The sequence below is a fragment of the Sphingobium sp. TCM1 genome, assembly GCF_001650725.1.
Lineage (GTDB): Bacteria > Pseudomonadota > Alphaproteobacteria > Sphingomonadales > Sphingomonadaceae > Sphingobium.
This window is the reverse complement of the sequence record NZ_LXVX01000041.1, coordinates 110,470-164,820: the sequence shown is the minus strand read 5'-3', so window position 1 is coordinate 164,820 and position 54,351 is coordinate 110,470. Positions and strand designations below refer to the sequence as shown.

Here is a 54,351-nt window from a genome sequence, read left to right as displayed (position 1 = left end):
AGATGTGTATAAGAGACAGGGCGGCATCCGCGTGCCGAGCTACACCGCGTCCAAGAGCGGCATCGCGGGCCTGACCAGGCTGCTGGCGAACGAGTGGGCGGCAAAGGGCGTCAACGTCAACGCCATCGCGCCGGGCTATATCGCCACCAACAACACCGCCGCCTTGCAGGCCGACGAGACCCGCAACCGCCAGATCCAGGAACGCATCCCCGCCGGCCGCTGGGGCGATCCCGGCGACATCGGCGGGGCGGCCGTGTTCCTCGCCTCCGCCGCCGCCAACTATATCCACGGCCATATCCTCGCCGTCGACGGCGGATGGCTCGCGCGCTGACCGACGCGCGATCCATATCCCGTTCGAACTGAGCCTGCCGAAGCCCGCTGCTTCTCTTCGGGAGAAGAGAGACAGGCTCAGCCCGGACGAAAGATCATCCCGAGGAGGGACAAACCCTCCCGCATCCACAGGTAGAGGAGGACCGATGCCCGATCTCGACAGGCGAACTGCGCTCACCGCCACCGGCCTCGCGACGCTGGGGCTGGCGCTTCCCGGCCGCGCCGCCCCGATCGCCCCGCTCAGCCTCGATGCCCGAAAGCCCGGCCTCCCGCTCAAATCCGGCCATCTCCACATGGGCAGCGGCACCGGCCCGCATGGCGCGCTCGGCATCACCAACCTCTATCTGACCCGCGACGACCGGCCCTGGCTCCCGGTCATGGGCGAATTCCACTTCACCCGCTTCCCCAACCAATATTGGGAAGAAGAACTGCTCAAGATGAAGGCGGCGGGCGTCACCATCGTCGCCTCCTATATCCTCTGGAACCATGTCGAACTGGCGCCCGACCGCATCGACTGGACCGGCGACCGCGACATCCGCCGCTTCGTCACCCTCTGCCAGAAGCACGGCCTGCTCTTCTTCCTGCGCCCCGGACCATGGGGCCATGCCGAAGCGCGCTTCGGCGGCATCCCCGACTGGATCGTCGCCGGCACCCGCCCGCGCAGCAACGACCCGGCCTATATGGCGCAGGTCGATCGCTTCTGGCGCAGCCTGCACGATCAGGTGAAGGGACTGTTCTGGAAGGATGGCGGCCCGATCGTCGGGATGCAGGTCGAGAATGAATATAATCTCGACGGCGGAGGGCAAGGCCGCGCCCATATCGCGGCGCTGAAAGCCCTGGCGCAGAAGATCGGCTATGACGTGCCGCTCTACACCGTCACCGGCTGGGACCAGACGCTCTATCCCAGGGGGGAGGTCGTGCCCGTCCATGGCGGCTATCCCGACGAACCCTGGTCGGCCAAGACGACCGCGCTGCCGCCCAAGGAAAATTATCTGTTCCGTTTCGACAGCCGGGTCAGCGGCGACCTTGGCGCGCAGACGCGCAACAATCGCCGGGGCGACGCCGACAGCGACATGGCGGACACCCCCTTCCTTGGCGCCGAATATGGCGGCGGCGTGCCGGTCATGTATCGCCGCCGCCCGCTGCTCGAACCCGCCGACGTCGCCGCCGCCGTCACCACGCAGGTCGGGTCGGGCGTCAATCTACTCGGCTATTATATGTTCCATGGCGGCGCGAACCCGCTGGCGCAGGGCCGTACATTGGAAGAAACCCAGCGCTCGGGCGGCTATAATGACTGCCCGATCATCGGCTATGATTTCCAGGCGCCGCTCGGCCAATATGGCGAGGTGAACCCGGTCAACGCCGCGCTGCGCCCGCTCCATTATTTCCTGGGCCACTATGGCGAACGGCTTGCGCCCATGGCCGTCCATGCGCCCACAGCGCTCCCCGCCGACAAGAATGACCTCAAGACCCTGCGCTGGGCCGTCCGCAGCAAGGGCGACAGTGGCTTCCTCTTCGTCAACAACCATGTCCGCCAATATGCCACGCCCGCTTTTCCCGGCACGCGCTTCACCGTGCAATTGCCCGGCGGCGACGTCACCCTGCCCTCGCGCCCCGTCACCATAGCGCCCGGCGCCAGCTTCTTCTGGCCGATCAACATGGATATGGACGGCGTGACGTTGAGCTGGGCCACCGCCCAGCCCGTCACCCGCATCGAAGATAAAGACGGCCCGATCCACATCCTCGCCGCCACATTGCCCGGCGCGGTCGAACTCGCCTTCCCCACCGGCACGCGCCTCTCCGCCCCCATCCGCACGGAGGAAGGCCGCGTCATCGCGCAGGTGCCACCCTCGCCCGATCGCCTGCTGACCATCACCAGCCCGGAAGGCCACCGCATACGCCTCCTCCTGCTGGACCCGGCATCGGCGCAAAATCTCTGGGTCGGCGACATCAGGGGCCAGCGCCGCCTCGTCCTCACCTCGGCCGACACGATGTTCACGCCCGAAGGACTGGTTCTGCGACAGCGCGGCAAGGCGCGGTTCGACTGGCGCATCCTCCCCGGCCCGGCCGCCAGCGCCACCGTCAAAGGCCCGGCCTCCACCACCATCGCTTTCACCCAGACCCGCGAAGCGGGCGAAGCGCCACCTATCATCATCGGCGGTCCCGCCAAGGCGGCGATGCAGCCGCTGCCCGAAGCGCATAAGGCCGCTGCCGCCTTCACCTTCACCCTGCCCGCCGACGCGGTACAACAGGGCGACGCCTTCCTCGAAATCGACTGGCGCGGCGACATCGGCCGGCTGTTCGACGGCGCGGACATGCTGGACGACGCCTATTGGGACGGGCGCGTCTGGCGCATCGGCCTCAAGCGCTTCGCCAATCGCCTCGGCAAGCCCTGGACGCTCACCATCCTGCCGCTGCGCGCCGATGCGCCCATCTATCTGGACGACAAGGCGCGCGCAAAATTGCCCAAGGGCGATCAGGTCGCCAGCCTCCTCACCCTCCGCCTCGTCCCCGAACTGGAGCATCGCCCATGACCCGCCTCACCCGCCGCGCCACCTTCGGCCTTGCGGCCCTGCCGCTGCTCGCCCATCCCGCCCTCGCCGCGTCGAAGACGGGGGGCGCGCGCCCCGGCCCCTTCCTCATCGGCGCGGACATCAGCTGGGTACCGGAGGATGAGGCCGCCGGCGCCCGCTATTATGTGAAGGGCGAACGGAAAGACCCGATCGCGATCCTGCGCGACGCCGGTTTCAACGCCATCCGCCTGCGCATCTTCGTCGATCCGGCCAAGGGCTATTCCAAACGCGAACCGGACAAGGCTTGGGCGGGCCTCGACCAGACGATCAAACTGGGCCGCCGTATCCGCGAGGCGGGCCTCTATCTCGTCCTCAGCTTCCATTATAGCGACACATGGGCAGACCCGGAGCATCAGGGCGTGCCCGCCGCCTGGGCCGGTTACGACCTGCCCCAACTCGCCACGGCGGTCGAGGCCCACACCCATGACACGCTGGTCGCGATGCGCGCGGGCGGCGCGCCGGTCGACATGGCGGTGATCGGCAACGAAACCACCTTCGGCATCCTCTGGCCCCATGGCCGGGTGAAGCTGTCCACCCCGACCGGCAATCCCGTCACCGACGCCAACCATGCGAAGGTGGGCGAAGTCGGCGGCTTCGACAATTTCGCCAGCCTTCTGCGCGCCGGGATAGCGGGCGCGCGCCGCGCCGAACCCGCCATCGCCATCCAGTTGCACAATCATCTCGGCCGCCACTGGCCGATCGTGCGCGAATGGACCGACGCGTTGGTTGCCCGCAAGGTCGATTTCGACGTGATCGGCTTCTCCTGCTACCAGCAGCGCGCGCAGGGCGACTGGGCCACCACCTTCACCGAATTCGTGAAGCGCTATCCCGACAAGGGTCTTCTGGTCGCCGAATATTCCAGCCGCAAACGCTATATCAACGACCTCGTCCACGCGCTGCCCGGCAAGCATGGCTGGGGCACCTTCATCTGGGAACCGATCCGCCATCAGGAGGCTATCTTCGATCTCAACGGGAAAAATGCGGGCGAAGGGGCCAAACCCGACCTGATTTCGCAAGGTCTCAACAGCGCCGAAGCCCCCGGCGGCCTCGCCACCGCACAGCCCGCGCCCAAGCCCGAGCCGACCGGTCCCATGGGCCATGGCGGCGACTATGTCGCAAACCCACTGCTCGACCTCTACGGCCAGATGGCAAAGGACTATCAGTGAGGCGCCGCGACTTCGCGCTTGGTCTTGGTTTTTTGGGCCTGGGCGGGCTGAACCTCGCGGCCTGCGCCACCGGCCGCTCGACGCGCCCTTACGATCCGCTTCTCTTCGCCTATTTCACCACCGGCAAGAAGGGCGAGGCCGATGGCCTGAAATTCGCCGTCAGCGACGACGGCTTCGCCTTCCGCACGCTGGCGGGCGGACGCAGCCTGCTCATCCCGCAAGTCGGCGAGAAGAAGCTGCTCCGCGATCCATTCCTCTTCCATGACGGCAAACTTTATCACCTGCTCTGGACCACCGCCTGGGAAGGCGTGTCCATCGGCCATGCCACCAGCGCCGACCTGATCCACTGGTCCGCGCAACAGGCGATCCCGGTGATGCAGGCCGTGCCCGGCACCCGCAATTGCTGGGCGCCCGAAGCGATCCACGATCCGCGCACCGGCCACTATCAGATTTTCTGGTCCAGCACCGTCACCGGTCGCTTCACCGAAACGGCGGGCACATCGGAATCCGCCTATAATCACCGCCTCTGGCGATCCAACACGGCCGATTTCGAGACCTTCTCACCGCCCGAACCGCTCTACGACCCCGGCTTCAGCGTGATCGACGGCACCTTCGCCCGCGGCCCCGACCAGCAACTCTACCTGATCGTCAAGGACGAGACGGTCGAACCGCCCCGCAAATGGCTTCAGGTCGCCAAGGCCGACAGCCCCACCGGCCCCTTCGGCCCGCTATCCAAACCTTTCTCTCCCCCATGGGTCGAAGGGCCGATGACGGCGCAGGTCGGCGACGCGCTGATCTGCTATTATGACGTCTACAAGGAAGGCCGCTGGGGCGCGGCGATGACCCGCGACATGGCGACATGGGAAGATGTGAGCGCGCGCCTCGCCCTGCCGGCGGGCGCGCGCCACGGATCGCTACTGCGCGTCCCCCGCGCCCTCATCGACCGGATCGCCTGAAGACCATCCCCCGCCCAGCGCGAGGAAGATCGCGATCTGGTCCTGCACCAGTTGCGCTCGCGCGGCGGCGGCGGAAGCCTCCGCGCTCGCCAGGCTGCGCTGCGCATCGAGCAGCGAAAGAAAATCTCCCCGCCCGAAACGGAACAGCTTGCCTGCCTGCCCCGCCGATACGCCCGCGCTGTCGCGCGCCCTGTCCAGCGCAGCGGCCTGCTCGGCATTGCGGCGATAGCTTTCCAGCGCCGTCTCGGTCTGGCGCAGCGCCTCCAGCACCGATGCGTCGAATCCGGCAAGGTCCGCCTTCACCTGCGCATCGGCCTGCGCGATCTGCGCACGCACTACGGGACGATTGGGAAAGCTCCAGCTGAGCAGCGGCCCCAGGCTGAAGCCGAAGGCCGATCCCGATCCGAAATCCTTGAGCGGTCCGGCGAGGCCCACCGACCCGCCGATGCTGACCCGCGGATAGAGGTCGGCCGTCGCGACGCCCAGCCGTGCCGTATCGCCCGCGATCGTCCGTTCCGCCTGCCTGATATCGGGCCGCCGCCGGATCAGCGCCGCGCCATCGCCTACCGGCAAGGGCTGGCCCAGCATCGGTAACGCCGCGCAACTTTCCACTTCGCGTGGATAGTCGGCGGGCGCGCGACCCAGCAGGGTCGCCAGCAGATAGAGCGCATTCTGCCGCTGCGCCGCGAAGCCGGGCAGCGCCGCCTCGCTCGTGTCCACCGCCGCCTGCGCGCGGCTGACGTCGAAGGCGGTGCCGCGCCCGCCTTTGGCCAGCCGCCGCGTCGCATCCAGCGTATCGCGCTGCAACGCCACCACCTTGCGGTTGATCGCGAGGTTGTAGTTGGCCGCGCACACCTGCGCATAGGCCTGCGCCGTCGCCGCCGCCACGCTGACGCGCACATAGTCGCGCGCCGCGGTCACCGCTTCGACATCGGCGCCGCTCGCCTCGATCGCGCGCTTGATCCGACCGTTGAGATCCAGCGGATAGGAGGCGGCCAGCCCCAGATCATAGCTCACCGAACCGGGCAGATGCTGCGACACGCCCGAAGCGCGCGCAATCGTCTCGCCGCCACTCACCGATGTCGTGATCTCCCGTCCTGCCTGCGCTTCCCGCAGCACCGCCTGCGCCTTTTCCAGATTGGCATCGGCGGCGCGCAGGTCGGCATTGGCGACCAGCGCCTGCTCGACCAGCGTGTCGAGCTGCGGATCGGCGTAGAGCCGCCACCAATGGTCGGGCAGCTCGCCTTGCGAAAATTGCCCGCCTTGCGCCGAATGGAAGGCACCCGTCGCCCCCGGCGCGGTCGCCGCCGACTGTTCGGGCGGGCGATAGTCCGGCCCGGCGGTCGCGCAGGCGGCAAGGCTCAGCGCCAGCAGCGGCGCCCAGACGCGCTTACCCATGACGGCAATCCCCCGGCTTGCCATCCCTGGCCGCCGGCTGCACCGTCACGGTCGCGGTGCGGCCGGAAATCAGGCGCAACCCCTCCGGCACCTTCTCCAGCTTCACGCGCACAGGGATACGCTGGGCCAGCCGCACCCAGGAGAAGGTCGGTTCCACCGATGGAAGCAGGTTGCCCGCATTGCTGCGGCTGTCGTCATTGATGCCATAGGCGATGCTTTCGACCCGGCCATGCACATCCTGCGCCTCGCCCATCAGCCGCACCGTCACCGGCGCGCCGATGCAGATCAGCGGCAGCTTGGTTTCCTCGAAATAGCCCTCGACGCGCAGCGAATCGCTGTCGATCAGCGCCATCGCCTGGCTCCCCGCGCCGACATAATCGCCGGGATGCAGGTCCAGATTGGTGACGACGCCATTGACCGACGCAACGATCTTGGTGCGCTTCAGGTTCAGCGCGGCGGCATCGCGCCCGCTCAGCGCTTCGGCCAGCGCGGCCTGTGCGGTTTCGACCTTGGCGAGATTCTGCTCATGCGTCTCGGCCGCCACCAGATCGCCCAGCGCCGTGTCGCGCCGGGCCTCGCGCCGCGCCTGCCCCAGCGTCGCCTGCGCGCTGGCGATCCGGGCGTTCGCCTCCTCCAGCGCCATGGAATAGCGGGGCGTGTCGATGACGAAGAGCAGGTCGCCCGCCTTCACCTGCTGGTTGTCGCGCACCGCGACCGAGGTGACGAGGCCGCTGATGTCGGGCGTCACCCGCACGACGTCGGCGCGCACCCGGCCGTCGCGGGTCCAGGGGCTGCCCTCATAATGATTCCACATCCACACGGCGACGGCGGTCGCGGCGACGACGAGGGCGATGGTGGCGGCGCTGCGGATCAGCACTGTAGTGAGGCGATTCATAGACGGATTCCAAGGGTGGGGACGAGGATGGCGAGGCCGCCAAGGATCAGCACGAAGATGCTGAGATCGACGGCCGCGCGATAGGCGAGGAAGCGGTAGAGGCCGGCGGCGCCGATCAGCCGGGTGACGGCCCAGGCGAGGATCAGCGCGACGAGCGCCAGCAGCAGGAGCGTGGGGATGAAGATACCGCCAAGGGCAATTTCTCCGGTCATGCGGTGGCCCTCCGATGGCCTTGCGCGTCGGGGAACAGGTTACGGCGCAGGCTGACGAGGCCCAGCACCGCCTCGCGCCGGATCGACGGTCGCGGATTGGCCGCCAGTTCGTCGATCGCCGCGTCTATGTCGTCGAGCAGCGCCGGGTCGGCGGCCTGCGGTGCGTCAGGGTCCAGCCGGCGATAATGACGGCCGACCCCCTGCAACACAGTAGCGAGCCGCCCGCCCTCCTGCACCGGCAGGTCGAGCCGCAATTGCCGCAGTTCGCCGATCGCCACGCCCGTGCGCAGGTCGCGCAGCGCGTCGTAGAGCGGCTTGCCGCTGTCCCGCCGCGTGGCGGCCAGGCGCGGGGCGAGCAATGCGATGCGATCCAGCATCCGGTTTATCCAGCCGCGCACGTCGGGCGGCGACATCAATGTCGCGCGATTGGCGATGTCGGTCCAGCCCGCGCGGATCGTCCGGCGGATTGCCCGCTCGACGCCCGCCGACTGGAGCAGGCCGGCCATGATGATCGCGAACCAGATGCCGACGATCTGCGCCACCGCGCCGTTGATGTAGGTGGCGAAGGCGCTGACATAGCGGTCGGACAGCAGCACCGGGCTGCCGAGGCCCAGCAGCGTCGGCAGCGCGATCCCCGCCCAGCGGGGCGAGGCCATCAACGCGCCGAGCAGCAGCAGCACCGGCGCATAGGCCAGGGCCAGCATCGCGAAACCGTCCAGCCGGGGCATGATCGCATAGCCATAAAGCGCGCCCAGCGCGGATGCGGCGATCGTCCCGACCATGAAGCCCTTGAGCGGCGCCAGCGGATTGTCGGCGGCGGCGAACAGGGCCAGGAACACGCCCGCCAGCATCACCGCCGTGCCGCCATCCTTCCATCCGCTGCCGATCCACAGGGCGCAGCCGATGGCGATGGTCATGAAGGCGCCGAACGCGCCGCGCGCCGCCCCCGCATAATCGCGATGCAGTTCCCGGTTGCGTCGCCCTTCCAGCAGCAGCGCGACGCGCGGCGTCACGGCGGCACGGCTGTGAGTCGCCATCTGGTCCGCCAGGTCGCGGCAATCGCGATGCGCCGCGACCAGCGCCGCGAGCCGGGCATAGAGGCTCAACCGCATCATGTCGCCCCAGCCCATCGCCGCGTTCGCCTCCGGCTCCAGCGCCTGGCAACGGTCGATCAGTTGCTGCGCCCGCGTGGCGCGGGTCGCATTGTCGGGCGCGGGCGTCTCCAGCCACAGTCGGATATCGGCTATCAGCGCCTCGACCTGCATCGGCACCCTGCCGTCATTGGCGGCCTTCAGCTCGGCCAGCCTGTCTTCCACCGCCGCGCCCAGCGGCAGCAGCATCGACAGCTGGTCCTGCAACGCGCGCACGGTGCGGACGCGTGGGGCCAGCCGGCTGATGTCGAAGGGCAGGTGGACCGACATCTGGTGCAGTTCGGTGACGTCCTGCGCCAGTCGGCGGCGCTCGGCGTCCAGCCCCGCCACCGGCGCGACGGCGATCGCGTCGCGCGACCAGCGCTCCGCATCGCGAAGGATCGCCTCGACCCGGCCCAGCAGCACCGCCGTGATCGATCCGGGCAGGACGACGCCATGGACCAGGCTGCCACACAGGATGCCGATGGATATTTCCTGCACCCGCAGCGACGCGACGGTGAAGATGGCCTGGGGCGTATCGACGTCGGGAAAGACGATCAGGCAGGCGGTATAGCCCGCCAGCACGAACATGTAGGAACGGGGCGTGCGATCCAGCAGCGAGACGAAGACGCACAGCCCCAGCCAGGACGCCATCGCGAGCGACAGCAGTTCCGGCGCATTGACCAGCGGCGGCACGATGGCGACGGCGAACATGGCGCCGACGAAGGTGCCGATGATGCGGAACAGCGCCTTGGAAATCACGGCCCCCGCCATCGGCTGGGCGACGATATAGCTGGTCAGGAATGCCCAATAGGGGCGCTCAAGCCCGATGCTGAAGGCGACGAACAGCGCCAGCATGGCGGCCGCCAGGCATTTCAGGGAAAAGAGCGCGGCCGGCAGGCCGAATTTTTCGCCCAGCGTCACATCTGGCTCCGCCGTTCGGCGATGCGATGGGCAAGAAGGTCGAGCATTTCGACCATGATCTCGATCGCCTCGTCGGGCACGTCGCGCAGCAGGTCGGCGCGCAGCGCGCCCAGCTTCGTCTCGATCTGCCCGACCAGTTCCTTGCCCGCCGAGGTCAGCGCGATGACGTTGGACCGCTTGTCATCCGGATGCTGCGTTCGCGCGACCAGCCCCGCCGCCTGCAACTGGTCCAGCGTCCGGACCAGCGAAGGCTGGCTGATGTCGAGGGATTCGGCCAGTTCCGCCTGGCGCACATCGGGGCCGATGCGGTCGATATGGATCAGGCACCAGCCCGCGCTGTTCGACACGCCGAACTGCGCCAGCGCGGCGTCGGCCAGCTGCCGCCAACTGCGGGCGACAGGCGCCATCTTGTGCGCGAGCGCGCGCTTGGATTCTGAAAGGGGCATATTCATTAGATAGCTAACTAATGAATAATGTCAAGATTCGTACAGCTGTCCATGTCGCTGTCGGCTTTCGTCCCGTTCGAACGGGAAAGGCCCGGACGAATCCGGGCCTTTCGCCTTTCAGCCCCGACGCGTGCCGTTGAAGGCCGACGCGCCGAAGGCGCCCAGCTGCATCGTGCCGGTGATCGCGTCGCCGGCGACTTCCGCCTCGCACTCCAGCGTCATCGGCATGGGCATGGTCATTTCCATCTTCCAGGTCAGCTTCGCGCCATCGACCTTGCCGTCGACCACGTCCAGCGATCCCATCATGCCGGCGAAGGTGCCGTTGAAGCGGTCGCCGCTGCTGATGACGGTGAACACGCCCTTCTGGTCGCCCATCGGGGTCTTCGCCACGCAATCATAAGCGCCATCGACACTTGCCATATCCAGTCTCCTTTACGTTCGCGTCAGTCTGCGAGTGTGCCCGTTTCAACCGGCAAGCCCACCGCGTCAAGCTGCGGCCGCACCAGTTTCGCGTCGCCCACCACGACCCAGATCAGCCGGTCGGGGCTGATCGCCTCGCGCGCGGCCTTGTCCATGTCCGCCGCGGTCATGGCGCGATAGACGTTGGGCAGCGTCTCGTAATAATCGTCGGGCCGCCCGATCAGGCTGTTGCGCATCATCGCGCCCAGCAGGTCGGACGAGGTTTCGAAACTGCCGGGCAGCGAGAGGATCTGGCTGTTGATCGTCTGGTTCCGCTCCGCCTCGGTCGTGCCCTTGGTCGTCAGATACTCCCTGATGTCCTGTCGCGCGGCGATGATCGATTCGCCGGTCTTGTCGGTCTGCACCGGGGCGTAGACCAGCAGCGGGATCGTCTCCTTGACGCCCGGCAACGCCGTGCCGGCACCATAGGCCCATCCCTTCGTCTCGCGCAGGTCCATCGTCAGGCGCGACGTGGTGCTGCCGCCCAGCACTTCGTTGGCAGTCAGCAGCGTCACCGGATTGTCGGTCCCCGCCTTGCTGGTCAGCAGCCCGCCCAGGATCAGCGACTGCGGGCTTTGCGGCTTGTCGATCAGGATGATCCGCGCCGGGCGCATCATCCGGTCCATGCGGAACAGCTTGGCGCCCTTGGTCACTGCGGGCGCCTTCCAGTCGCCGAAGCGCTTTTCCAGCAGCGGCAGCAGTTCGCTCAGCGTCGTGTCGCCCGCGACGAAAATCGTCGCATTGTCGGGCCGCAGCCACTTGTCGTGGAAGGCGCTCAGGTCCGCCCGCGTCACCGCCTTGACGCCCGCCTCGGTGCCCGATCCGGTGAAGGGAATGCCATAGGGATGCGCCTGGCCGTAAAGCAGCGGCGGCAGCATCCGCTGCGCGATCGCCATCGGCTCGGTCTTTTCCGCCTTGATCCGGGTCAGCACCTGCCCGCGCAGCCGCTCCACCTCGGCTGGCGCAAAGGCGGGGTTGCGGATCACATCGGCCAGCAGGCCCAGCGACGCGTCCAGATTGGGCTTCAATGCGAACAGGCCGACATCGGTCCGGTCCATGCTGTTGCCCGCGCTGATCGACGCGCCCAGCCGCTCCTGCTCCTCGGCGATCTGCACCGACGACCGGGTCGTCGTGCCTTCGTCCAGCAGCGCGGTGGTCAGGCCCGCCGTGCCCAGCTTCGCCTTGTCGTCGGCGGCGTTGCCCGCGTCGAAGGCGACCGACACGCGCACGGTCGGCACGGCGGTGCGCCGCGCGAAGACGACCGGGATGCCGTTCTTCAGCTTGGCATGTTCGACATCGGGAAAGTCCAGATCCTTGACCGGCTCGATCGGCGGCTCCGCGATCTTCGTGGGCGCGGGCGGTGTCGCCGCAGCAGGCGCCGCGTCGGGATCGCGGAAATAGGCCGGGCTGTGCGTCGCCCCACCTGCCTTCACATTGCCCGCCAGCGCATTGTCCGCCGCGCTCCGTTCGCCCGGCGCAACGGTCAGGCGCAGCACCGGCCGCCCCAGCCATTTGCGCGCGGCCGCCGTCACGCTCTGCGGCGTGGCCGATGCGTAGATGGCGAGGTCTTTCTTATATTTGCCCGGATCGTCGGAATAGACCGCCCCTTCGGCCAGCGTCACCGCCTTGCCCGAAAAGCCGCCGACCTTTTCCAGTCCCGAAATGGTGCCCGCGGCCTGCCCGGTGGCGGCGCGCAGCACCTCGTCGGCGCTCGGTCCGTTGGCCAGATAATCGGCCAGCAGCGCGTCGAGCCGCTTGCCCACCGCCACCGGGTCCGCGCCCGGCTTCACGTCGACGGTGATCTCGGCCAGGCTCAGCTTCTCGAACGGCTGGATGCTCGCCTTGACGCTGACCGCCACCTTCTCGTCGCGCACCAACGCGTTGTCGAGCCGCGACGAGCCGAGGCCTCCGAACACCGTCATGGCAAGGTCCAGCTGCTGCAATTCGGCCGAATTGACGCCGGGCACCACCCAGTTGCGATAGAGGCGGGTGGCGGCGACATTGTCGTGCATCACCACCTCGGCATCCTTGGCCAGGGTCGGAACGGTCGCATCCACATCCTGCGGTGCCGGGCCGGCGGGGATATTGCCGAACCACTTTCCGACCTTCGCCTTCGCCGTCGCGACGTCGATATCCCCGGCCAGCACCAGCACGGCGTTGTTGGGACCATAATGGGTCTTGAACCAGTTCTGGACGTCCGCCAGGCTCGCGCTGTTCAGGTCCGCCATCGATCCGATGGTCGAGTGGCGATAGGGATGACCCTCCGGCAGCAGCGCGGCAAGCTGTGCATATTCGACCAGCCCGTAAGGCTCATTCTCGCCCATCCGCTTTTCATTCTGCACGACCCCGCGCTGGGTATCTAGCTTGGTCTGGGTGACGGCGCCCAGCAGATGCCCCATGCGATCCGATTCCAGGAACAGCGCCCGGTCGAGCGCCCCGGTCGGCACTGTCTCGAAATAATTGGTCCGATCGAACCAGGTCGTCCCGTTCCAGTCGGTCGCGCCGATATCCTCCAGCCGGCCGAAGAAGGGGCCATCGGCATTTTCCGAGCCGTAGAACATCAGATGCTCGAACAGATGGGCGAAGCCTGTCTTGCCCTTGGGCTCGAAGCGGGAGCCGACATGATACCAGATCGACACCGCCACCACCGGCGCCTTGCGGTCGGTGTGGACGATGACGCGCAGCCCGTTGGCCAGACGGAACTCCTCATAGGGAATGTCCACCTTCGCCACGAGGCTGGAAAGCGGCGCCGGCGCGCCTGCTTCCGCGCTCTGGGCGACCGCCTGCGTCATCGGCGTCATGGCAAGGACGGAGAGCGCGAGAGGGGACAGGCCGATCAGCAGGGACAGCCGGCGCGACAAAGAGGAAAGGATCATGAAAGGCCTCTGGCAGGAGCTACGGACCATGCGGTCAGGGGAACGACCGCGACAGACGGGCAGCATAGCGGGGCGTGGTAGAGTCGCAATACGCTTATGCTGGACAGTCGCGCAGGCCGGCGGCAAATCTGTCGCCATAAAATGCTTGAGTGAAAGACCATCCATGAACCGTCTGGCCCTGCTGGCTGCCGCCGCCACCCTGATCCTGCCCGCTGCCCTTCCTGCCCAGCAGGCGGTCGATCCCGTCTTCTCCGCCGCCGCCGTGCGCGCCCATGTCGAATTTCTCGCCGACGACCTGCTCAAGGGCCGCGACACCGGGAGCGAAGGGCATGAAATCGCCGCCCGCTATGTCGCCAGCCAGTTTGACGGCCTCGGCCTCAAGCCCGCCGGCGACGCTGATGCCGATGGGCGCGGCTGGCTGCAACGCATCACCTTCCAGAAGACCGAGCGCGGCGAAACCCCCGCCACGCTCACCGTCACCGGCCCCGGCGGCGCCAGAAGCTTCACCCATGCCGGCGACGTGCTGGTAGGGCTGAACGCTGCCGAGCCGAAGCTGGACGTCACCGCCTCGTTGGTCTTCGTCGGCTATGGCCTTGAAAATGCGCGCTTCGGCCTCGACGACTATGCCGGGCTGGACGTGAAGGGAAAGATCGTCGTCACCCTGCGCGGCTATCCCAAGGGTCTGCCGAGCGAGGAGGGCGCCCACCTGTCCGCGACCAAAGCGATGATCGCGCAGGCCCATGGCGCGATCGGGATGCTGTCGATCGGCACGATCCAGTCGATGAAGGCCCGGCCCTGGGCGCGCATGGTGCAGTTCGCCGATGAACCCGGCTTCACCTGGGTGTCGCCCGAAGGCGTCCCCTTCGACGAGGCGCCGGGCATCCGCGCTTCGGCCTCCCTCGATGATCCGGCGGCGGAGGCGGTGTTCGCGGGCGCGCCCACGACCATCGCCGCGATCCGCAAGACCGCCGACAGGGCGGGCGGCAAGCCCCGCGGCTTTGCGCTCAAGACCTCGGTCCGGATCAAGGCCGACAGCGTCAGCCAGCGCGTGACCAGTCCCAATGTCGTCGCCATCCTGCCCGGCAGCGATCCGAAGCTGAAGGACCAGTATGTCGTCCTCTCGGCCCATCTCGACCATATCGGCGTCAGCCCGGCCAAACCGGGCGACGCGCCCGACAAGGACCGGATCAACAATGGCGCGCTGGACAATGGCGCGGGCATCGCGACCATGCTGGAAGTCGCGCGCGCCATGGCGCAGTCCCCGGACAAGCCGCGCCGCTCGATCATCTTCCTTGCATCGACCGGCGAGGAGAAGGGGCTGCTGGGCGCCGACTATTTCGCACGCCATCCCAGCGTCCCGGTCAGCCAGATCGTCGGCAATGTCGATCTCGACATGCCGCTGCTCCTCTATCCCTTCACCGACGTCATCGCCTTCGGCGCGGACCATTCGACACTGGGACCGATCGTCGCCAGGGCGGTCGCACCGATGGGCGTGAAACTCTCTCCCGATCCGATGCCGCAGGAAACCATCTTCGTCCGCTCCGACCATTACAAGTTCGTCAAGCAGGGCGTGCCGGCCGTCTTCCTCGCCACCGGCTATGCCAATGGCGGGGAAAAGGCGTGGGGCGACTTTCTCTCGGGCGCCTATCACCGGCCCGGCGACGACATGAGCCAGGCGATCGACTGGCAGGCGGGCGCCCGCTTCGCCGAGGCCAATTACCGCATCACCCGCGCCATGGCCGATGGCGACACGCCGCCGCTCTGGTTCGCAAGGGACTTTTTCGGCGACCTGTTCGCGCCGCAGGCCGCCAAGGCTGCCAGATAGGGATAATTGCCTATCGCCCCTTGTGTGGTTTTTGCGCAACACTACATCGCCTGCATCATATTGGGTGGGACGCACATGAACCTCGAAAAATTCACCGACCGCGCCAAGGGCTTCCTCCAGTCGGCGCAGACCGTTGCAATCCGCATGAGCCATCAGCGGATCGGGCCGGAACATCTGTTGAAGGCGCTGCTGGAAGACCAGCAGGGCATGGCGTCCGGCCTCATCAAGGCGGCGGGCGGCGATGCCGGAGTGGCGCTGCGGGAAACCGACGTGGCGCTGGCCAAGGTGCCGTCCGTCTCCGGCAGCGGCGCGCAACAGACCCCCGGCCTCGACAATGATTCCGTCCGCGTGCTGGACAGCGCCGAACAGGTCGCGGCCAAGGCAGGCGACAGTTTCGTCACCGTCGAGCGGCTTCTGCTGGCGCTGACCCTCGCCACCACCACCACGGCGGGCAAGGCGCTCGCGGCGGCGGGCGTTAAGGCGGAGGGGCTGAACGCCGCGATCAACGCCCTGCGCGGCGGCCGCACCGCCGACACGGCGGGCGCGGAGGATCGCTATGACGCCCTCAAGAAGTTCGCCCGCGACCTGACCCAGGCGGCGAAGGACGGCAAGCTCGATCCGGTGATCGGCCGCGACGAGGAAATTCGCCGCACCATCCAGATCCTCGCCCGTCGGACCAAGAATAATCCCGTCCTGATCGGCGACCCCGGCGTCGGCAAGACCGCCATCGCCGAAGGGCTGGCGCTGCGCATCGCCAATGGCGACGTGCCCGATACGCTGAAGGACCGCAGCCTGATGGCGCTCGACATGGGCTCGCTCATCGCGGGCGCCAAATATCGCGGCGAGTTCGAGGAACGCTTGAAGGGTGTCCTCGACGAGGTGAAGGGCGCGGAGGGCCAGATCGTCCTCTTCATCGACGAGATGCACACGCTGATCGGCGCGGGCAAGTCCGAAGGCGCGATGGACGCGGGCAACCTGCTCAAGCCCGCCCTGGCGCGCGGCGAACTCCATTGCATCGGCGCGACCACCCTCGATGAATATCGCAAATATGTGGAGAAGGATCCCGCGCTCCAGCGGCGGTTCCAGCCCGTTTTCGTGGGCGAACCGACGGTGGAGGACACCATCTCCATCCTGCGCGGCCTGAAGGAAAAATATGAGCTGCACCATGGCGTGCGGATCACCGACAGCGCGATCGTCAGCGCAGCGACGCTCTCCAACCGCTACATCACCGACCGCTTCCTGCCCGACAAGGCGATCGACCTGATGGACGAGGCCGCCTCGCGCCTGCGCATGGAGGTCGAATCCAAGCCCGAGGAAATCGAGAATCTCGACCGCCGCATCATCCAGCTCAAGATCGAGCGGGAGGCGCTGAAGCGCGAGACCGACAAGGCTTCGGCCGACCGTCTGGCCGCGCTGGAAGAGGATCTCGCCAATCTGGAGGAACAGTCCGCCGCCCTCACCCAGCGCTGGCAGGCCGAGAAGGACAAGATCGCGGGCGAAAGCCGGATCAAGGAACAGCTCGATGCCGCCCGGCTGGAACTGGAACAGGCGCAGCGCGCCGGCGACCTCGCCAAGGCGGGCGAGCTGGCCTATGGCCGCATCCCCGATCTGGAGCGCAAGCTGGCCGATGCGCAGACCGCGTCGGAAGGCGCGATGTTGCGCGAGGAAGTGACGGCGGAGGATATCGCCTCGGTCGTCAGCCGCTGGACCGGCATCCCGGTCGACCGGATGATGGAGGGCGAACGCGAAAAGCTGCTCGCCATGGAAGCGGAACTGGGCAAGCGCGTGATCGGCCAGGCCGAGGCGGTCAAGGCCGTATCGACGGCCGTGCGCCGCAGCCGCGCCGGTCTACAGGATCCCAATCGGCCGTTGGGGTCGTTCCTGTTCCTCGGCCCCACGGGCGTGGGCAAGACCGAACTGACCAAGGCACTCGCCGGCTTCCTGTTCGACGACGACAGCGCGATGGTGCGGATCGACATGAGCGAGTTCATGGAAAAGCACAGCGTCGCCCGGCTGATCGGCGCGCCTCCGGGCTATGTCGGCTATGAAGAAGGCGGCGTGCTGACCGAGGCCGTCCGCCGCCGCCCCTATCAGGTGGTGCTGTTCGACGAGGTGGAAAAAGCGCATGGCGACGTGTTCAACATCCTGCTCCAGGTGCTGGACGACGGCCGCCTGACCGACGGGCAGGGCCGCACGGTCGACTTCACCAACACGATCATCGTGCTGACCTCCAACCTCGGCAGCCAATATATTGCGGGTCTTGCCGACGACGAGCCGGTCGAGAAGGTCGAGGATCAGGTGATGGACATCGTCCGCGCCCATTTCCGCCCGGAATTCCTCAACCGCCTGGACGAAATCATCCTGTTCCACCGCCTGGGCGCCAGCCATATGGCGCCGATCGTCGACATCCAGGTCGCGCGCATCGGCAACCTGCTCAGGGACCGGAAGATCAGGCTCGACCTGACCGACGGCGCGCGGGCCTGGCTGGGGCGGGTCGGCTATGACCCCGTCTATGGCGCACGCCCGTTGAAGCGCGCGGTCCAGCGCTATCTGCAAGACCCGCTGGCCGACCTGATCCTGCGCGGCGAGGTGCCCGACGGCGCGACGGTCAAGGTCGAGGATGGCGACGGCGCGTTGAAGATCGGCGTAGCGTAAAGGAAAAGGCCCGTCGCGCGATGCGGCGGGCCTGCTCATGTCCGCTCCTGCCGACCGGCAAGCCGGCTTGCTTCACCCGTTGGGGTTCATCCCCGCCCGGTTGCGGGTGATCAGGTCGTCGGCATCGCGATTCTGCTGCTCGCTGATGGCGCGCCATTCCGCGTTGGTCTTGCAGATGCGCTCCTTGCGCACCAGCGATCCGGTCACGTCCAGCCTTTTGCAGCGCACGGCATTGGGATCATTGCGATCCAGCTTGGGCTGATCTTCCGCCAGCGCCGGCATGGCCAGGGAGACCAGGCCGGACGCGATCACTGCTTTCAACATACGCACATCTTGTCTCCCAGAAAGACGACAGCGCGGACCGGGATCGTTCCGCCGCCGCTGTCATCGCTCAGATGCCGGTCAGGACGGATTGCGTCTTGCTGGCATCGGCAGTGGCATAGAATTGCTTCAATAATATCTGCTCTTCAAGTGACAAATGCGGATTCCAAACGTCGAAGATCAGCACCACGCGCAAATGGTCGCTGTCGTTCCAGGCTTCATGGTCTATCGTGTCGTCAAAGGCGAAGGCCACGCCTTCTTCCCACGCCCTGGTCTCTCCGCCGACGCGGAAGAAGCAGCCGGGCGGCACGACCAGCGGCAGATGGATGATGGCGCGGGTGTTGGTCACGCCGCTATGCGCCGGGATCCGGCTGCGGGGCTTGAGCAGCGAAAAGAAGGCCGAGGGCGCCCGGCCCGGTATGTCCGCGCGCGGCAGCGCTTCGAGCGCCGCGACCGTCTGCGGGCAGGCCGCGCAGACCGCTTGGTTGCGCACGCCATATTCCCACAGGAACGACGCCCCCCAATCCAGCGATCCGTCGAGCGCGGTCCATTTATTCTGCGGCGTTCCCGCCTCCTGCTGAACATAGGGGCGGACATTGCCGCCGTCCCGCGCCACCATCGCCAGAAACTCGGCGCGGATCGCGTCGGTCTGTGCTTCCAGTTGCGCCATCCATGGAAAATGCTGCCGGTCGAAAAATTCGTCGGCGGGCAGGAAGGGGTAATGCAGCCCGGAACATTGGTTCTGGAACAGTGCGCGACGGCCGAATTCATGATCGAGGCAGGCTTGGAATCGCCGGCGCGCCACCGGGTCCGCCGCGCCCAGCCGGTCCGCCACGCCAGCTTCCACGAAGGCCGCGAAATTCGCCTTATGCTCCTGCACGAAATGGCGCGCCGTTTCCAGCGTTTCGGCGAGCGCCGGCGGAATGTCGCCCAGGCCGGACGCCAGGGCCAGCACCTTCCCCCAGCTGTCGGCCGCGTCCTGCCTTTCCCCAAGCCTCTGCTGCAACTGCGCCATGCGGATCTGCGCCATCAGGTTGCGCTGGTCGATCGCGATCGCCTGGTCGAGAGCAGCCCGCTCCCCCTCCGCATCCCCCAGCCCGCGCTCGGCGGAGGCGACGTTCATCCACAGCGCCGCTTCCCTGGGGTCGGCCTGCGCTGCCGCCCGGAAACGGGCGCGCGCTTCGGCGAAGTCGCGCTGGTCCAGCGCGATCAGACCAAGCAGGTTGAGCGCCTGCGGTTGCCCCGGCTGGAGCTTCAGGGCCTCCGCCAGCTGTTCCCGCGCATCCGCCAGACGGCCCGTCCGTCGCGCTTCCACCGCCTGTTGCAACAGGCGCGTCACATTCATGTCCATTCAAGCCCCCAGCGTCCCGCCATCATGGCTAGCATATGTCGCTACGCGCGCAACCAGGGGAAATGCGGCGGCCTTGTGCGCCCCGGCGACGCGTGCGAAGGCTGGCGACGATGAGCAGCGCCCCGCCCCCGATCCGCGACCTTCTCGCCAGCGCCGAATGGCTCGCCCATCGCTATGATCCGGGTCACGACGCCCTTCACTTCCGCGCCGTGCCCCGTGCGCGCCATGCCGACATCCCCTTCCTGACCGACGAGCTTCTTGGTCCGCAAGAGCCGCTGGTGCTGCGCCGCGTCGACGCCATGGCGCAGGCGCCGGCCCCGGCGCCGATCCATTTTCTCTTCCATTCGGCCTATTGCTGCTCGACCCTGCTGGCGGCAGCGTTCGACAGTCCGGGCGTGGCGATGGGGCTGAAGGAGCCGGTGCTGCTCAACGACATCGTCGGCTGGCGGCATCGCGACGCCAAGGGAGCGGAGGTGGCGCGGGTGCTGGACGAAAGCCTGCGCCTGCTCGCCCGTCCCTTCGGCCCCGGCGAAGCGGTGGTGGTCAAGCCGTCGAACATCGTCAACCCGCTGATCCCCGCGATCCTGGGCCTACGACCAGAGGCGCGCGCGCTGTTGCTCCACGCGCCGCTCGAAGCCTATCTCGCCTCGATCGCGCGCAAGGGCATGTGGGGTCGGCTCTGGGTGCGCGACCTGTTCCAGAAGCTGATGCGGGAAGGAATGCTCGCGCCGCTGGGCGTCGCTCCCGATGAGTATCTCGGCCTGACCGACATCCAGGTCGCGGCCCTTGGCTGGCTGGCGCAGCATCGGCAGTTCCAGGCGCTGACCCGGCAACTGGGCGACCGGGTGGCGACCCTCGACAGCGAAAATCTGGTCGCCCGGCCGAAGGAGGCGCTCGCCGCGCTCGCCCGGCTGTTCGGGCTGAACATGGACAGCAGCCTGATGGACGCGATCGTCACCGGTCCCGTCTTCGCGCGCGACGCAAAGAGCGGCGATGCCTTTGCCGATGGGCAGCGAGCCCGGCAGGCGCGGCAGGACATGGACATCCATGGCGACGAGGTCGCGAAGGTCGCCCATTGGGCGGGCGTCCTGGCGGGTAATGCGGGCATCGAAATGACGCTGCCCCGCCCGCTCCTTGGCTGATCCGCCGAAGGGCACCCCCATCCTGCGGGCATCGCGCCCATGAAAAAGGGGCCGGTGTTGCCACCGGCCCCTTCTTTCTCATGCCTGATGCGCCGATCAGAAGCGCAGCTTGGCGGCGACCGTGTAGCGGCGGCCCAGCGCGTCGTAGGTCGACGGATAGACGTTGCCGCTGTTGTAGCTGGTCGAACCGATCGTGTTGCCGACGACCTTGGGCTGGTTGTCCAGCAGGTTCTGGACGGTCATGGTGATCGTCACTTCGTCGCTCACATGGAAACGGCTGGTCAGGTCGAAATAATGTTCGGCGGGGATCGTGTTGAAGTTCACGTCCTTGCCGTTCAGCGTTCCGACGAAGGCGTCGCCATCCTCATATTTCACGCCGTCGATATAGCGCCACAGGAGCGACAGATCGACCGACTCGAACGAGAGGGTGTTGCGGACCGACCAGGAGAATTCCGGCTGGATCGACGCGCAGTTGACCGAATAGAGGCCCACGCACTCGCGGTTGATCGACGTCGGGGTCGCCTGGAAGGTCGAGCTGTTCGTCCAGTTGCCGTTGGCGGTCAGCGCCCACTTCGCGAAACCAACATCCTTCTGATAGTTCAGCTGAACGTCGATGCCGTCGGTGGCCAGCTTGCCAAGGTTCGACAGAGTCTGCGGCAGACCACCCACCACAGCGGCTTCGCCGAACAACGCGCCGGTCGACGGATCACGGCGGATGCCGGTGCAGGCCGGGTCGGTCGCGCTAGCGGCGGTGATGTTGTCGAAGCAGGCCGAAATCACGTCATCAGGCGTCGGGTTGGTGATCGCACCCGTGATCTTGATGTTGTAATAATCGACCGTCAGGCTGAAGCCCGGCAGCGCGCTCGGCTGCAAGGTGACGCCCAGGCCCCAGCTGTTCGACTTTTCCGGACCGAGGGCGAGGTTGCCGCCGCCCGTCGAGTTCACCTGGCCGGCCGGATCGTTGATGATCGAACCGAGCTGCGCCGCAGTAGCACCCTGGGCGATACAGACAGCCGCCAGATTGGCATTCTGGGTCGGCGCGACGCCGGCGCAGGGATCGCTGTCCAGGTTGGTCAGGGTGGTGTTCACCGGTGCGAACAGTTCGGCGATGTTCGGGGCACGAACCGCGCGCGAATAGTTGCCGCGGAACTTGATGCCGTCCACCGGCGTCCAGTTGCCGGCCACCTTCCAGGTGGTCGTGTTGTAGCCCGAACCGCCATCGACGCTGTAGTCGGAGTAGCGGATGCCGGCTTCCACGGTCAGATCCTGGAAGAAGGGCTTGTCCTGCACCAGCGGCAGGATGATTTCGCCATAGGCTTCATAGACGTCATAGCCGCCGTCGATGTTCGGCGCCGCGCCGCCGGCGCCGCCCAGATCACCCGACTGCGACAGCAGGTCGGATTCCTGCGACGCGCCATATTTGCGATATTCGGCACCAAGCGCGAACGCGATGCTGTCGGTCGCCCAGGGGGCTGCAAAGCCGACGTCGCCGCTGATCGTGCCCTTGACCTGAGACAGCGTGGTCTTGGTCGCGACCTGGCTGTTGGCGGTCAGGAACGCGTTCTGCGCGGCGGTGATCGAGCCGTCCGGACCGAACACGTTGAGCGGTACGCAGCCATTGGTGTCGGTCAGGCAGGTCGACGTGTTGGTCGCCAGCAGCGCCTGACGGACGCGCGAGTTCAGCCAGTAGCCCTGCTGGGTCTGGATATTCTCGGATTCGCCGTAGCTGCCCGACAGATCCCAGTCGATCGAGTCGGTGATGCCGCCACGGGCGCCAATGCGATAGTCGAAGAAGGTGGTGGTGAAGTCGGAGACGCGCGGACCCAGTTCGGTCGCACGACGCGACAGGGTGGTTGTGACCGTTTTATAATTGGGATCGGTCGGATCGGTTGCAGTGGCAGCGGCATTGCACTGGGCCTGCGTGAAGAGCGGCGTGTAGCCGGCTCCCGGGGTGGTGTCGAATGCGCAGAAGGCGTTGCGCTGGGCAGCCGACAGATAGGGGTTGCTCAGCGGAACGACGACGGAGATGCCGAACGCGCCCGACGGGGCGATGATGGTGCTGACGGTGTTCTTCGAGAAGATGCCGCGCGTATAGACTTCCACAGCGTCGCTGACTTCATAACGGCCCGCGCCGTACATGTTGAAGCGCTCGAACGGCGTCTGGAAGATGTTGAAGGGGTTGAAGTTGTAGGCGTCGAAGGCCGAGGTCGGACGGAAGGCGCCACCGGCGGCCGTCACCTGACGGTTGCCCTGAACGGTGTTACAGGCCGGCTGTCCAGCCAGGCCACAACCCGTGGTGATCGAATCCGCACCGGTCGTGTTCACGTTGGTGAAGCGCGACGGGGTCGACGTGCCCGAACCGCCGTTGGCGCCGGTGAAGGAGTCGATCGAGAAGGCCGAGAAGGGACGATCGCCCTGGTAGACCGGGTCCGACTGCTGGTAGCCGACCGAGAAGACCACATTGCCGCGGCCGTCATCGAAATTGGCGCCGAGCGTCAGGTCCGCACGGATATAATGGCCGTCGGCCTCTTCCGTCAGCTGGTTGGCGATATTGGCTTCCAGGCCCGAGAAGTCCGACTTGGTGACGAAGTTGACGACACCCGAAATGGCGTCCGCGCCATAGGTGGTCGAAGCGCCGCCGGTCAGCACGTCGACGCGGTCGATCAGGGCCAGCGGAATGTTGTTGAGGTCGAAACGGCCGTTCAGTTCGGCAGGCACCAGGCGGTTGCCGTCGATCAGCACGATGTTGCGGTTGGAACCCAGGCCGCGCAGGTTGACGAACGAAGCGCCGCCATTGCCGTTGTTGACGGCCGAACCGATGCTGGGAACGATACCGGGAATTTCACGCAGAATTTCTTCGGCGGTGTTGTTCTGCTTCAGTTCGATCTGGTCGGCCGTGGTGGCGGTGACGGGGGTCGAACGGGCAAGGTTCGGGTTCTTGATAAGCGAACCCGTGACGATGATGGTGTCGCCTTCGGCGGCTTCGGCCGCCTGGGGCGCGTCCTGCGCGAACGCGGCGGTCGCGATCAGCGACGCGCTCAGGATCGCCGGAGCGGCGCTGGCACGCAGAAGTGCCCTTTTCGAAAATGTTTTCACTGTCCAGTCCCTTGCTCTGGAGTTTGGCAGATGCCTGCCACTAGCTTGTCACCTATGGAGGGAATGGTGCCCGACAGCGTCCCCCCATTTGGATTGCGGGAAACTGCGCGGGGTTCAGGGCGCTGTAAAGCAGGGGAAAAGCCGGAAAGCCGCTTTTGAAGAAGGCTGTATCATAAATGCAACAAGCGCCGAACCCCGCTGTTTTACGATCGTGTTGCAAGATTGTTTCACGAATTTACAAGAGGCTGTAGCATTAATGCAATCACCCCCGGCCAAGGGGATCATTTGTGGCTTCACCGGCAGGCCATCGCCCGGCGCGGCGGATATTGACCTTGCTTCCGGCGGGTGCATGGTGCGCCAGACCGGACTGGGGCGAAGGAGATTGGGACATGATCGGCAAGCGTGGCTGGATAGTGATGGCGCCTCTTTGCCTCATCGCCGGGCAGGCGGGGGCCGCCCCCAAGCAGCAGCCCCGGCCGGAGATCTTCACCAATCTGCTCCAGTGCCGGACCATCGCCAGCGATGCCGAACGCCTCGCCTGTTTCGACCGGCAGGTCGCCACCATGGATGCCGCCGCCCAGCGTGACGAGGTGGTGGTGCTGGACAAGAGCGAACTCAACAAGACGCGCAAGACGCTGTTCGGCTTTTCCTTCCCCAAATTGCCCTTCCTGGGGGATGGCGATGACAAGGACGAGGTGAAGCAGGAGGAAGGCTTCAGCCATATCGAGGCGAAGATCGGCACGCTGCGCAGCCTGGGCTATGGCAAGTGGCAGATCGGCCTTGAGGACGGCGCACAGTGGATGACGACCGAGGCGATCACCGGCCGCGATCCCAAGGTCGGGCAGATGATCGAAATCCATCGCGCGGCCATGGGCAGCTTCATGGGCAAGGTCGAGGGCGGACGCGCGGTGCGGATGAAGCGGGTGGGCTGACCTCTCAGTCGGGTCATTCGGTCTGCGGCATCGGCCCCGCGATCAGCAGCGGGTCGATCCGCGCGTCATGCCATTTCATGCCCCAGTGAAGGTGCGGGCCGGTGGCGCGCCCGGTCGCGCCGACCGCGCCGATGCGCTGCCCCCGCGACACATGATCGCCCGGCTTCACGTCGATCCGCGACAGGTGCAGGAAGGCGCTGTTGAGACCATGGCCATGGTCGATCATCAGCAGATGCCCTTCCAGCGTGAAGGGCTTGTCCACCGCCGCGAGGATGACGACGCCATCGGCCGGCGCCACCACCGGCGCCCCGGTCCCGCCAGTGACATCGACGCCGCCATGATAGGCGCCCGGCTGGCCCTGATAGATTCGCTGCGATCCGAACAGGCCGGATATGCGGCCCGTGCGGGGCCAGATGAAGCGTTGCCGCCAGCCCTGCGCGTCCGTCGCTGTCGCGCGGGCGGCGGCGATCGCCTCCAGCTCGGGCTTGCGCAGCGCCAGGAAGGCTTCGGTGCTGCGCGTGGGGCGAAGCGGCGCATTCACCCTTTCGATCCGCCAGTCACGCGGCATGATGGTCAACTGTCGCTCGATCGCCCGGCCATCGGCGAGGCGCGCGAACAAGCGCGCGACAGGGGCGGCGTCCCGGTCGAAGGCGATGAGGAAACGGCCATCGGCGTCGACCGGCACCGCCTGCTCCCCCAGATGCAGGGCGATCGTGCCTGCCGGCGCGGTGCCGGTCACCGCCCCGCCCTGCATCAGCGGGCCGTCCAGCCGGAAATCGGGGCTGACCATGGCGGGCGACACAGGCGCGGCCATCCCGGCCGCCGGCAACAGGGCCAGCAGAGCCATCGCGATCGCCTTCATCCGGCGTGGTCGGCCTGCAACTCCGCCTGCACCGAAGCCTGGGCGCTGGCATAGGGTTCCTGCCGGGCGATGCTCCAGTAGCGCAGATCCTCCAGCGCGATCCGCTGCCCGGTCACGGCGCAGACGACATGGTCGCCGGCCTGGAGCACGCGAAAGCTGTAGGCCATATAATGGAGCCGGGCGATCCGGTCTCGGTTGGACATCAACATGGTCGGTCTCTCTTCACGGCGTCAGGAAAAAAGATCCTGCTGCCCTTCGCCCGCTTCGCGTGGCTTGCGAACGGGACGGGACGAAGCCGATATAGCGCTCGATGCGCTCTTCTCAAGCGGCTCGCCCGCCTGACCCACCACCGCGTCCACCGTGCCGTCGCGAAAGTGCAGCGTCACCTGGCCCGCCGCCTGCGCCGCCGCCACGGATTCCACCAGCCGCCCGCCGGCCATCACCCGCGCATAGCCGCGCTGGAGCGGCAGGTCGGGATCGAGCGAGGCGAAATGGCGCGACACCCGGTCGAATGCCGTGGCGCAGTCGCGATGCACGCGCAGCAGATAATCGGGCCGCAGGCGCAATCGGTCGAGCCGTTCGCGCCCGCGCTGAAGCTGCTGACCGAGCAGCGCCGGCCGCAGCGCGCCGCCTGCCTGCCCCAGTTGCGCGCGCGCATCGGCGAGGCGATGACGCAGACCGCTGACCAGTCCGTCGGACAGCTGGTCGAGCCGCTGCCGCTGCGGCGCCAGCAGGGTGTCGGGCGTCGGCATCAGCCGCGCCTGCATCTCCAGCCTTTCCCGCGCCTGCGCCGCGCCGCGCCGCACCGCGCGCCCAGCCCTCAGGCCCATTTCGGCAAGGCCAGCCAGCAAGTCCGCCCGCACCGGCACCGCCATTTCCGCCGCTGCGGTGGGCGTGGGCGCGCGGCGGTCGGCGGCATAGTCGCACAGCGTCGTGTCGGTCTCATGCCCCACCGCCGAAATGATCGGGATGGTGCAATCGGCGACGGCCCGCACGACGATCTCCTCGTTGAAACTCCACAGATCCTCGATCGATCCGCCGCCCCGCGCCACGATCACCAGGTCTGGCCGGGGCAACGGGCCGCTGCCATCCATGGCGGAAAAGCCGCGCACCGCGCGCGCCACCTGCTCGGCCGCGCCCTGCCCCTGCACCAGCACCGGCCAGAGCAGCACATTGGTCGGGCAACGATCCGCCAGCCGATGGAGAATGTCGCGGATCACCGCGCCGGTGGGCGACGTCACGACGCCGATCGTGCGCGGCAGGAAAGGCAGGGGCTTCTTGCGTTCGGGCGCGAACAGCCCTTCCCCTGCCAGCTTCGCCTTCAGCTTTTCCAGCAGCGCCATCAACGCGCCTTCGCCGGCCAACTCCATCCGCTCGATCACGAGCTGATATTTGGACCGGCCGGGATAGGTGGTCAGCTTGCCGGTGGCGATTACCTCGACGCCGTCCTGCGGCGCGAAGGCCAGCCGCTGCGCCCCGCCCTTCCACATCACCCCGTCGATGACGGCATTATCGTCCTTGAGCGCAAGATAGAGATGCCCCGACGCCGCACGTTTGAAGCCGGAAATCTCGCCGCGCAGCCGCACATGGCCGAACCGGTCCTCGACCGTGCGCTTGAGCAGGCCCGACAATTCACTGACACTGAGCGGCGGCGCGTTGTCCCCCGCCCGTTCCTCGGCTAACAGGCGGCCCGAACTGTCATAGGCATCAAATTCCGGGGACATGGGCGAGATGAACATCCTTTTGCTTGGCGGCGGCGGCCGCGAACATGCGCTGGCGTGGAAGCTGGCGCAATCGCCCCGGCTGTCGACCCTCTATGCCGCGCCGGGCAATCCGGGCATAGCCCAGCACGCGATATTGGTCGACCTCGAAGCCACGGATCATCGCGCGGTGCTGGATTTCTGCACCCGCCATTCGATCGGGCTGGTGGTGATCGGGCCGGAAGCACCGCTGGTCGACGGCCTCGCCGACAATCTGCGCACCATGGGCGTTCCGGTCTTCGGTCCCAACAAGAAGCCCGCGCAGCTGGAAGGGTCCAAGGGCTTCACCAAGGATCTGTGCCGGCGCGCCAACATCCCGACCGCGGCCTATATTCGCGTGACCAGCAAGGATGGCGCGATCGCCGCGCTGGACGATTTCGCGCTGCCGGTGGTCATCAAGGCGGATGGCCTGGCGGCAGGCAAGGGCGTCATCATTGCGGAAACCCGCGAAGAGGCGCTGGAGGCGCTGGATTCCATGTTCTCCGGCGCGTTCGGCGCGGCGGGCGAGGAAGTCGTGCTCGAAGAATATATGACCGGCGAGGAAGCGAGCTTCTTCGCCCTCACCGACGGCACCGCCATCCTGCCTTTCGGCTCGGCGCAGGATCACAAGCGCGTCGGCGACGGCGACACCGGCCCCAATACCGGCGGCATGGGCGCCTACAGCCCCGCGCGGGTGCTGACGCCCGAACTGGAGGCTCTGGTGATCGAAACGATCATCAAGCCGACCGTCGACACGCTGGCGGCGGAGGGCATCCCCTATTCGGGCGTCCTCTATGCCGGTCTTATGCTGACCGCCGAAGGGCCGAAGCTGATCGAATATAATGCCCGCTTCGGCGACCCGGAATGCCAGGTTCTGATGACCCGCTTCGACGGTGATCTGGTCGACCTGCTGCTCGCCGTGGCGCAGGGCAGGCTGGCGGAGCAGGGCCCAGTGCAACTGGCCGATCGCACCGCGCTCACCATCGTCATGGCGGCGAACGGCTATCCGGGCACGCCGGAAAAGGGCGGCGCGATCGGCGGGATCGATGCGGCGGAACAGAACGGCGCCAAGGTGTTCCATGCCGGCACCGCCGACAGCGACGGCGTGCTGGTCGCCAATGGCGGGCGCGTGCTCAACGTCACCGCCACCGGTGACACGGTAAGCGCGGCACAAGCTGCCGCCTATGCGGCGGTGGACGCCATCGATTTCCCGACCGGCTTCTGCCGCCGTGACATTGGCTGGCGCGAGGTCGCGCGCGAGGCGCGATAGGGGGCTGGCGGGAGGTCGCGGGCGAAAAGGCGTGACGCCCTTGCCCCCTGCCCGCAAGCGTCCTTAAATAGAGCCAGACACGCAAACAGGGAGACGATGCTCGATGCAGGAATTCTTCATGGACTATGGCCTGTGGCTGCTGATCGCGCTGCTGGTCGTCATTGGCCTCATCTTCCTTCTGTCAGGCAAGCGCGGGACGCATGTCGACGCGCCGATGGCGCCGGTCGCCCCGCCCCCGATCGCGGAACCGAAGCCCCAAGCGCCCGCTGTCGCGACTGCGGATGTCGATCCCGCACCGGCTCCGGTCTTGGCCCCAGAAGCCGCGCAGCCCGCGCCGGCCATTGCGGACGTGGCGCCGCCGGTCGCCCCCGCCCAGCCCGTCCCGGCCTCCCCGGCCGTCACGACACTGGATGGCGAGGTAGACGATCTGCTCAGGCTCAAGGGTGTCGGTCCCAAACTCAAGACGCTGCTGATCGAACTGGGCGTCACCCGCTATGCCCAGATCGCGGCCTGGTCCGACACCGACATCGCCACGATCGACACCAAGCTGGGTAATTTCAGGGGCCGCCCCGTGCGCGATCAGTGGATCGACCAAGCGAGATATCTGGCCGCCGGCGATATCGCCGGTTTCGAAGCCAAATATGGCAAGCTCTGAGCACTCAGACGGTCTGGACCACGGGCGCGGTTGAAGGAGGCGGAGCGCTCTGCAACGGCGCGGCGCCCAGCATCCGTCCCAGCTCGGGCAGACGCATGATCGCCCGGCTGGCGAGAAAAAGGCCGGGGACTGCGAGCGTCAGCAATCCCGCCGTCCCGGTTCCGCCGGCCATTAGAAGCGCCATGGCCATGGGATGCCAGAGGTAAAAGAAGAGGCTCTCGCGCCCGATGGCGTTGAGCGGCGCCAGGCGCAGCTGCAGGGCCGAAATTGCCGGCAGCAACGCGATCAGCCCCAGGCACATCAACAGCCGCGCCGCCATCAAGGTCACCGGGCTGGCGCCGCTTGCCAGCCCTGACCACCAACTCATGCCCAGTCCCGCCACCAACAGCGCAACCGCCAGATAGCGTTTGGGCATCTCCCGCTCCGCCATGACCATGCCGAAGAAGAAATAGACCGGATAGCTCAGGAACCGGCTGTCCAGCGCCAGCGGCGCGGTGCCGATCGCGCCGTGGTTCAGTCCGAAACTCGCCATGATGAACAGGCTGACAGGCGTGCCGATGGCGAGCAGCAGGATCGGCGGAGATGGGATCAGCCGCGCCAGCATCACCAGGAAGAACAATACCGGGACATACCAGAGGTGGAAGGGGGGCAGCAGCAGCAGATCGATCGGGGCCGTCCAGCCGACCGGCCACCCGCCGGCCATGACATAGACCAGCATCGCCACGCCCCAAGGGATCAGCATCCGCCGGCCATAGCGGGCGAACAATTGCCGTGTCGATGCCGCGCGCAGTGCCGCCAAGTTGAGCAGATAGCCCGAAATGCCGATCATCAGGGGCATACGAAAGCCCGCCCCGATCCACAGGATCGGATGCTGCTGATGCGTAATCTCCATGGCATGGCCGATCATGACGAACAGGATCAGCGCGCCCTTCAGCAGATCGACTGACGGATTTTTTCCCACCCCCGACTCCAATGCCCCAACACCGCTATAGACGGACGGCGGCGCCATCGGCTTAACACAATTGGTGAATGGATCATGACAGGGCCTGCCGCCGCACTCCGCGGGGCTTGGCGCATTTCGCCGGTATCGATCCAGTCTGGGAAAAACGCCCCAGGGTCGCCTAATCCCGGGCCAATATTTCCCGCGCGCGCGGCATCAATCGGTCGACCGCGGCGGCATGGATGCCGGGTGCGGCGCACAGCAGGCCGAAGGCGGTGGGCTGGGGCCGGTTGAAGCGCAGCGCATCGCCGAGCGCATCGGTAACCATCGCCCCCGCTTCCGCGCAGATCAGCGCAGCCGCCGCGACATCCCATTCATTGCCCCAGCGTACCGTCGCGACCAGATCGGCCTCGTCGGCAGCGACCATCGCCATGCGCAGCGCGATGCTATTGGGCTTTTCGACGACGGTCAGGTCACGGTCGGCGCGCGGCAGCTGATCGGCGGGCACGCGGGCGCCCGGCAGGTCGGTCCGCGCCCCTGCGCGCAGCGAAAGGCCATTGCGGGTCGCGCCCAGCCCCGCCTGGGCGATCCACAATTCATTGCGCGCCGGTGCCGCTAGGATGCCGAGCTTGACCGCTCCGTCCTCGACCAGTGCCACCGAAACCGCCCAGCCCGGCCGTCCACGCAGATAGTCGCGCGTGCCATCGATCGGATCGACTACCCAGACACGCGACACGCCCAGCCGATGTACCGTGTCGGCCGTCTCCTCCGACAGCCAGCCCGCCTGCGGATCAATCTCCGCCAGCCGCTGGCGTAGCAGAGCGTCGACGGCCAGGTCGGCTTCGCAGACCGGATGGCCAGGCACCTTTTCCCACTGGCGCACGCGGGTTTCCCCACCTGCCCAGAGGGTCAGCGCATGGTCGGCCGCATCCGCCACGGCGGACACGACAGCGCGCAGATGGGCGTCATCCCCCGGCAACGGTCATCCCGTCGATGCGCAGCGTCGGCACGTTCATGGCGTATCGGAACTGGAGGTCGTTGGCGGGTACCAGCGCCCGGAACATATCCTTCAGATTGCCGGCGATGGTGATTTCCGACACCGCGTGCGCCACCGCCCCATTTTCGATCAGGAAGCCTGCCGCCCCCCGGCTATAGTCGCCGGTGACGCCATTGACGCCCATGCCGATCAGTTCGGTGACGTAGAGGCCGCGCTTCACATCCGCCATCAGGTCGCCCGGCGACACGCCGCCCGCCGCCATATGGACGTTGGTGACGCTGGCGCCTGGCGCGCCGCTGCCGCCCCGGCTGGCATGGCCGGTGGGTTCCAGGCCCAGCTGCCGTGCCGACGCGCTGTCCATCAGCCAGCCGGTCAGCACGCCCTTGTCGATCAGCGCGCGCCGTTCGACCGGCAGACCTTCGCCATCGAAGGGGCGCGAGCGCAGCCCGCGCGGCAACAGCGGGTCGTCGATGATGGTCACACCGGAATCGAAGATCGCCTGGCCCAGCATCTCGAGCAGGAAGCTCGACCGGCGGGCGATCGCCGGGCCGACCATCCCGCCGATCAGATGGCCGAGCAGACTGGAGCCGATGCGCGGGTCGAAGATCACCGGCATGACGCCGCTTTCGACCTTGACCGGATTGAGCCGCGCCACTGCGCGCTGGCCGGCGCGGATACCGATCGCTTCGGCATCGTCCAGGTCTTCCAGGTGCCGGACGCTGTGGCTGGCATGATCGCGCTGCATGTCCGCGCCGGCGCCGGCCAGCACGCTGGCCCAGGTCGCATGGCTGGTCCCGGCATAGGCGCCGGCAAAGCCGTGGCTGGTCGCGAGCGCCATCTGGCTGCGTCCGCTCGACGCGCCGCCGCCTTCACTGTTGGTGATACCCGGAACGCCTCGCGCCGCCTCTTCGGCGATCAGCGCGCGTTCGCGCAGGGCCGCGGGTTCCGGCTCTTCCTCGTCGGCCAGATCGAGCGAAGGAGGCCGCTTCCTGAGCAACCGATCCTCTGGTGCCAGCCCGGCATAGGGGTCTTCGGGTGCCTCCCGCGCCATCGCTATGCAGCGATCGACCAGAGTCGACAGCGTCGCAGGGTTCATGTCCGACGCGGAAATGCTGGCGGAACGCTGGCCGATGAAGACGCGCAGGCCGATCTCCTCGCCTTCGGACCGCTCGACATCCTCCAGTGCGCCGAGACGCACCGACACGTTGGTCGATGCGTTGCAGGCGTAGATGGCGTCGGCCGCATCCGCGCCCGCCTGGCGCGCGGCGCTGACCAGATCCTGCGCGCGCGACTGGGCTTCTTCTAGGCTGAGCATGGAGCGGAGATAGTCCTTGAATGGAAGAAAGTAAGGGGCATGGCCTTACGCGCTTGCGTCCGCAGGGACAACCGTCGCGAGCCAGCGGTCGAGCAGATGCCAGGCGACGGCCATCGGCGGCGGCGGGAGGAAGGGCGCATCGGGATCGCCGGCCAGTGCTGCGCGGACGCCGTCCGCATCGCACCAGAAGGCATCCTCGATCTCGGTCGGATCGAGGGTCAGCGCCTCGTCATCCGCCTCCGCGAAGCAGGCGATCATCAGCGAGGAAGGGAAGGGCCAGGGCTGGCTCATGACGTAGCGGACATCATGGACACGCACGCCCGCTTCCTCATGGAGTTCGCGCGCCACTGCCTCCTCGATCGTCTCGCCCGGCTCGACGAAGCCCGCCAGCGCCGAATAGCGGCCCGCCGGCCAGCTATGCTGGCGACCCAGCAGCACCCGGCCCCGATGTTCGGCCAGCATGATGACCACCGGATCGGTGCGCGGAAAATGCTCGGCCCCACACTCACCGCATTTGCGCGACCAACCCGCCTTGACGGATTCCGTCGCCGCTCCGCAAACCGAACAAAAGCGATGCCGCGCGTGCCAATGGACCAGGCTGCGCGCCGTGCCGTAGAGCGCGACCTCCTCGGCCGGCACCAGGTCGACGATGGCGCGGCTGCGCGGCGTCGGGAACAGGCCGGGGCCGAGGTCGGCGATCAGCCGGGCAAAGATCGGCCTGCCCGCAGGGTCGATGCCCAGCAACACATGATCCTCGATCCGCGCATCGTGCGGCAGCGGCTCCAGCAGCAGATGCCCATCCGCCTCGACCGGATCAATCCCGTCCAGCACCAACAGTCGGGCCGCCGGGTTCGCGAAGCTTTCCGCCAGCAGCGCGGCATTGGTACGGATATGGTCCACCCGGTCCAGCGTCCCGCCGACAAATCCCGGCAGCTTGCGCATCTCAGTCCCGTGCATGTTTCTCCTTCCTCACCGCCTCGGCCGCGCGGGCGAACAGGGTCGGCAGCCCGGCCTCGGCGATCCGTGCGATCGGCCACCACGCGCCGTCGCCTTCGGGCGTCACTCCCGCCTCCACATGGGCATGATGGATGCGCAGCGCCAGTGAGAAATGGGTAAAGACATGGGCGACGGGCTCATCGATGGTCGTCCAGCGCGCGGGAATGGGCGGCGTTGAGTCGGGCGCGGCGCTCCAGTCGGAACTGGGCAGCGCGCGCATTCCGCCCAGCAGCCCCTTGTCGGCGCGGCGTACCAGCCAGACATGGCCGTCGCGCTCGATCCACCAGCCATGGCCCAGGCGATGCGGTTTCGCCTTCTTCGCCGCCTTGACCGGGAAGGCGGCGGGATCGGCGGTCAGGAAGGCCGCGCAATCCTGCCGCAGCGGACAGATGCCGCAAGCCGGATTGCGCGGGGTGCAGATAGTCGCCCCCAGGTCCATCATGGCCTGGGCGAAGTCGCCGGCGCGCGCATCGGGCGTGATCCGGTCGGCCGCAGCGCGAATTTGCGGCCGAGCGGCGGGCAACGGCGTATCGATCGCGAACAGCCGCGCCACCACGCGCTCGACATTGGCGTCGACCACAACCGCACGCCGGCCGAAGGCGATGGCGGCCACGGCGGCGGCGGTATAGGCGCCCACCCCTGGCAGGGCGCGCAGCCGATCCTCCGTATCGGGAAAGCGTCCGCCATGGTCGCGCACGACCGCCCGCGCGCAGGCCAGCAGGTTACGCGCGCGGGCATAATAGCCCAGCCCTGCCCAGGCGGCCATCAGGTCGGCGTCCTCGCTCGCGGCCAGATCCCCGACCGTCGGCCAGCGATCGGTGAATTTCGCATAATAGGGGCCGACCGCCGCCACCGTCGTCTGTTGCAGCATCACTTCCGACAGCCACACCCGATAGGGATCGGCGGCGTTCGCCCCCGGCGGCGCGCGCCAGGGCAGGCGGCGGGCATGGACGTCATAATGGACGAGCAGGTCGTCCGCGATTTTTCTGTCTCTACCCTCGACGTGCATGGCGGCGCTATGCCATTAAGCGAGCTATGACGGAACGCCCGGTCCCCCCGAAAATGAAGAATCGCAAGCTGTCGGCCGAGGAACGCCCACGTCTCGGCGCGCCGCGCCGGATCGCCGACCTGATGCCGGACATCGGCCGCGCCGCCTTTCGCAAGTTCGGCTTCGTCCAGTCGAGCATCGTCACCCGCTGGCCGGAGATTGTCGGGCCGCATTATGCCGCCATTACCGCGCCCGAATCGATCCGCTTCCCGGTAGGTCAGAAGGCCGGCGGCACGCTGCAACTCACCGTCATGAGCGGCCATGCGCCGATGGTCCAGCATGTGTTGCCTGACATTATCGACCGGGTGAACCGCTTCTTCGGCTACGCCGCCGTCGCCAAGGTCGCGATGCGCCAGGGCGACATATTGCCCGCCACCGCCGAACGCCGCCCGCCGCCCCGGAATTTACGACCTATTCCGGTCGAACTGGGCGATTCGCTGCGCGACATCGGCGACCCCGAACTGCGCGCCGTGCTCGAATCGCTGGCGCAGGGGCTTGCCAACAGCAGCGGCTTGCCCAAGATCAACTGAGCGATTTCACGTCAGATGGCACTGCTGGTCGCCGGGAAATCGCACGAGACAAAATGATTAGGCTGTCGTTCAGCCGCCTTCACCTACGGACCCGGCCCATGAAGAAATCGCTCCTGCCGCTCGCCCTGCTCGCCGTTCCTGCCACCTTGGTCGCGGCGCCCGCCGCCAGTTGGGTGAGCCGGGTCGTGCTGTCCCCGATCGGCGGCCATTATATGGGCAATCCCGCCGCGCCGACCAAGCTGGTCGAATATGTAAGCTATACTTGTTCGCACTGCGCCCATTTCGTCGGCGAGGCGAGCGCCCCGCTCAAGACGCAATATGTGAAGGGCGGGAAGGTCGGCGTCGAAATACGCAACGCCGTGCGGGACAAATATGACCTGACCGCCGCACTGCTCGCCCGCTGCGGCGGCCCGGCCCGCTTCATGGGCAATCACGAGGCGCTGTTCGCCAACCAGAGCGCCTGGATGGAGCAGCTTGAAACCTATGATCGCGACGCCACCAAGTCCGCCGACCAGACGGCGGCCATGCGCGACATCGGGCAGAAGACCGGCCTCTATGGGCTGATGAACAAGCGCGGCTTCACCAATGCCCAGCTTGATGCCTGCATCGCCAACCCGCAGGCGATGAAGCAGATCCTCGCCATGACGGACGAGGCGTGGAACAAGGTGAAGATCGGCGGCACACCGGGCTTCACCGTCAACGGCACTCGGGTGGAGGGATCGACCTGGTCGATTCTGCAGGCCGCATTGCCCCCCGCCGCGCGCTGATCTAAACCCGCTTCATATCGTCCATCATCGGAGCCCCGCCCGTCGTGAAAGCCGTTTCCGCTATTGCCCTCATCGCCCTCAGCCTGACGCTCGCCGCCTGCGGCAAGAGCGAAGAAGGCGCCAAGCCGACCGGTGAACCCATCGCCGCCGTCGCCGCGCCCGCCGGCACCAGCTGGTCGCAAACCGTCGCCCAGACGCCCGATGGCTATTTTGTGATGGGCAATCCCGACGCCAAGCTCAAGCTGGTGGAGTTCGGCTCCTACACCTGCAGCCATTGCCGCGATTTCGCCGCCGAAGCATCGGAAGAGATCAAGAAGCTGGTCGACACCGGCAAGATGAACTTCGAGTTCCGCACCTATGTGCGCGACCCGATCGACCTCACCACCGCGCTGCTGGCGCAATGCGGCGGCAAGGATATCTATTATCCGCTGTCGGAACAGTTCTTCGCCAACCAGACCGCGATGTTCGAGAAAATCCAGGGTCAGGACGCCGCCTTCAAGGGCGTGGAACAGTTGCCGCCGGCCCAGCGCCCCGGGGCCATCGCCCAGATCGCCGGACTGATCGAATATGCCCAGCAGCGCGGCATTTCCGCCGACCAGGCCAAGCAGTGCCTGGCCGACACCGCCGCCGCCGAAAAGCTGGCCAAGGGGGTCGAGGCGGCCAACAGCCAATATCAGATCCAGGGCACGCCCAGCTTCCTGATCAATGGCGTGCTGGTCGACAATGTCGCCAACTGGGCCTCGCTCCAGCCAAAGCTCAAGGAAGCGGGACTCTGATTGGCGGCCGGGGGGCGGAAACAGGCGTTCACGCATAGGAATACCGGGGCGGTGTGCCACCCCGGTCCGACCCCATGCAGATAAAACGTCTCAAGCTCTCCGGCTTCAAGAGTTTCGTCGATGGGACGGAGCTGCGGATCGAACCGGGCCTGACCGGCATCGTCGGTCCCAACGGTTGCGGCAAATCCAACCTGCTGGAAGCCATCCGCTGGGTCATGGGCGAATCCAGCGCCAAATCCATGCGCGGCGCGGGCATGGAGGATGTGATCTTCGCCGGCACGGCCACCCGTCCGCAGCGCGATTTCGCCGAAGTGTCGCTGCTCACCGTCCAGGAACAGGGCGAACTCTTCTCCGCCGTCGATGTCGGCGCGGACGGCGAACTGGAAGTCACCCGCCGGATCGAGCGCGGTGCGGGCAGCGCCTACCGTGCCAATGGCAGGGACGTGCGCGCCAAGGATGTCGCGCTGATCTTCGCCGACGCCGCCACCGGCCCGCACAGCCCGGCGCTGGTCAGCCAGGGCCGCATCGCCGCCGTCATCGCCGCCCGCCCGCAGGAACGCCGCGCGATGCTGGAGGAAGCGGCGGGCATCGCCGGCCTGCATGTCCGGCGCAAGGATGCCGAGCAGAAGCTGCGTGCGGCCGAGGCCAATCTCGCTCGGCTCGACGAGATCCTGCTCGACATGGACGCACGCGCCAACAGCCTGCGCCGCCAGGCCAAGGCAGCGGAACGCTATATCCGCCTGTCCGAACAGATTCGCGTGGCCGAAGGCCGCACACTCTTCGCCCGCTGGCGCGAGGCGAACGCCAGCGCCGAGGCCGCCCGCGCCGAAGCGAAGCAGGCCGACGCCGCCGTAGCCGCCGCGCAGGAAGGACAGATGGCCGCCGCCGCCTATGCCCAGGCCGCAGTCGCAACCCTGGCCGACAGGCGCGCCGCCGCCCAGAACGCCCGCGACGCCGCCAATGAGGCCGGCCACCGCCTCGCCGCGCTGCGCACGGAGCGGGATTCGGTCGTCCGCCGCCTCGCCGACCTGGCCCAGCAGGTAAGCCGGCTGGAGGAGGACCGGGCGCGCGAAGGCACGCTGGCCAACGACGCGGCGGAAGCCATCGCCCGGCTGACCGCCGAGATCGCCACGCTCAAGGCGCGCATCGCCGAGACTGAAAGGCTGCGCCCCGATTTCGCCGCCCGCATTTCCGCCGCCGAAGATGGCGCGCGCGACGCCGAACTGGCACTGGCGAAGGCCATGGCGAAGCAGGCGGCCGAACAGGCCGAACTGCGGGTCTCCGATGCGGCTCTCACCGCCGCGCGCGGGCATCTAGACCGGGCCGAACGGGACGTCGCGCGGCTCGCCGCCGAAGCGGCCGGCCTGCCCGATGCCGCCCCGCTGGAGGCGCAGCGGACCGCCGCCCTCGCCGATCAGGAACGGGCGAAGGTGGATCGCGATGCTGCCGACGCTGCGATCCAGTGCGCCGATGCCGATCGCCAGGGGGCAGCGGACGCGCGGGCGGCCGCCGAAGCGACACTCGCCTCCGCCCGCGCCGCGCTCGCCGCGCTCGACAGTGAATCGGCCGCCCTCAAGCGCGCCGTGGAGAGCGGCGCAGCCGGCAAGGCCCGCGCGCTCGACCGGCTGAAGGCCGCCCCTGGCTATGAACGCGCGCTCGCCGCCGCCCTGGGCGACGATCTGGAAGCGCCCGTCGGAACCGAGGGCAAGCGCCGCTGGGCCGGCGCGGAGGCATTGCCGGCTGATCCCGCCCTGCCTACTGGCACTACATCTCTGGCCAGCCATGTCTCCGCCCCACCCGAACTGGCCCGCCGCCTGGCGCAGATTGCGGTGGCCGAAAGCGACGAGGGCCATCCGCTCGCCGTCGGCCAGCGACTCGTCACCCTCGACGGCCAGCTCCGCCGCTGGGACGGCTATGTCGCACTCGAAGGCGGCGCGGCGGCGGCGGAACGGCTGATCCGCCTCAACCGGCTGGATGCGATCGCCGCCACCCGCCCCGCCGCGCAGGCCGAAGTCGAACAGGCCGCCACCGCACAGGAACAAGCCAAGGTACGTGAACAGGCCGCCGCGCAGGCGCTGGCCGCAGGCCGCACCGCCCTCTCGCAGGCTGAACAACGGCTGCGCACCGCCCTGCGCGCCGCTGACGAGGCAACTACCGCGCTCGAACGGCTTGCCGGCCGGCGCGACGTGATCGAGGAACGGCTTGCGGCCGCCCGGCAAGACCGGGATGGCGCGCAGGTCGAGCATGAAAAGGCCAAGGTAGCGCGCGCCGCCGTGCCCGACGGCGCCGAAACACGCGCGCTCGTCGCGACCCTTGTCCAGGCGAGCGAGAAGGCCCGCACTGCCGTCAGCCAGCTTCAGGCCGACCAGGCGCTCGCCGACCGCGCGCTTGGCAGCGACCGCGAGCGGCAGGCCGCCGCCGATGCCGAGATCAAGGGCTGGCGCGCGCGCGCCGGCGAAGCGGCCAAGCGCATCGCCGCCATGGTCGCCCGCGCCGACGAGATCGCGACCGAGCGCGCGACGATCGAGATCCAGCCCGATCGGCTGGCGCAGGCCATCGCCGCCCTCAGCGACCAGGGCTCGGCCCTGACCGACGCCGCCGATCAGGCCCGCCGCGCCGAGCAGGACGCCGAAGCCGAGTTGCGCGCCGCCGAAGCGCGCGCCGCCGAGGCGGGCGAGACGCTCGCGGCCGCGCGCGAATCCCGCGCCACCGCCGTCGCCCGCGCCGAGGCTGCCGACGAACGCCGCATAGAGACCAACCGGCTGTCGGGCGAGCGCTTCGAATGTCCGCCCCCGGTCCTGCCCGAAAAACTGGGATTCGCCAGCGCCGACGTGCGGCCGGCCCAGACTGAGCAGGCCGAACATGACCGTTTCGTGGCTGATCGTGAACGGATCGGACCGGTCAATCTCGTCGCCGCGCAGGAACTGGAGGAGCTGGAAGCCACCGAGGCGACCATGCGCGCCGAAAGCGAGGAACTGACCCAGGCGATCCACCGGCTGCGCGGCTCGATCGGCAGCCTCAACCGCGAAGGGCGCCAGCGCCTGCTCGCCGCGTTCGAAGCAGTGGACGGCCATTTCCGCCGCCTCTTCACCACCTTGTTCAACGGCGGCCAGGCGCATCTGGAACTGATCGACAGCGACGATCCCCTGGAGGCCGGCCTCGAAATCATGGCCCAGCCGCCGGGCAAGAAGCTGGCCGCGCTCACTTTGCTCTCGGGCGGCGAGCAGGCGCTGACCGCCGTCGCGCTCATCTTCGGCCTGTTCCTGACCAACCCCGCCCCAATCTGCGTGCTGGACGAAGTCGACGCGCCGCTCGACGACGCCAATGTCGAGCGTTTCTGCGATCTGCTCGACGCCATGGTGGCGCAGACCGACACGCGCTACCTGATCGTCACCCATAATGCCGTCAGCATGGCGCGGATGCACCGCCTGTTCGGGGTCACCATGGTCGAACGCGGCGTCAGCCGTCTTGTTTCGGTCAATCTTCATGGTGCGGAAGCCCTGCTGGCGGCGGAATAAGGCCACTCCGCCCCGGCCGGTCCTTGTTCCCGCCCGGTTTGCATCCCAGCATCGCGCGCCAACGACAAGGAGCGACCATGGTAGATCTGCCTCCCTTCGCGCTCGATCACTGGCTATCGGCCTATGATTTCGCGACCCCGCCCATCGCCTATAATCTGGCATCGAGCACCGGCCCGCGCTGGAGCGTGGCCGACCTCTGCGCGCTGGGCGACGCCCAGCTGGCGATTGACGATGTGGTCCTGAGCTATGCCCCGCCGGAGGGAAGCCGGCAGTTGCGCGAGGCCATCGCCGCCTTCCATGGCGCTGATCCAGACGCGGTCATCGCCACCACCGGCGCGTCGGAGGCACTCTCGATCCTCTTCTGCCTGTGCGCGCGACCGGGCGCGAACATCGTCCTGCCCGATCCCGGCTATCCCGCCTATGCGGCCGTGAGCCAAGCCTGGGGCCTGGCGGCCCGCACCTATCGACTGGACCGCGAGGACGGCTTCGCCCAGCGCGCGGATGCGATCCTGGCGCAGGTCGATGCCGACACCAGCCTGGTCATCCTCAACACCCCCCATAATCCGACCGGCACGGTCATGCCCCGCCCCGACATCGAAGCCCTTGCCGCAGCCCTCGCGGAGCGCGGCGTCCCGCTGCTGGTGGATGAAGTCTATCATCCGCTCTATTTCGCCGCGCCCCAGCGGTCCGCAGCCGGTATCGCCAATGTCATCGTCACCAGCGACCTGTCCAAGTCGCTGTCGCTTCCAGGGCTGCGCATGGGCTGGCTGATCGACGTGGACGCAGATCGGCGCGCCCGCATCGTGGATGCGCGCAGCTATTTCACCATCAGCGCGTCGCCCCTGCTCGAACGACTGGCGACACAGGCTCTGCGCCACTGCGACGCCATCCTCGCTCGGCTATGTGTGGTGGCCCAGCGCAATATGGCGATGCTGGACGCGCTGGTGGCGCAATCCGACGGCCGACTCGCCTGGGTGCGCCCTAACGGCGGCACCACCGCCTTCCCCTGGCTCAGCGACGGCCGTGACAGCCGCCCCTTCTGCCAGGCGCTCGCGGCGCAGGGCGTGCTGCTCGCGCCCGGCGACTGTTTCGGCCATCCCGCCCATATGCGAATGGGTTTCGCCCAGCAGGTGGACGGGTTCGATGTTGCTGTCGGCCGGATCGCCGAGGCGCTCGAAGCCCTGTAGCGACCGTTACCCCCGGCCGAACCAGCCACGCATCCGGCGGAAGAGGCCACGTTCGCTGACCGCCTCGAACATCTCCTCCGGACCCTCGGGGTCCAGCACCTCATGGTCCGCGAGCCAGGCCTGCACCTCGTTCAGGTCCGGGGTCACATAGGGGCGCAAGGTCCGTCCCGGCTTCTGCCGCAACTCCTCGATCGCCGCGATCAGGCCGCGCTCGGCGATCACCGTCGCCACCCGCTCCACCGGCAGGTCGAGATGTTCGGCGATCAACTCGTCGCGAATCCGCAATATCGTCGCCTGCCGTCCGTCATTGGCCGGCAGCGCGGTGTCGATGGAGATGTCGCATTCGGTGTCCAGCCGCATCGATCGATTGTTCATGTTGGACGATCCGACGCGGATCAGCCGGTCGTCCACGATCAATATCTTGGCATGGACATAGATGGGGGCGCCACGCTGGGTGAACGGGTGATAGATGCGGAAGCGCCCGTGCGCGTCGCGCGCCTTCAACGCCTCGAACAGCCGGGCGCGGGCCGTGTCCATCGCCTGCTGCTCCAGCCAGCCATCGGCCTGCTCCGGATTGACGATGACGATTTCGGGGGGGTCGGCTTCCACCAGTCGCTTCGCGATCGCCTCGGCAATCCGACGCGAGGCGAAATATTGGCTCTCGGCATAGATATGCCGCCGCGCCGCCGCGATCTGGTTCAGATATAGCCGCTCGATCTCGGTCAGTTCTTCCTGGTCGTCCATCGTCGGCGCGGTCCGGGCGATGGCGACATCGACCTGCTCGAATTGCACCGGCAGCCGGTCCGGCCAGCAGTCATGGCTGCCTTCGACTGGCTCCAGCGCATCGCCACCCGCCCCCTTCCATCGCGCCCGCGCATGATCGCCCAGCGCGGCCGCCACCGGCCCCTTCAGCGCCGTGGTCGCATCATGCCAAGGGCCGTAGGGCGACCCGTCCGGGTGACGACGACCCGGATCTTCGTCGCGATGATGGCGCGTGTCCCAACGATCGCCAGTCATGTCGATGCCGCCGCAGAAAGCGAAGCAATCGTCGATCACAACGATCTTCTGGTGGTGCGATGCGGCCGGCGGATGATGACTGTCCAGTTTCACCGTGACGCGCGGATGCGCCATCCATTTGAGCGTGGTGTAGAGATTGCTCGGCCGCGCCATAGACTTCATCGCGCCGACATCCCAGCGCAGCAGGAAAATCTCCAGCTCAGGCGTCTGATCGACGAGCCAGCTGATGAAGTCGCCGATGACCAGCGGCGCGTCATCCTCTGCCTCATCCTCGCGGATCAGGCTGATTGCGGCGTCGAAATCCCAGCCTATCAGCATGATGCGGCGCCTGGCCTTCATCATCGCCGCGCGGGCATGGCGGAAATAGGCGTCGGCGTCGATGATGACGCTGGCCTTGTCGGCGCGCGCGATGCGCCAGCAGTCCTCGCCGGGCTGCGGCGTCATGCGGCGCTCCCCACCACCAGGCAACCTAGGAACATCAGGAAGCCGGAAAAACGGTTGGACCGGAATTTGGCCAGCGGATCGACGCCATCCTGCTTGAGGGTCGCCACCTGCCACGACAGATGCGCCGCCATCGGCAGCAGCGCCGCAAGCGCCAGCGCGTCGGCGCGCACCTGCCAGATCGCACAGGCCCAAAGGGTCAGCGCCAGCGCGTAGCAGAAAGTCACGCCCGCCCGGACATGCCGCCCCATCGACAATGCGCTCGAACCGATCCCGATCAGCGCATCATCCTCCCGGTCCTGCAGCGCATAGATGGTGTCATAGCCCACGACCCAGAAAATAGTTCCGCCGTAAAGCAGCAAGCCAGGCAGGGTGAGTGCGCCGACGACCTCGCTCCATCCCACCAGCGCCGCCCAGGAAAAGACCAGGCCCAGCCAGAGCTGCGGCCAGCCGGTGATCCGCTTCATGAAGGGATAGGCCGCGACCAGCGCAAGACTGCCCAGCGCCACGATCTGCGCGTAGAGGTGGAGTTGGAGCAAAACGATCAGGCCGATGAGACACAGGCCGATGAGCCAGGCCCAGGCGGTCTTTACCGACATCGCCCCACTCGCCAGCGGCCGGGCGGCGGTACGCGCCACCTTGCGGTCGAGATCGCGGTCGACGATGTCGTTGAACACGCAACCCGCGCCGCGCATCGCGATGCTGCCCAGCAGCAACCAGGCGACCAGCGGCCAGCGGGCGAATCCGCCGCCCGCGAGCGCCACGGCCCAGGCGCCGGGCCAGAAGAGCAGCCACCACCCGATCGGCCGGTCGAACCGCGCCAGCTGCGCCAGCGTGCGCGGGGTTTCCGGCAGCCGCGCCAGCAGGCCGCGCGCTTCGCTGTCGGGGACGATCGTCTGATTCACTACGACTCCGTTCGGGCTGAGCTTGTCGAAGCCCCATTCTTCTCTTTAGGGAAGAATGGGCATCCGACAAGCCAAGAGAGATCATGACCGCAACCCCAGCCTGGCCGCCGCAAAGCGCCCCGCGCCTCCATGTCGAAACCCAGCTCGGCGAGGGGGTCGCCGTGCCGGTCGACGGCAACCCGGCCCATTATCTGATCAGCGTCATGCGAGTGAAGCCCGACGACATCGTGCTCCTGTTCGACGGCCGGTCCGGCGAATGGGCGGCACGTGCCCGCGACATTCGTAAACGGGATTTGGTGCTGGAGTGCATCAGCCAGACCAGGCCACCCGAAATCGTCCCTGATTTCTGGCTCTGCTGCGCGCCGATCAAGAAAGGACGGATCGACCTGATCGCGGAAAAAGCGTGCGAACTGGGCGTCGCCCGGCTCCAGCCGGTGCTCACCCGCCGCGCCGTGGTGGACAAGCTCAATCTCGACCGGCTCCATGCCCATCTGGTCGAAGCGGCAGAGCAATGCGGCCGCACGGCATTGCCCGACCTCGCCAATATGGTGAAGCTCGATGCGTTGCTCAAAGGCTGGTCCGCCGATCGCCATCTCTTTTTCGCCGACGAAACGGGCGGCGAACCGCTGGTCGAAAGCCTGCGCGCCCATATCGGCCCCGCCGCCTTCCTGGTCGGACCGGAGGGGGGATTCGATCCCGCCGAGCGGGAGGCGATCCGCGCCACGCCGGGCGCCGTGCCAGTATCGCTTGGCCCCCGTATCCTGCGGGCGGAGACGGCGGCGATCGCCGCCACGGCCGCCTGGATGGCGATTAATGGCGATTGGGACTAGTTTCATTTCGCCATGTTATTGCGCAACGGATAGGCGCAACTTATCTGTGCGCCGCGCGCTCTTGTTTGACGCGCAGAGGGGAAGCACTAAGGGCGGGGCATGAGCACCAGAACCGACTCCGGGGGACATGATCCCGTCATCGAAAGCCGCGACCAGCTGATCGCGGCCTTTTCCAAGGGCGAGAAGCCCAAGGATCGCTGGCGCATCGGCACCGAGCATGAAAAATTCGTCTACAGCCGCAAGGATCATCACGCCCCTTCCTATGAGGAGATGGGCGGCATCCATACGTTGCTGATCGGCCTCACGCGCTATGGCTGGAGCCCGGTGTTCGAGGGCGAGAATATCATCGCCCTCTCCGGCAGCGACGGCACGGTCAGCCTGGAACCCGCAGGCCAACTCGAACTGTCGGGCGCGCCGTTGGAAAATCTCCACCAGACCTGCGCCGAAACCGGCCGGCATCTGGAGCAGGTGAAATATGTGGGCGACATGCTGGGACTGGGCTTCCTGGGCCTGGGCATGTGGCCCGACAAGAACCGCGAAGAATTGCCGATCATGCCCAAGGGTCGCTACGATATCATGTTGCGGCACATGCCCCGCGTGGGATCGATGGGCCTGGACATGATGCTGCGCACCTGCACGATCCAGACCAACCTGGACTATGGCAGCGAAGCCGACATGGCGCAGAAATTCCGGGTCAGCCTCGCGCTCCAGCCGCTCGCCACCGCACTCTTCGCCAACTCGCCCTTCACCGACGGCAAGCCCAACGGCTATCTCTCCTACCGCAGCCATATCTGGTCGGACACCGATCCGCACCGCACCGGAATGCTGCCCTTCGTGTTCGAGGACGGCTTCGGCTATGAGCGCTATGCCGACTATGCGCTCGATGTGCCGATGTATTTCGTCTACCGCGACGGCAAATATATCGATGCGGCGGGCCACAGCTTCCGCGACTTCCTTGCCGGCAAGCTGGCCGTCCTACCCGGCGAAAAGCCGACCGAGAAGGATTGGGAGGATCATCTTTCCACCGCCTTTCCCGAAGTGCGAATGAAGAGCTTTCTGGAAATGCGCGGCGCCGATGGTGGCCCCTGGAGCCGCATCTGTGCGCTGCCGGCCTTGTGGGTCGGTCTGCTCTACGATCAGGGCGCGCTCGACGCGGCTTGGGACATGGTCAAGGACTGGAGCATGGAGGAACGGCAGGTCCTGCGCGATTCCGTGCCGAAACTGGGCCTCGACGCGCCGGTCGGCGGCGGGCGCAAGCTGCGCGATATTGCGGGGGAAGTGGTGGATATCGCCCGATCGGGCCTCGCCGCCCGCGGGCGTCTCAACGCCTCAGGCGACAATGAGACCGGCTATCTCTCGGCGCTCGACGAGGTGATCGCCTCGGGCAAGACCCATGCGGAGCGGCTGCTCGACCGCTATCATGGCGAATGGCAGGGGGATCTCAGCCGCATTTATGCGGAAGAGAGCTTCTAGCGTCTACTCCGCCGGCTGGGCCACCACCGCCGTCTCGCGCTTCCTGCCCGTCATCCAGGCGAAGAAGCGCGGGACCGGTGCGTTACGCTCCATCCAGTCGCTATAGGCGCGATAGTCGGGATCGGCCGACAGATGCTGTTCTTCGGTCCTGGCGCGCCAATAATAGACCGCGTTGGTTAGCGCCAGCATCGCGCAGTTGCGGACCATGTCGGTCATCGACCCGCTGACCGTCAGGAAAGGCAGCGCCGAAAACCACCAGAAGAGATTCTTCGACAGATAGGCCGGGTGCCGCGTCCAGCGGTAAGGACCATGGGTCAGGATGCCCCGATGGGTCAGGTTGGAAAAGCGCAGGCCGAACGCCACCGTCGCCCAGGCATAGATGGCGGTCAGCAGCACAAGCCAGCCGCCCAATAGCCATTGCAGCGCGCCCTGCGTCCAATAATCCCATTCCGCCCCACCGGCATGATAGTCGAGCGGCCCGCCGCCGCCCATCAGCACGAAGGGCGGGTAGCAGATCAGCGCCGCCAGCCAGCCGCCCAGATAGGGATTGGCGGTGCGGATATGGGAATCCAGAGGTTTGAATGTCAGGATGTAACCGACCGTCGCCAGACAGACGTCGATCATGAACATGGCCGCGATCAGGAACCCTGCCAGCGCCACGGGGTTGGCGAAGCTATCCTCGATCCGCCAGTTCACAACGTTGGTGAAATTGCCCGGCACGATCGAGATCATGAAGGCGAGGAAAAATCCCTTTACCGCCCAGGCGCGAGCATGATGCGCCACCTGCTCCATGTCGGGTTTGCCGGCCGCGCCGCCGATCACCCATTGTCCGAAACTGTAGGAGGCATCCCTTGGCTCGATCAGGCGCCGGTCGATCCAGACGACATAGGGGATGGAAAACACCAGCAGCCAGGGCGCCGCATTGATGAACAAGTCCATGGAAAAGCGGTAATTGCCGCTCCAGTACCAGCGGGCGATGCAGTAGAAGATGGCGATGGCCAGCCATGTCGCCCATAGTCCGGCGATCTTGATGATGCTGATATCCAGCATTTGCCGGACCGGGCGGGGCGCGGCTTCCCAGTCGATCCCCGTCGATGCATTGCGATGCACCTTGTCTACGATCAGCGACCAGAGCACCATGGGCAACCCGCACGCGACCACGGCAGCAAGTCCTGCGTGGGGACCGTTCATCCCATAATGACGCGCTATCAGCGTCCAGACGCCCAGCCCAACCAGGCCGGCGATGCCGACGCCATGGCTCACCGAGGATTTGGGACAGGGATCGGCCTTGCTCATAACGCTCGGCCTCTAGCGGAAAATGGTAATCAAGCCATGAAGGCATTTCGTCGCAAATCCCCATACTGCCCATGAACCGAAAGAATATCAGATCGTTATGGCGAGAGAGCGGGCAAAAAAATGAGGAGAGCATCATGTCGATCGCCGTGCGATTTCCCGACGGAAGCGTCCGCGCCGTTCCGGGGCATTTGCGGCAGATCGATGATCCGCCGAAGGGACCGCCTTCCTTTGAACAGGTACCGCTCCACTGCGACTCCCGCTGGATCTACTATCGCAGCGGGAAAAGCTGGTTCGCCCGTCCCCGGTCCGGCCACGTCACTCCCTTTTGCCCGCCGGTGGACGAGTGGTGGCGGTCGATCCGCGCGATGGCGGACGATGAGCCGCTACCTGAGACGCGTTGGGAATCAGCTGCCTGACCCGCCCAACACGTTGATGGTGAAGGCGAGGATGCCGATGTTGAAGAGGAACGCCGCCAGGCACTGGAACAGCACCGTCCGGCGCATCGCGCTCGTCGTCACTGAGACGTCCGACGTCTGGAAGGTCATGCCCAGGGTGAAGGCGAAATAGAGGAAATCCCAGTAGCCCGGTTCATTCGTCGCCGGAAAATCCAGGCCGCCCCGATCCTTCCCGAGGCCATCGGGCAGGTAGAAGATATGGGCATAATGCATGGCATAGACGAGGTTCGAGAAAACCCAGGCGATCAGCAGCGTAGCCAGCAAAAGCGCGATCATCGCTCCGTCCGGTCCGCCATGCTGGCTGATCGCGACCCCCACCGCCACCAGGATTACCAGACTGACGATTCCGGTCAGCAGCAGCATCAGGCCGCGATTGGCGTCGTTTGCTTGCGCATTGCGACGCATCGTATCGGGGGCGGCATCAATGAGCGGCGCGACCGAAGCCATGAAGGCGATCGCAGCCAGATCGAACCCGGCCATCACCGCCTCATGCCACGGCAGCAGCACCGCAAGCGGCGCCGCGAGCGCAAGCAGCGCCAGGAACATGCCGTAACTCCAGGGAAAGAGGGGCCGGGATCGCATGGCGGATATCAATGCGAGAGGGAAGCCTGTGGCAAGAGGCAAATTAACCTGTGGTTGCGAGCGCCGCGAACCAATCCATCGTCGCAACATGGATTGCTTCGCGGTACCCGCGATGACGAAGCGATCATTCCGTCACAGCACGCCGGCGATCAGCCCCAGCGCCTGCGCTTCATTCGCCTCCAGATACCAGTTTTCCGGTGCTTTTTCCAACAGTTGCTCCATCGTCACCTGCGATCCCAGGATCAGGTTCTGGAATCCCTCATTCTGGATGGCGATGGATGATTCGATCTCGTTGAGCGTCGCCTTCAGCGTCGCAATGCAGGTGGAAAGCGGCCCGGCCAGCTGGATCGACTTGGTGATGATCCGTTCATGGATCATCAGCCGCGTGCCGCGCGTCAAATAGCGATTCTCGGTCGCGAAGAAGCTCATGAAGGTCGCCCCCGCCGAATAGACCGCCGTGCGGCCCATGAATACCAGCCGCCGCTCGGGATAGAGTTCGGAATGGAAGCGGATGTCCTCGCCCATCAGCCGGGCGATTTCCGGGTCGCCGCCCAGAGTGGAGATTTCGACCACGACCAGCCCCTGCTGCGGCGCGGTGGACAGGCAATTCTTGAAATGCAGGTACATGCCATGGTCGACGATTCCCGACAGCATGATCGAGGGAAATTCGAAATCCTTGGGGCCAAGCAACGGCGCGGTCATCAGCATCCGGTCATCCTCATGTTCGGGAAGGTCGCGCTGCACTACGCATGGGCCGACAAAAGGTGCCGCGCTTTCCCACTGGCGCGCGGCGCAACAGGCTGTAAAGAACAGATCATGACCAAAGGGCAGCGCGCCGAAGGGCAAGGCAGATGATCGCGAAACTGAAGGGCTTGCTGGACAGCACCGGTATCGACCACGCCATCATCGATGTCGGCGGCGTGGGCTATCTGGTCGGCGCATCGTCGCGGACTCTCGCGGCGCTGGGGCCAGTGGGCGAAGCGGTGACGATCCACACCGAAATGCTGGTGTCCGACGATGCGATCCGCCTTGTCGGCTTTGCCCGCGCCGAGGAGCGCGACTGGTATCGGCTGCTCACCCATGTCCAGGGCGTGGGATCGCGCGTCGCGCTGGCCATCCTCTCCGCCCTCGAACCGCACGACCTGCACCGCGCCGTGGCGATGGGGGACAAGGCGATGATCGCGCGGGCGAACGGCGTCGGCCCAAAACTCGCCCAGCGCATCGTCAATGAATTGAAGGACAAGATCGGCGCGGCTCCTGCTGGTGGCCCGGCGGGCATGGGCGGGCCAGTGGCGGTGCCGACCGGCGGTTTCGCCGCCGACGCCCTGTCCGCGCTCCAGAATCTGGGCTTCAAGCCGCACGAAGCCAGCACTGCCGTCGCAGCCGCCGAAGAGGAACTGGGCGACACCGCCAGCCTTGACGCGCTGGTGCGCCTGGCGCTGCGGAAGGCGGCGAAGTGACCGACGACCGCCTCCTCACCCCCGCGCGCCGTCCCGAGGATGTCGATGCCGCGTTGCGTCCGAAATCGCTGGACGAGTTCGTCGGCCAGCAGGCGGCGCGTGAAAATCTGCGCATCTTCATCCAGGCGGCCAAGTCGCGGGGCGATGCGCTGGACCATGTGCTCTTCTTCGGGCCGCCGGGCCTGGGCAAGACCACGCTGGCGCAGATCGTCGCCAAGGAAATGGGCGTAGGCTTTCGCGCGACCTCCGGCCCGGTTATCGCCAAGTCGGGCGATCTGGCCGCTTTGCTCACCAACCTGGATGAGGGCGATGTCCTGTTCGTGGACGAAATCCATCGCCTCAATCCGGCGGTCGAGGAAGTCCTCTACCCGGCGATGGAGGACCGCGCGCTCGACCTGATGATCGGCGAGGGGCCGTCCGCCCGTTCTGTCCGCATCGATCTGCCGCGCTTCACCCTCGTCGGCGCGACGACGCGTCAGGGGCTGCTCACCACGCCACTGCGCGACCGCTTCGGAATTCCCGTGCGGCTGCAATTCTATACGGTCGAGGAACTGGAACTGGTCGTGCGCCGCGCCGCGCGGCTGCTCGACCTGGCGATCACCCCGGACGGCGCGATAGAGATTGCCCGCCGATCGCGGGGCACCCCGCGCATCGCCGGGCGGCTGCTGCGCCGGGTGCGCGATTTCGCCAATGTCGCCGGTGCGCCTGCTGTCGACGCGAAGGTCGCCGACGCCTCGCTCCGCCGGCTCGAGGTCGACCAGCTCGGCCTCGACCTGATGGACCGGCGGTACCTGATGATGATTGCCGACATCTATCGTGGTGGCCCGGTCGGCGTCGAAACCCTCGCGGCGGGCCTTTCCGAGGCGCGCGACACGATCGAGGAGGTGATCGAGCCTTATCTCATCCAGCTTGGCCTCATCGCCCGCACGGCCCGGGGGCGATGCCTCAACGGGCCGGGCTGGAAGCATCTGGGCCTCAATCCGCCCGCAGGGTCACAGGACGGACTTTTCGACTGAGGCGATTTGCGGTCGGATGAAATCGACGCCCCGGAAATCGCGAAACGCCAGAGCGAAACCTTGGAAAAGCATGGCCGTTACGGCGAGGCATGGTTATAGCCTTGCCTTACGATCAGGCGCGCGCCAGACGCGCCGAAAAGCACAGGAGTTGAGCCTTGAGGGCCATCGAGAAATTCCCCAACCTGGTGACGATGTTCTTCGCCCGCGCTGCCGAAAAGGGTGACGCCCCCTTCCTCTGGCGCAAAAGCGGCGGCCAATGGCGCAGCCAAAGCTGGGCCGAGGTCGCAGGCCAGGTCGTCGCGCTCGCCGCAGCATTGAAGGCGCAAGGACTGAGTCCGGGCGACCCGGTAATGCTGGTCAGCGAAAACCGTCCCGAATTCTGCATCGCCGACCTCGCGATCATGGCGGCGGGCTGTGTCACCGTGCCGACCTACACCACCAACACGACGCGCGATCATCAGCATATATTGACCGACAGCGGCGCCCGCGCCGTCATCGTCTCCACCGCCAAGCTGGCGCAGGCGCTGATGCCCGCCGTCGTCCGCTCGCAAGCCAGCTTCGTCATCGGCATGGAGCCTCTGCGCGGAGCGCAGGGCGGCTGCGCCTGCCATTTGTGGAGCGATCTGATCGCAGCCCATGCCGTCCGTGCCGCCGATGTCGATGCCTTCGCCGTCACCCAGACCGCCACCCGAAACGACCAGGCCTGCATCATCTACACAAGCGGCACCGGCGGCGCGCCGCGCGGCGTGATGCAGCATCATGGCGCGATCCTTGCCAATGTGGAGGGGGCGGGCAAGATCGTCGCGGAGGATTTCGGCTGGGGGGATGAGATATTCCTTTCCTTCCTTCCCCTCTCCCACGCCTATGAGCATAGCGGCGGCCAGTTCCTGCCCATGCTGCTGGCCGGGCAGATCTATTATGCGGAAGGTCTGGAAAAGCTGGCTTCCAATATCGAGGAAGCGCGCCCGACGATCATGGTCGTCGTCCCCCGCCTGTTCGAGGTGCTGCGCACCCGCATCATCAAGTCGATCGAGAAGCAGGGGAAATTTCCAACCTATCTGCTGGGTCAGGCCCTGCGCATCGCGGCGAAGGAGCAGGCCGGCAAGGGCTCTGTGCTCGATCTGCCGATGAAGCTACTCCTCTCCCGCACCCTTATACCCAAGATCCGGGCGCGCTTCGGCGGCCGGATGAAGGCGCTGGTGTCGGGTGGCGCGCCGCTCAACCCTGATGTCGGCCTCTTCTTCGACGCCATGGGCCTCACTCTGCTGCAAGGCTATGGCCAGACCGAGGCGGGGCCAGTGGTCAGTTGCAACCGCCCCGCGGCCGGCATTGCGATGGACACGGTCGGCCCGCCCCTGGACGGGGTAGAGGTCAGGATCGCCGAGGATGGAGAGATACTGGTGCGCGGCGAACTGGTCATGCACGGCTATTGGCGCAACCCGGCCGAGACGGAGAAAGTGCTGAAGAACGGGTGGCTCCACACCGGCGACATCGGTGAGATCGACGAACGGGGCCGCATCCGAATCACCGACCGCAAGAAGGATCTGATCGTCAACGACAAGGGCGACAATGTCTCGCCGCAGAAGATCGAGGGAATGCTCACGCTCCAGAGCGAGATCGGCCAGGCCATGGTCCATGGCGACCGCCGCCCCTATCTGGTCGGGCTGATCGTACCGGACGCGGAATGGACCCGCGAATGGGCGTCGGCGCAAGCTATAGCGCCCGACGCCGCCGCGGCCAACCCCGCCTATCAGGCGGCGCTGCGCGCGGCGGTGGACAGGGTGAACGACGACCTGTCGGTAATCGAGCGCGTCCGTCGCTTCATTCTGGCGGATGAGCCTTTCACCATCGAGAATGAGGAAATGACGCCTTCGATGAAGATCCGCCGCCATGTGATCCGCAAGCGCTACGCTGACCGGCTGGACGCGCTGTACAAGGGGTGAGGGATACGCGCCTGTCGAGGCCAGCAGTCTGATTGACCCGGCAGGTCGCCCCGCTAAGCCAACAGCATGACCGCCTTTCACATCCGCAGCTTCACGCCCGCAGACACCCAGGGCGTGATCGACCTCATCCTGTCGATCCAGCGCGAGGAATATGGCATCGACATCACCGCGCAGGACCAGCCTGATCTGTCCGAGATTCCGGCCTTCTACCGGAGCGGTACAGGCGATTTTCTGGTCGCAGAGGCGAAAGGCAGAATCGTCGGCACGATCGCGATGAAGGATATCGGCGCGGACCGGGTCGCGCTGCGCAAGATGTTCGTGGCCGCGCCCCGGCGGGGGCGGAAAAACGGCGTCGCCCAGGCCTTGCTTAACGCGCTGCTCCACCTTGCACGGGAACGCGGCGTCGCTGAAGTCCTGCTGGGCACCACCGATGCATTTCTGGCGGCCCACCGCTTCTACGAGCGCAACGGATTTATCCTGGTCAATGCCGATAGCCTGCCGTCCACTTTCCCCCGCATGGCGGTAGATAGCTGTTTCTATCGGTTGATGCTCGGCGCGCGCGGCTAGTCCGGAATATCGGCTTTTCTCCGCGCTGGCGGGCTACGTGTCAGCCCATCGATCGCCGCCCAGCCCTTCGCGCCAATGGCACGCAGCATGGGCTCATGCGCTGCGTTCACCCCTCCCAACGCCAGGACAAACCCGTCCGCCACCCGCGCCAGCGCCGCGAAGCGCACGCGGCCGAGAGACCGTGCCCCGGGATGCGACCGGGTTGGGAAAAGTGGCGACAGCAGGATCATATCCGCTCGCACAAGACGCGCCGCAGCCATTTCGCGGGCATCATGCGCCGGCGCGCTGCGGATCATGCCGCGCCCCAGGCGCTTCCTCCCATGGCCATGCCAGCCGTCAGCCTTCCAGGCGGCGGCATCCCGTCTGTCCCCTGCCAGCAGAAGCACCAGCCGCCGACGCCTCGCGATCTCGCGCACGGCAGCAAACAAGGCCCGCCGTCCGTCCCTTTCGGTGCGATAATGGCGGAAGATGATGCCCGCCCTGCCCTTCGGCAACCGCTCGGCCGCCTCCAGCAGCGCATCGTCCGTCACCCGCTCATCGGTGATCAGCCAGAGGCCGGGCAGCTTTTTGCGGTGGCGGCGGTGCATGGCCCTGCCTATAGCAGCGCGCATGACGACCGCCAGCATCCCCGATAGCAGCGACGCGGCCCAGCGCCTGGCCGCCGTGCGCGAATCCATCGAACGCGCCGCCCGCCTGACCGACCGCACCGCCGATGATGTCAAGCTCATCGCCGTATCCAAGACCCATGGCGCCGACGCGATCCGCCCGCTGATCGCGGCCGGGCAGTGCGTGTTCGGTGAAAATCGGGTGCAGGAAAGCCAGGACAAATGGCCCGCCCTGCGCGAGGAATTTGCTGACATCGAACTGCATCTGGTTGGCCAGCTCCAGTCGAACAAAGCGGCCGAGGCGGTCGCTTTGTTCGACGTGATCCACGGGCTCGATCGCCCCTCCCTGCTGACCGCGCTGGCCAGGGCGATGGACGTGGCGGGCAGGCGCATCCCCTGTTTCATCCAGGTCAATATCGGCGCCGAAGAGCAGAAGGGCGGCTGCGCGATTGCCGACACGGCCACGCTGATCGC

47 protein-coding genes (1 of these 47 only partly in view) are annotated in these 54,351 nt (G+C 66.8%); 23 read left to right on the top strand and 24 right to left on the bottom strand.

All coding sequences use genetic code 11. From position 1 onward, the window contains the following. From A7Q26_RS24380 to A7Q26_RS24365, 4 genes are all read left to right on the top strand, one after another. Window positions 1–331, top strand: a 331-nt coding sequence (locus A7Q26_RS24380) for an SDR family oxidoreductase (RefSeq protein WP_157102681.1), incomplete at its 5' end; no start/stop codon positions are given. A gap of 145 nt (window positions 332–476) precedes the next feature. Beyond that, the gene (locus A7Q26_RS24375; RefSeq protein ID WP_066865963.1) at window positions 477–2,864 is read left to right on the top strand and encodes a beta-galactosidase; all 2,388 of its coding nucleotides are present in this window, start codon (window positions 477–479) and stop codon (window positions 2,862–2,864) included. After that, the gene (locus A7Q26_RS24370) at window positions 2,861–4,069 is read left to right on the top strand and encodes a glycosyl hydrolase 53 family protein (protein ID WP_066865960.1); all 1,209 of its coding nucleotides are present in this window, start codon (window positions 2,861–2,863) and stop codon (window positions 4,067–4,069) included. Before A7Q26_RS24375 ends, A7Q26_RS24370 begins: the two co-directional genes overlap by 4 nt. Next, complete coding sequence (locus A7Q26_RS24365) at window positions 4,066–5,025, top strand: glycoside hydrolase family 43 protein (RefSeq protein ID WP_066865957.1); 960 nt, start codon at window positions 4,066–4,068, stop codon at window positions 5,023–5,025. The genes A7Q26_RS24370 and A7Q26_RS24365 overlap by 4 nt, the downstream gene beginning before the upstream one ends. Here A7Q26_RS24365 and A7Q26_RS24360 read toward each other — a convergent pair. From A7Q26_RS24360 to A7Q26_RS24330, 7 genes are all read right to left on the bottom strand, one after another. Further along, window positions 4,984–6,423: an efflux transporter outer membrane subunit gene (locus A7Q26_RS24360; RefSeq protein ID WP_066865954.1), complete on the bottom strand. Its 1,440-nt coding sequence runs from the start codon at window positions 6,421–6,423 to the stop codon at window positions 4,984–4,986. The two genes, A7Q26_RS24365 and A7Q26_RS24360, sit on opposite strands and share 42 nt — an antisense overlap. Then, window positions 6,416–7,318, bottom strand: a complete 903-nt coding sequence (locus A7Q26_RS24355; RefSeq protein WP_066865951.1) for an efflux RND transporter periplasmic adaptor subunit — start codon at window positions 7,316–7,318, stop codon at window positions 6,416–6,418. Before A7Q26_RS24355 ends, A7Q26_RS24360 begins: the two co-directional genes overlap by 8 nt. Then, window positions 7,315–7,530 (bottom strand): DUF1656 domain-containing protein, encoded by a 216-nt coding sequence (locus A7Q26_RS24350; RefSeq protein ID WP_066865948.1) that lies wholly within the window; start codon window positions 7,528–7,530, stop codon window positions 7,315–7,317. The genes A7Q26_RS24355 and A7Q26_RS24350 overlap by 4 nt, the downstream gene beginning before the upstream one ends. Next, the gene (locus A7Q26_RS24345) at window positions 7,527–9,584 is read right to left on the bottom strand and encodes an FUSC family protein (RefSeq protein WP_066865945.1); all 2,058 of its coding nucleotides are present in this window, start codon (window positions 9,582–9,584) and stop codon (window positions 7,527–7,529) included. The genes A7Q26_RS24350 and A7Q26_RS24345 overlap by 4 nt, the downstream gene beginning before the upstream one ends. Beyond that, on the bottom strand, window positions 9,581–10,030 hold the full coding sequence (locus tag A7Q26_RS24340) for a MarR family winged helix-turn-helix transcriptional regulator (protein ID WP_066866002.1): 450 nt from the start codon (window positions 10,028–10,030) through the stop codon (window positions 9,581–9,583). Before A7Q26_RS24340 ends, A7Q26_RS24345 begins: the two co-directional genes overlap by 4 nt. Window positions 10,031–10,147: 117 nt before the next feature. After that, a complete protein-coding gene (locus A7Q26_RS24335; RefSeq protein ID WP_066865942.1) occupies window positions 10,148–10,450 on the bottom strand; it encodes a hypothetical protein in 303 nt (100 codons plus the stop codon). Between the two features lie 23 nt (window positions 10,451–10,473). Then, on the bottom strand, window positions 10,474–13,365 hold the full coding sequence (locus tag A7Q26_RS24330; protein ID WP_066865939.1) for a M16 family metallopeptidase: 2,892 nt from the start codon (window positions 13,363–13,365) through the stop codon (window positions 10,474–10,476). A gap of 163 nt (window positions 13,366–13,528) precedes the next feature. Here A7Q26_RS24330 and A7Q26_RS24325 point away from each other — a divergent pair, with 163 nt between their 5' ends. Together A7Q26_RS24325 and clpB are read left to right on the top strand one after the other, a co-directional pair. Then, entirely contained in the window at window positions 13,529–15,190 is a 1,662-nt protein-coding gene (locus A7Q26_RS24325; RefSeq protein WP_066865937.1) for a M28 family metallopeptidase, read from the top strand. A 75-nt stretch (window positions 15,191–15,265) separates the two neighbouring features. Next, window positions 15,266–17,845: an ATP-dependent chaperone ClpB gene (clpB, locus tag A7Q26_RS24320; protein ID WP_066865934.1), complete on the top strand. Its 2,580-nt coding sequence runs from the start codon at window positions 15,266–15,268 to the stop codon at window positions 17,843–17,845. Between the two features lie 72 nt (window positions 17,846–17,917). Here the strand turns inward: clpB and A7Q26_RS24315 are convergent, their stop codons facing one another. Further along, window positions 17,918–18,169, bottom strand: a complete 252-nt coding sequence (locus A7Q26_RS24315; RefSeq protein ID WP_066865932.1) for a hypothetical protein — start codon at window positions 18,167–18,169, stop codon at window positions 17,918–17,920. A 67-nt stretch (window positions 18,170–18,236) separates the two neighbouring features. Beyond that, on the bottom strand, window positions 18,237–19,511 hold the full coding sequence (locus A7Q26_RS24310; RefSeq protein WP_066865999.1) for an aspartyl/asparaginyl beta-hydroxylase domain-containing protein: 1,275 nt from the start codon (window positions 19,509–19,511) through the stop codon (window positions 18,237–18,239). A gap of 116 nt (window positions 19,512–19,627) precedes the next feature. On the opposite strand from A7Q26_RS24310, the gene A7Q26_RS24305 reads away from it, so the two are divergent. After that, a complete protein-coding gene (locus tag A7Q26_RS24305; RefSeq protein WP_066865929.1) occupies window positions 19,628–20,659 on the top strand; it encodes a hypothetical protein in 1,032 nt (343 codons plus the stop codon). A 96-nt stretch (window positions 20,660–20,755) separates the two neighbouring features. Here the strand turns inward: A7Q26_RS24305 and A7Q26_RS24300 are convergent, their stop codons facing one another. Next, entirely contained in the window at window positions 20,756–23,755 is a 3,000-nt protein-coding gene (locus A7Q26_RS24300) for a TonB-dependent receptor plug domain-containing protein (RefSeq protein WP_066865926.1), read from the bottom strand. A gap of 389 nt (window positions 23,756–24,144) precedes the next feature. Between A7Q26_RS24300 and A7Q26_RS24295 the strand changes: the two genes are divergently transcribed. Next, the gene (locus A7Q26_RS24295; protein WP_066865924.1) at window positions 24,145–24,687 is read left to right on the top strand and encodes a hypothetical protein; all 543 of its coding nucleotides are present in this window, start codon (window positions 24,145–24,147) and stop codon (window positions 24,685–24,687) included. A gap of 13 nt (window positions 24,688–24,700) precedes the next feature. On the opposite strand, the gene A7Q26_RS24290 is transcribed toward A7Q26_RS24295, so the two are convergent. The 3 genes from A7Q26_RS24290 to xseA are packed head-to-tail and all read right to left on the bottom strand — an operon-like array spanning window position 24,701 to window position 27,273. Further along, window positions 24,701–25,534, bottom strand: coding sequence for a M23 family metallopeptidase (locus tag A7Q26_RS24290; protein ID WP_443018187.1), 834 nt, complete (start codon window positions 25,532–25,534; stop codon window positions 24,701–24,703). A gap of 11 nt (window positions 25,535–25,545) precedes the next feature. Next, window positions 25,546–25,758: a DUF2093 domain-containing protein gene (locus A7Q26_RS24285; protein ID WP_066865917.1), complete on the bottom strand. Its 213-nt coding sequence runs from the start codon at window positions 25,756–25,758 to the stop codon at window positions 25,546–25,548. 21 nt (window positions 25,759–25,779) lie between these two features. After that, window positions 25,780–27,273, bottom strand: a complete 1,494-nt coding sequence (gene xseA, locus A7Q26_RS24280) for an exodeoxyribonuclease VII large subunit (RefSeq protein WP_066865914.1) — start codon at window positions 27,271–27,273, stop codon at window positions 25,780–25,782. Between the two features lie 7 nt (window positions 27,274–27,280). On the opposite strand from xseA, the gene purD reads away from it, so the two are divergent. Together purD and A7Q26_RS24270 are read left to right on the top strand one after the other, a co-directional pair. Continuing rightward, window positions 27,281–28,558: a phosphoribosylamine--glycine ligase gene (gene purD, locus A7Q26_RS24275; protein WP_066865997.1), complete on the top strand. Its 1,278-nt coding sequence runs from the start codon at window positions 27,281–27,283 to the stop codon at window positions 28,556–28,558. Between the two features lie 103 nt (window positions 28,559–28,661). Further along, complete coding sequence (locus A7Q26_RS24270) at window positions 28,662–29,213, top strand: hypothetical protein (RefSeq protein ID WP_066865911.1); 552 nt, start codon at window positions 28,662–28,664, stop codon at window positions 29,211–29,213. Between the two features lie 4 nt (window positions 29,214–29,217). On the opposite strand, the gene A7Q26_RS24265 is transcribed toward A7Q26_RS24270, so the two are convergent. The 5 genes from A7Q26_RS24265 to A7Q26_RS24245 form a co-directional block, all read right to left on the bottom strand. Continuing rightward, a complete protein-coding gene (locus A7Q26_RS24265; protein ID WP_066865907.1) occupies window positions 29,218–30,174 on the bottom strand; it encodes an acyltransferase family protein in 957 nt (318 codons plus the stop codon). 160 nt (window positions 30,175–30,334) lie between these two features. After that, the gene (locus A7Q26_RS24260) at window positions 30,335–31,132 is read right to left on the bottom strand and encodes an inositol monophosphatase family protein (protein WP_066865904.1); all 798 of its coding nucleotides are present in this window, start codon (window positions 31,130–31,132) and stop codon (window positions 30,335–30,337) included. After that, window positions 31,119–32,465, bottom strand: coding sequence for a TldD/PmbA family protein (locus tag A7Q26_RS24255; RefSeq protein ID WP_066865901.1), 1,347 nt, complete (start codon window positions 32,463–32,465; stop codon window positions 31,119–31,121). The genes A7Q26_RS24260 and A7Q26_RS24255 overlap by 14 nt, the downstream gene beginning before the upstream one ends. Window positions 32,466–32,510: 45 nt before the next feature. Further along, window positions 32,511–33,422: an NAD(+) diphosphatase gene (nudC, locus tag A7Q26_RS24250; RefSeq protein ID WP_066865898.1), complete on the bottom strand. Its 912-nt coding sequence runs from the start codon at window positions 33,420–33,422 to the stop codon at window positions 32,511–32,513. Continuing rightward, complete coding sequence (locus tag A7Q26_RS24245; protein ID WP_066865895.1) at window positions 33,409–34,470, bottom strand: A/G-specific adenine glycosylase; 1,062 nt, start codon at window positions 34,468–34,470, stop codon at window positions 33,409–33,411. The genes nudC and A7Q26_RS24245 overlap by 14 nt, the downstream gene beginning before the upstream one ends. Window positions 34,471–34,496: 26 nt before the next feature. Here A7Q26_RS24245 and A7Q26_RS24240 point away from each other — a divergent pair, with 26 nt between their 5' ends. The 5 genes from A7Q26_RS24240 to A7Q26_RS24220 all read left to right on the top strand — a co-directional run bounded on the left by A7Q26_RS24240 (window position 34,497) and on the right by A7Q26_RS24220 (window position 41,287). Beyond that, window positions 34,497–35,039, top strand: a complete 543-nt coding sequence (locus A7Q26_RS24240; RefSeq protein ID WP_066865892.1) for a DUF721 domain-containing protein — start codon at window positions 34,497–34,499, stop codon at window positions 35,037–35,039. A gap of 98 nt (window positions 35,040–35,137) precedes the next feature. Beyond that, window positions 35,138–35,806, top strand: coding sequence for a thioredoxin domain-containing protein (locus A7Q26_RS24235; RefSeq protein WP_066865889.1), 669 nt, complete (start codon window positions 35,138–35,140; stop codon window positions 35,804–35,806). 44 nt (window positions 35,807–35,850) lie between these two features. Next, the gene (locus tag A7Q26_RS24230; protein ID WP_066865885.1) at window positions 35,851–36,582 is read left to right on the top strand and encodes a thioredoxin domain-containing protein; all 732 of its coding nucleotides are present in this window, start codon (window positions 35,851–35,853) and stop codon (window positions 36,580–36,582) included. A 74-nt stretch (window positions 36,583–36,656) separates the two neighbouring features. Continuing rightward, window positions 36,657–40,100: a chromosome segregation protein SMC gene (smc, locus tag A7Q26_RS24225; RefSeq protein WP_066865882.1), complete on the top strand. Its 3,444-nt coding sequence runs from the start codon at window positions 36,657–36,659 to the stop codon at window positions 40,098–40,100. Between the two features lie 77 nt (window positions 40,101–40,177). Further along, window positions 40,178–41,287 (top strand): pyridoxal phosphate-dependent aminotransferase, encoded by a 1,110-nt coding sequence (locus A7Q26_RS24220; RefSeq protein WP_066865879.1) that lies wholly within the window; start codon window positions 40,178–40,180, stop codon window positions 41,285–41,287. 6 nt (window positions 41,288–41,293) lie between these two features. Here A7Q26_RS24220 and A7Q26_RS24215 read toward each other — a convergent pair whose 3' ends face one another. Both A7Q26_RS24215 and ubiA read right to left on the bottom strand, forming a co-directional pair. Beyond that, a complete protein-coding gene (locus A7Q26_RS24215) occupies window positions 41,294–42,748 on the bottom strand; it encodes a phospholipase D-like domain-containing protein (RefSeq protein ID WP_066865875.1) in 1,455 nt (484 codons plus the stop codon). Beyond that, window positions 42,745–43,650 carry a 4-hydroxybenzoate octaprenyltransferase gene (gene ubiA, locus A7Q26_RS24210; RefSeq protein ID WP_066865872.1) on the bottom strand — a complete coding sequence of 302 codons (906 nt, stop codon included), beginning with the start codon at window positions 43,648–43,650 and terminating at the stop codon, window positions 42,745–42,747. The genes A7Q26_RS24215 and ubiA overlap by 4 nt, the downstream gene beginning before the upstream one ends. 83 nt (window positions 43,651–43,733) lie before the next feature. Between ubiA and A7Q26_RS24205 the strand changes: the two genes are divergently transcribed. Both A7Q26_RS24205 and A7Q26_RS24200 read left to right on the top strand, forming a co-directional pair. Continuing rightward, window positions 43,734–44,480, top strand: a complete 747-nt coding sequence (locus tag A7Q26_RS24205; RefSeq protein ID WP_066865869.1) for a 16S rRNA (uracil(1498)-N(3))-methyltransferase — start codon at window positions 43,734–43,736, stop codon at window positions 44,478–44,480. Window positions 44,481–44,579: 99 nt separating this feature from the next. Continuing rightward, a complete protein-coding gene (locus A7Q26_RS24200) occupies window positions 44,580–45,953 on the top strand; it encodes a glutamate--cysteine ligase (protein WP_066865866.1) in 1,374 nt (457 codons plus the stop codon). A gap of 3 nt (window positions 45,954–45,956) precedes the next feature. On the opposite strand, the gene A7Q26_RS24195 is transcribed toward A7Q26_RS24200, so the two are convergent. Next, complete coding sequence (locus tag A7Q26_RS24195; protein WP_066865862.1) at window positions 45,957–47,249, bottom strand: methyltransferase family protein; 1,293 nt, start codon at window positions 47,247–47,249, stop codon at window positions 45,957–45,959. Window positions 47,250–47,383: 134 nt separating this feature from the next. Here A7Q26_RS24195 and A7Q26_RS24970 point away from each other — a divergent pair, with 134 nt between their 5' ends. Beyond that, entirely contained in the window at window positions 47,384–47,665 is a 282-nt protein-coding gene (locus A7Q26_RS24970) for a hypothetical protein (RefSeq protein ID WP_084439293.1), read from the top strand. Here A7Q26_RS24970 and A7Q26_RS24190 read toward each other — a convergent pair. Together A7Q26_RS24190 and A7Q26_RS24185 are read right to left on the bottom strand one after the other, a co-directional pair. Then, entirely contained in the window at window positions 47,654–48,286 is a 633-nt protein-coding gene (locus A7Q26_RS24190) for a DUF1345 domain-containing protein (RefSeq protein WP_066865859.1), read from the bottom strand. The two genes, A7Q26_RS24970 and A7Q26_RS24190, sit on opposite strands and share 12 nt — an antisense overlap. A gap of 132 nt (window positions 48,287–48,418) precedes the next feature. Continuing rightward, on the bottom strand, window positions 48,419–48,994 hold the full coding sequence (locus tag A7Q26_RS24185; protein ID WP_066865993.1) for a peptidase S14: 576 nt from the start codon (window positions 48,992–48,994) through the stop codon (window positions 48,419–48,421). A gap of 143 nt (window positions 48,995–49,137) precedes the next feature. Here A7Q26_RS24185 and ruvA point away from each other — a divergent pair, with 143 nt between their 5' ends. From ruvA to A7Q26_RS24165, 4 genes are all read left to right on the top strand, one after another. Continuing rightward, window positions 49,138–49,746, top strand: coding sequence for a Holliday junction branch migration protein RuvA (gene ruvA / locus A7Q26_RS24180; RefSeq protein WP_066865856.1), 609 nt, complete (start codon window positions 49,138–49,140; stop codon window positions 49,744–49,746). Then, window positions 49,743–50,762, top strand: coding sequence for a Holliday junction branch migration DNA helicase RuvB (ruvB, locus tag A7Q26_RS24175; protein WP_066865853.1), 1,020 nt, complete (start codon window positions 49,743–49,745; stop codon window positions 50,760–50,762). Before ruvA ends, ruvB begins: the two co-directional genes overlap by 4 nt. A 191-nt stretch (window positions 50,763–50,953) precedes the next feature. Next, entirely contained in the window at window positions 50,954–52,705 is a 1,752-nt protein-coding gene (locus A7Q26_RS24170; protein ID WP_066865990.1) for an AMP-dependent synthetase/ligase, read from the top strand. Window positions 52,706–52,771: 66 nt separating this feature from the next. Then, window positions 52,772–53,272 carry a GNAT family N-acetyltransferase gene (locus A7Q26_RS24165; protein ID WP_066865850.1) on the top strand — a complete coding sequence of 167 codons (501 nt, stop codon included), beginning with the start codon at window positions 52,772–52,774 and terminating at the stop codon, window positions 53,270–53,272. Here A7Q26_RS24165 and A7Q26_RS24160 read toward each other — a convergent pair. Next, window positions 53,269–53,859, bottom strand: a complete 591-nt coding sequence (locus A7Q26_RS24160) for a thiamine phosphate synthase (RefSeq protein ID WP_066865847.1) — start codon at window positions 53,857–53,859, stop codon at window positions 53,269–53,271. The genes A7Q26_RS24165 and A7Q26_RS24160 overlap by 4 nt on opposite strands. Before the next feature lie 22 nt (window positions 53,860–53,881). Here A7Q26_RS24160 and A7Q26_RS24155 point away from each other — a divergent pair, with 22 nt between their 5' ends. After that, window positions 53,882–54,351: the 5' portion of a YggS family pyridoxal phosphate-dependent enzyme gene (locus A7Q26_RS24155; protein ID WP_066865987.1), read on the top strand. It continues 277 nt past the right edge of the window; 470 of the gene's 747 nt are visible here — the first part of the coding sequence; the start codon lies at window positions 53,882–53,884; the stop codon falls past the right edge of the window.

Excerpts from the sequence above, each read along its gene's own strand:
- A7Q26_RS24375 (WP_066865963.1), top strand. The coding sequence starts at position 477 with ATGCCCGATCTCGACAGGCGAACTGCGCTCACCGCCACCGGCCTCGCG.
- A7Q26_RS24370 (WP_066865960.1), top strand. The coding sequence starts at position 2,861 with ATGACCCGCCTCACCCGCCGCGCCACCTTCGGCCTTGCGGCCCTGCCG.
- A7Q26_RS24360 (WP_066865954.1), bottom strand. The coding sequence starts at position 6,423 with ATGGGTAAGCGCGTCTGGGCGCCGCTGCTGGCGCTGAGCCTTGCCGCC.
- A7Q26_RS24355 (WP_066865951.1), bottom strand. The coding sequence starts at position 7,318 with ATGAATCGCCTCACTACAGTGCTGATCCGCAGCGCCGCCACCATCGCC.
- A7Q26_RS24350 (WP_066865948.1), bottom strand. The coding sequence starts at position 7,530 with ATGACCGGAGAAATTGCCCTTGGCGGTATCTTCATCCCCACGCTCCTG.
- A7Q26_RS24340 (WP_066866002.1), bottom strand. The coding sequence starts at position 10,030 with ATGCCCCTTTCAGAATCCAAGCGCGCGCTCGCGCACAAGATGGCGCCT.
- A7Q26_RS24335 (WP_066865942.1), bottom strand. The coding sequence starts at position 10,450 with ATGGCAAGTGTCGATGGCGCTTATGATTGCGTGGCGAAGACCCCGATG.
- A7Q26_RS24330 (WP_066865939.1), bottom strand. The coding sequence starts at position 13,365 with ATGATCCTTTCCTCTTTGTCGCGCCGGCTGTCCCTGCTGATCGGCCTG.
- A7Q26_RS24325 (WP_066865937.1), top strand. The coding sequence starts at position 13,529 with ATGAACCGTCTGGCCCTGCTGGCTGCCGCCGCCACCCTGATCCTGCCC.
- clpB (WP_066865934.1), top strand. The coding sequence starts at position 15,266 with ATGAACCTCGAAAAATTCACCGACCGCGCCAAGGGCTTCCTCCAGTCG.
- A7Q26_RS24315 (WP_066865932.1), bottom strand. The coding sequence starts at position 18,169 with ATGTTGAAAGCAGTGATCGCGTCCGGCCTGGTCTCCCTGGCCATGCCG.
- A7Q26_RS24310 (WP_066865999.1), bottom strand. The coding sequence starts at position 19,511 with ATGAATGTGACGCGCCTGTTGCAACAGGCGGTGGAAGCGCGACGGACG.
- A7Q26_RS24305 (WP_066865929.1), top strand. The coding sequence starts at position 19,628 with ATGAGCAGCGCCCCGCCCCCGATCCGCGACCTTCTCGCCAGCGCCGAA.
- A7Q26_RS24295 (WP_066865924.1), top strand. The coding sequence starts at position 24,145 with ATGATCGGCAAGCGTGGCTGGATAGTGATGGCGCCTCTTTGCCTCATC.
- A7Q26_RS24290 (WP_443018187.1), bottom strand. The coding sequence starts at position 25,534 with ATGGCTCTGCTGGCCCTGTTGCCGGCGGCCGGGATGGCCGCGCCTGTG.
- A7Q26_RS24285 (WP_066865917.1), bottom strand. The coding sequence starts at position 25,758 with ATGTTGATGTCCAACCGAGACCGGATCGCCCGGCTCCATTATATGGCC.
- xseA (WP_066865914.1), bottom strand. The coding sequence starts at position 27,273 with ATGTCCCCGGAATTTGATGCCTATGACAGTTCGGGCCGCCTGTTAGCC.
- purD (WP_066865997.1), top strand. The coding sequence starts at position 27,281 with ATGAACATCCTTTTGCTTGGCGGCGGCGGCCGCGAACATGCGCTGGCG.
- A7Q26_RS24270 (WP_066865911.1), top strand. The coding sequence starts at position 28,662 with ATGCAGGAATTCTTCATGGACTATGGCCTGTGGCTGCTGATCGCGCTG.
- A7Q26_RS24255 (WP_066865901.1), bottom strand. The coding sequence starts at position 32,465 with ATGCTCAGCCTAGAAGAAGCCCAGTCGCGCGCGCAGGATCTGGTCAGC.
- nudC (WP_066865898.1), bottom strand. The coding sequence starts at position 33,422 with ATGCACGGGACTGAGATGCGCAAGCTGCCGGGATTTGTCGGCGGGACG.
- A7Q26_RS24245 (WP_066865895.1), bottom strand. The coding sequence starts at position 34,470 with ATGCACGTCGAGGGTAGAGACAGAAAAATCGCGGACGACCTGCTCGTC.
- A7Q26_RS24240 (WP_066865892.1), top strand. The coding sequence starts at position 34,497 with ATGACGGAACGCCCGGTCCCCCCGAAAATGAAGAATCGCAAGCTGTCG.
- A7Q26_RS24235 (WP_066865889.1), top strand. The coding sequence starts at position 35,138 with ATGAAGAAATCGCTCCTGCCGCTCGCCCTGCTCGCCGTTCCTGCCACC.
- smc (WP_066865882.1), top strand. The coding sequence starts at position 36,657 with ATGCAGATAAAACGTCTCAAGCTCTCCGGCTTCAAGAGTTTCGTCGAT.
- A7Q26_RS24220 (WP_066865879.1), top strand. The coding sequence starts at position 40,178 with ATGGTAGATCTGCCTCCCTTCGCGCTCGATCACTGGCTATCGGCCTAT.
- A7Q26_RS24215 (WP_066865875.1), bottom strand. The coding sequence starts at position 42,748 with ATGACGCCGCAGCCCGGCGAGGACTGCTGGCGCATCGCGCGCGCCGAC.
- A7Q26_RS24205 (WP_066865869.1), top strand. The coding sequence starts at position 43,734 with ATGACCGCAACCCCAGCCTGGCCGCCGCAAAGCGCCCCGCGCCTCCAT.
- A7Q26_RS24200 (WP_066865866.1), top strand. The coding sequence starts at position 44,580 with ATGAGCACCAGAACCGACTCCGGGGGACATGATCCCGTCATCGAAAGC.
- A7Q26_RS24195 (WP_066865862.1), bottom strand. The coding sequence starts at position 47,249 with ATGAGCAAGGCCGATCCCTGTCCCAAATCCTCGGTGAGCCATGGCGTC.
- A7Q26_RS24970 (WP_084439293.1), top strand. The coding sequence starts at position 47,384 with ATGTCGATCGCCGTGCGATTTCCCGACGGAAGCGTCCGCGCCGTTCCG.
- A7Q26_RS24190 (WP_066865859.1), bottom strand. The coding sequence starts at position 48,286 with ATGCGATCCCGGCCCCTCTTTCCCTGGAGTTACGGCATGTTCCTGGCG.
- A7Q26_RS24185 (WP_066865993.1), bottom strand. The coding sequence starts at position 48,994 with ATGCTGATGACCGCGCCGTTGCTTGGCCCCAAGGATTTCGAATTTCCC.
- ruvA (WP_066865856.1), top strand. The coding sequence starts at position 49,138 with ATGATCGCGAAACTGAAGGGCTTGCTGGACAGCACCGGTATCGACCAC.
- A7Q26_RS24170 (WP_066865990.1), top strand. The coding sequence starts at position 50,954 with ATGTTCTTCGCCCGCGCTGCCGAAAAGGGTGACGCCCCCTTCCTCTGG.
- A7Q26_RS24165 (WP_066865850.1), top strand. The coding sequence starts at position 52,772 with ATGACCGCCTTTCACATCCGCAGCTTCACGCCCGCAGACACCCAGGGC.
- A7Q26_RS24160 (WP_066865847.1), bottom strand. The coding sequence starts at position 53,859 with ATGCACCGCCGCCACCGCAAAAAGCTGCCCGGCCTCTGGCTGATCACC.